52 protein-coding genes and 1 tRNA gene (1 of these 53 cut by a window edge) are annotated in these 56,528 nt (G+C 62.9%); 21 read left to right on the top strand and 32 right to left on the bottom strand.

Annotated elements, in window-relative coordinates; translation table 11 throughout:
* Positions 1 to 264, bottom strand: partial view of a protein-methionine-sulfoxide reductase heme-binding subunit MsrQ gene (msrQ, locus tag I6L45_RS07675; RefSeq protein ID WP_216983874.1) — the 5' end (the start) only. Its footprint begins 393 nt before the window's first position; the window shows 264 of its 657 coding nt (coding positions 1-264); it begins with the start codon at positions 262 to 264; its stop codon lies beyond the left edge, outside the window.
* 16 nt (positions 265 to 280) lie between these two features.
* Positions 281 to 1,288: a protein-methionine-sulfoxide reductase catalytic subunit MsrP gene (gene msrP, locus I6L45_RS07670; RefSeq protein WP_216983873.1), complete on the bottom strand. Its 1,008-nt coding sequence runs from the start codon at positions 1,286 to 1,288 to the stop codon at positions 281 to 283.
* 370 nt (positions 1,289 to 1,658) lie between these two features.
* On the opposite strand from msrP, the gene I6L45_RS07665 reads away from it, so the two are divergent.
* Entirely contained in the window at positions 1,659 to 2,141 is a 483-nt protein-coding gene (locus I6L45_RS07665; RefSeq protein WP_216983872.1) for a DUF1097 domain-containing protein, read from the top strand.
* 72 nt (positions 2,142 to 2,213) lie between these two features.
* Here I6L45_RS07665 and I6L45_RS07660 read toward each other — a convergent pair whose 3' ends face one another.
* The 4 genes from I6L45_RS07660 to I6L45_RS07645 all read right to left on the bottom strand — a co-directional run bounded on the left by I6L45_RS07660 (position 2,214) and on the right by I6L45_RS07645 (position 5,783).
* Positions 2,214 to 3,494 carry a sigma 54-interacting transcriptional regulator gene (locus I6L45_RS07660; protein WP_043763992.1) on the bottom strand — a complete coding sequence of 427 codons (1,281 nt, stop codon included), beginning with the start codon at positions 3,492 to 3,494 and terminating at the stop codon, positions 2,214 to 2,216.
* A gap of 58 nt (positions 3,495 to 3,552) precedes the next feature.
* Complete coding sequence (locus I6L45_RS07655) at positions 3,553 to 4,062, bottom strand: hypothetical protein (protein WP_043763994.1); 510 nt, start codon at positions 4,060 to 4,062, stop codon at positions 3,553 to 3,555.
* A gap of 115 nt (positions 4,063 to 4,177) precedes the next feature.
* On the bottom strand, positions 4,178 to 5,590 hold the full coding sequence (locus tag I6L45_RS07650) for a sensor histidine kinase KdpD (RefSeq protein WP_210550501.1): 1,413 nt from the start codon (positions 5,588 to 5,590) through the stop codon (positions 4,178 to 4,180).
* 100 nt (positions 5,591 to 5,690) lie between these two features.
* The gene (locus I6L45_RS07645; RefSeq protein WP_134694296.1) at positions 5,691 to 5,783 is read right to left on the bottom strand and encodes a YnhF family membrane protein; all 93 of its coding nucleotides are present in this window, start codon (positions 5,781 to 5,783) and stop codon (positions 5,691 to 5,693) included.
* Between the two features lie 125 nt (positions 5,784 to 5,908).
* On the opposite strand from I6L45_RS07645, the gene folK reads away from it, so the two are divergent.
* Positions 5,909 to 6,454 carry a 2-amino-4-hydroxy-6-hydroxymethyldihydropteridine diphosphokinase gene (gene folK / locus I6L45_RS07640; protein WP_216983871.1) on the top strand — a complete coding sequence of 182 codons (546 nt, stop codon included), beginning with the start codon at positions 5,909 to 5,911 and terminating at the stop codon, positions 6,452 to 6,454.
* Between the two features lie 56 nt (positions 6,455 to 6,510).
* Here the strand turns inward: folK and I6L45_RS07635 are convergent, their stop codons facing one another.
* Complete coding sequence (locus I6L45_RS07635; RefSeq protein ID WP_216983870.1) at positions 6,511 to 7,215, bottom strand: SDR family oxidoreductase; 705 nt, start codon at positions 7,213 to 7,215, stop codon at positions 6,511 to 6,513.
* 157 nt (positions 7,216 to 7,372) lie between these two features.
* On the opposite strand from I6L45_RS07635, the gene I6L45_RS07630 reads away from it, so the two are divergent.
* Together I6L45_RS07630 and I6L45_RS07625 are read left to right on the top strand one after the other, a co-directional pair.
* Entirely contained in the window at positions 7,373 to 7,777 is a 405-nt protein-coding gene (locus I6L45_RS07630) for a CBS domain-containing protein (protein ID WP_210550498.1), read from the top strand.
* Between the two features lie 248 nt (positions 7,778 to 8,025).
* Positions 8,026 to 8,790 (top strand): ABC transporter substrate-binding protein, encoded by a 765-nt coding sequence (locus I6L45_RS07625; RefSeq protein ID WP_216983869.1) that lies wholly within the window; start codon positions 8,026 to 8,028, stop codon positions 8,788 to 8,790.
* Positions 8,791 to 8,937: 147 nt separating this feature from the next.
* On the opposite strand, the gene asnC is transcribed toward I6L45_RS07625, so the two are convergent.
* Entirely contained in the window at positions 8,938 to 9,399 is a 462-nt protein-coding gene (asnC, locus tag I6L45_RS07620) for a transcriptional regulator AsnC (RefSeq protein WP_134694291.1), read from the bottom strand.
* A 154-nt stretch (positions 9,400 to 9,553) separates the two neighbouring features.
* Here asnC and asnA point away from each other — a divergent pair, with 154 nt between their 5' ends.
* The gene (asnA, locus tag I6L45_RS07615; protein WP_216983868.1) at positions 9,554 to 10,546 is read left to right on the top strand and encodes an aspartate--ammonia ligase; all 993 of its coding nucleotides are present in this window, start codon (positions 9,554 to 9,556) and stop codon (positions 10,544 to 10,546) included.
* A 276-nt stretch (positions 10,547 to 10,822) separates the two neighbouring features.
* Here the strand turns inward: asnA and clpB are convergent, their stop codons facing one another.
* From clpB to rluD, 3 genes are all read right to left on the bottom strand, one after another.
* Positions 10,823 to 13,396 (bottom strand): ATP-dependent chaperone ClpB, encoded by a 2,574-nt coding sequence (gene clpB, locus I6L45_RS07610; RefSeq protein ID WP_216983867.1) that lies wholly within the window; start codon positions 13,394 to 13,396, stop codon positions 10,823 to 10,825.
* A 366-nt stretch (positions 13,397 to 13,762) separates the two neighbouring features.
* The gene (gene pgeF / locus I6L45_RS07605) at positions 13,763 to 14,500 is read right to left on the bottom strand and encodes a peptidoglycan editing factor PgeF (protein WP_216983866.1); all 738 of its coding nucleotides are present in this window, start codon (positions 14,498 to 14,500) and stop codon (positions 13,763 to 13,765) included.
* Positions 14,501 to 14,678: 178 nt separating this feature from the next.
* Entirely contained in the window at positions 14,679 to 15,659 is a 981-nt protein-coding gene (rluD, locus tag I6L45_RS07600) for a 23S rRNA pseudouridine(1911/1915/1917) synthase RluD (RefSeq protein WP_134694287.1), read from the bottom strand.
* A 116-nt stretch (positions 15,660 to 15,775) separates the two neighbouring features.
* On the opposite strand from rluD, the gene I6L45_RS07595 reads away from it, so the two are divergent.
* Positions 15,776 to 16,531: an outer membrane protein assembly factor BamD gene (locus I6L45_RS07595; RefSeq protein ID WP_043764005.1), complete on the top strand. Its 756-nt coding sequence runs from the start codon at positions 15,776 to 15,778 to the stop codon at positions 16,529 to 16,531.
* 72 nt (positions 16,532 to 16,603) lie between these two features.
* On the opposite strand, the gene I6L45_RS07590 is transcribed toward I6L45_RS07595, so the two are convergent.
* The 4 genes from I6L45_RS07590 to yqhD all read right to left on the bottom strand — a co-directional run bounded on the left by I6L45_RS07590 (position 16,604) and on the right by yqhD (position 22,909).
* A complete protein-coding gene (locus I6L45_RS07590) occupies positions 16,604 to 17,896 on the bottom strand; it encodes a serine dehydratase subunit alpha family protein (protein WP_216983865.1) in 1,293 nt (430 codons plus the stop codon).
* Between the two features lie 320 nt (positions 17,897 to 18,216).
* Positions 18,217 to 19,701, bottom strand: coding sequence for a Re/Si-specific NAD(P)(+) transhydrogenase subunit beta (pntB, locus tag I6L45_RS07585; RefSeq protein ID WP_043764007.1), 1,485 nt, complete (start codon positions 19,699 to 19,701; stop codon positions 18,217 to 18,219).
* 11 nt (positions 19,702 to 19,712) lie between these two features.
* Positions 19,713 to 21,239 (bottom strand): Re/Si-specific NAD(P)(+) transhydrogenase subunit alpha, encoded by a 1,527-nt coding sequence (gene pntA / locus I6L45_RS07580; protein ID WP_216983864.1) that lies wholly within the window; start codon positions 21,237 to 21,239, stop codon positions 19,713 to 19,715.
* Positions 21,240 to 21,745: 506 nt separating this feature from the next.
* Positions 21,746 to 22,909, bottom strand: coding sequence for an alcohol dehydrogenase (yqhD, locus tag I6L45_RS07575; RefSeq protein ID WP_216983863.1), 1,164 nt, complete (start codon positions 22,907 to 22,909; stop codon positions 21,746 to 21,748).
* A 118-nt stretch (positions 22,910 to 23,027) separates the two neighbouring features.
* Between yqhD and I6L45_RS07570 the strand changes: the two genes are divergently transcribed.
* Both I6L45_RS07570 and I6L45_RS07565 read left to right on the top strand, forming a co-directional pair.
* Positions 23,028 to 23,951 (top strand): AraC family transcriptional regulator, encoded by a 924-nt coding sequence (locus tag I6L45_RS07570; protein ID WP_134694283.1) that lies wholly within the window; start codon positions 23,028 to 23,030, stop codon positions 23,949 to 23,951.
* Positions 23,952 to 24,455 carry a lipocalin family protein gene (locus tag I6L45_RS07565; RefSeq protein WP_216983862.1) on the top strand — a complete coding sequence of 168 codons (504 nt, stop codon included), beginning with the start codon at positions 23,952 to 23,954 and terminating at the stop codon, positions 24,453 to 24,455.
* Between the two features lie 281 nt (positions 24,456 to 24,736).
* Here I6L45_RS07565 and I6L45_RS07560 read toward each other — a convergent pair whose 3' ends face one another.
* On the bottom strand, positions 24,737 to 25,648 hold the full coding sequence (locus I6L45_RS07560) for a LysR family transcriptional regulator (RefSeq protein ID WP_216983861.1): 912 nt from the start codon (positions 25,646 to 25,648) through the stop codon (positions 24,737 to 24,739).
* 103 nt (positions 25,649 to 25,751) lie between these two features.
* On the opposite strand from I6L45_RS07560, the gene I6L45_RS07555 reads away from it, so the two are divergent.
* The gene (locus I6L45_RS07555; RefSeq protein ID WP_052365704.1) at positions 25,752 to 26,348 is read left to right on the top strand and encodes a LysE family translocator; all 597 of its coding nucleotides are present in this window, start codon (positions 25,752 to 25,754) and stop codon (positions 26,346 to 26,348) included.
* Positions 26,349 to 26,402: 54 nt separating this feature from the next.
* Here the strand turns inward: I6L45_RS07555 and I6L45_RS07550 are convergent, their stop codons facing one another.
* A complete protein-coding gene (locus I6L45_RS07550; protein ID WP_216983860.1) occupies positions 26,403 to 27,224 on the bottom strand; it encodes an alpha/beta hydrolase in 822 nt (273 codons plus the stop codon).
* Positions 27,225 to 27,563: 339 nt separating this feature from the next.
* A tRNA-Trp gene (locus I6L45_RS07545) sits at positions 27,564 to 27,640 on the bottom strand.
* A 202-nt stretch (positions 27,641 to 27,842) separates the two neighbouring features.
* Between I6L45_RS07545 and I6L45_RS07540 the strand changes: the two genes are divergently transcribed.
* The 5 genes from I6L45_RS07540 to I6L45_RS07520 all read left to right on the top strand — a co-directional run bounded on the left by I6L45_RS07540 (position 27,843) and on the right by I6L45_RS07520 (position 30,767).
* Positions 27,843 to 28,385 (top strand): hypothetical protein, encoded by a 543-nt coding sequence (locus tag I6L45_RS07540; RefSeq protein ID WP_216983859.1) that lies wholly within the window; start codon positions 27,843 to 27,845, stop codon positions 28,383 to 28,385.
* 99 nt (positions 28,386 to 28,484) lie between these two features.
* Entirely contained in the window at positions 28,485 to 28,679 is a 195-nt protein-coding gene (locus I6L45_RS07535; protein WP_216983858.1) for a hypothetical protein, read from the top strand.
* Positions 28,660 to 29,580, top strand: a complete 921-nt coding sequence (gene pyrB / locus I6L45_RS07530; RefSeq protein WP_216983857.1) for an aspartate carbamoyltransferase — start codon at positions 28,660 to 28,662, stop codon at positions 29,578 to 29,580. Before I6L45_RS07535 ends, pyrB begins: the two co-directional genes overlap by 20 nt.
* Before the next feature lie 16 nt (positions 29,581 to 29,596).
* The gene (gene pyrI, locus I6L45_RS07525; RefSeq protein WP_043764016.1) at positions 29,597 to 30,061 is read left to right on the top strand and encodes an aspartate carbamoyltransferase regulatory subunit; all 465 of its coding nucleotides are present in this window, start codon (positions 29,597 to 29,599) and stop codon (positions 30,059 to 30,061) included.
* Positions 30,062 to 30,275: 214 nt separating this feature from the next.
* Complete coding sequence (locus I6L45_RS07520; protein ID WP_043764017.1) at positions 30,276 to 30,767, top strand: arginine repressor; 492 nt, start codon at positions 30,276 to 30,278, stop codon at positions 30,765 to 30,767.
* A gap of 130 nt (positions 30,768 to 30,897) precedes the next feature.
* Here I6L45_RS07520 and I6L45_RS07515 read toward each other — a convergent pair whose 3' ends face one another.
* From I6L45_RS07515 to arcA, 4 genes are all read right to left on the bottom strand, one after another.
* Entirely contained in the window at positions 30,898 to 32,304 is a 1,407-nt protein-coding gene (locus I6L45_RS07515; protein WP_216983856.1) for a YfcC family protein, read from the bottom strand.
* Positions 32,305 to 32,427: 123 nt separating this feature from the next.
* Complete coding sequence (argF, locus tag I6L45_RS07510; protein WP_216983855.1) at positions 32,428 to 33,432, bottom strand: ornithine carbamoyltransferase; 1,005 nt, start codon at positions 33,430 to 33,432, stop codon at positions 32,428 to 32,430.
* 72 nt (positions 33,433 to 33,504) lie between these two features.
* Entirely contained in the window at positions 33,505 to 34,431 is a 927-nt protein-coding gene (locus I6L45_RS07505; protein ID WP_216983854.1) for a carbamate kinase, read from the bottom strand.
* A gap of 61 nt (positions 34,432 to 34,492) precedes the next feature.
* Positions 34,493 to 35,713 carry an arginine deiminase gene (arcA, locus tag I6L45_RS07500; protein WP_043764021.1) on the bottom strand — a complete coding sequence of 407 codons (1,221 nt, stop codon included), beginning with the start codon at positions 35,711 to 35,713 and terminating at the stop codon, positions 34,493 to 34,495.
* A 747-nt stretch (positions 35,714 to 36,460) separates the two neighbouring features.
* Between arcA and I6L45_RS07495 the strand changes: the two genes are divergently transcribed.
* Entirely contained in the window at positions 36,461 to 36,637 is a 177-nt protein-coding gene (locus tag I6L45_RS07495) for a hypothetical protein (RefSeq protein WP_134694276.1), read from the top strand.
* Between the two features lie 768 nt (positions 36,638 to 37,405).
* On the opposite strand, the gene I6L45_RS07490 is transcribed toward I6L45_RS07495, so the two are convergent.
* From I6L45_RS07490 to I6L45_RS07460, 7 genes are all read right to left on the bottom strand, one after another.
* Positions 37,406 to 39,139 (bottom strand): methyl-accepting chemotaxis protein, encoded by a 1,734-nt coding sequence (locus tag I6L45_RS07490; RefSeq protein ID WP_216983853.1) that lies wholly within the window; start codon positions 39,137 to 39,139, stop codon positions 37,406 to 37,408.
* A gap of 58 nt (positions 39,140 to 39,197) precedes the next feature.
* The gene (mglC, locus tag I6L45_RS07485; protein WP_043764024.1) at positions 39,198 to 40,208 is read right to left on the bottom strand and encodes a galactose/methyl galactoside ABC transporter permease MglC; all 1,011 of its coding nucleotides are present in this window, start codon (positions 40,206 to 40,208) and stop codon (positions 39,198 to 39,200) included.
* Positions 40,209 to 40,222: 14 nt separating this feature from the next.
* Positions 40,223 to 41,743, bottom strand: a complete 1,521-nt coding sequence (mglA, locus tag I6L45_RS07480; protein ID WP_043764025.1) for a galactose/methyl galactoside ABC transporter ATP-binding protein MglA — start codon at positions 41,741 to 41,743, stop codon at positions 40,223 to 40,225.
* Between the two features lie 54 nt (positions 41,744 to 41,797).
* Positions 41,798 to 42,784 carry a galactose/glucose ABC transporter substrate-binding protein MglB gene (gene mglB, locus I6L45_RS07475; protein WP_043808467.1) on the bottom strand — a complete coding sequence of 329 codons (987 nt, stop codon included), beginning with the start codon at positions 42,782 to 42,784 and terminating at the stop codon, positions 41,798 to 41,800.
* 218 nt (positions 42,785 to 43,002) lie between these two features.
* Positions 43,003 to 46,077, bottom strand: coding sequence for a beta-galactosidase (locus I6L45_RS07470; RefSeq protein ID WP_216983852.1), 3,075 nt, complete (start codon positions 46,075 to 46,077; stop codon positions 43,003 to 43,005).
* 185 nt (positions 46,078 to 46,262) lie between these two features.
* The gene (locus I6L45_RS07465; RefSeq protein ID WP_210550483.1) at positions 46,263 to 46,403 is read right to left on the bottom strand and encodes a hypothetical protein; all 141 of its coding nucleotides are present in this window, start codon (positions 46,401 to 46,403) and stop codon (positions 46,263 to 46,265) included.
* 336 nt (positions 46,404 to 46,739) lie between these two features.
* Positions 46,740 to 47,744 (bottom strand): substrate-binding domain-containing protein, encoded by a 1,005-nt coding sequence (locus tag I6L45_RS07460; RefSeq protein ID WP_216983851.1) that lies wholly within the window; start codon positions 47,742 to 47,744, stop codon positions 46,740 to 46,742.
* Between the two features lie 216 nt (positions 47,745 to 47,960).
* On the opposite strand from I6L45_RS07460, the gene galE reads away from it, so the two are divergent.
* The 6 genes from galE to bacA all read left to right on the top strand — a co-directional run bounded on the left by galE (position 47,961) and on the right by bacA (position 54,319).
* Complete coding sequence (galE, locus tag I6L45_RS07455) at positions 47,961 to 48,974, top strand: UDP-glucose 4-epimerase GalE (RefSeq protein ID WP_216983850.1); 1,014 nt, start codon at positions 47,961 to 47,963, stop codon at positions 48,972 to 48,974.
* 49 nt (positions 48,975 to 49,023) lie between these two features.
* A complete protein-coding gene (locus tag I6L45_RS07450; RefSeq protein ID WP_210550480.1) occupies positions 49,024 to 50,070 on the top strand; it encodes a UDP-glucose--hexose-1-phosphate uridylyltransferase in 1,047 nt (348 codons plus the stop codon).
* On the top strand, positions 50,067 to 51,215 hold the full coding sequence (galK, locus tag I6L45_RS07445) for a galactokinase (RefSeq protein WP_210550479.1): 1,149 nt from the start codon (positions 50,067 to 50,069) through the stop codon (positions 51,213 to 51,215). The genes I6L45_RS07450 and galK overlap by 4 nt, the downstream gene beginning before the upstream one ends.
* A complete protein-coding gene (locus tag I6L45_RS07440) occupies positions 51,212 to 52,222 on the top strand; it encodes a galactose-1-epimerase (protein WP_216983849.1) in 1,011 nt (336 codons plus the stop codon). Before galK ends, I6L45_RS07440 begins: the two co-directional genes overlap by 4 nt.
* A 22-nt stretch (positions 52,223 to 52,244) precedes the next feature.
* Positions 52,245 to 53,240, top strand: coding sequence for an aldo/keto reductase (locus tag I6L45_RS07435; protein WP_216983848.1), 996 nt, complete (start codon positions 52,245 to 52,247; stop codon positions 53,238 to 53,240).
* A 263-nt stretch (positions 53,241 to 53,503) separates the two neighbouring features.
* Entirely contained in the window at positions 53,504 to 54,319 is an 816-nt protein-coding gene (gene bacA / locus I6L45_RS07430; RefSeq protein WP_210550476.1) for an undecaprenyl-diphosphate phosphatase, read from the top strand.
* Between the two features lie 64 nt (positions 54,320 to 54,383).
* Here the strand turns inward: bacA and I6L45_RS07425 are convergent, their stop codons facing one another.
* The 3 genes from I6L45_RS07425 to I6L45_RS07415 all read right to left on the bottom strand — a co-directional run bounded on the left by I6L45_RS07425 (position 54,384) and on the right by I6L45_RS07415 (position 56,298).
* Entirely contained in the window at positions 54,384 to 55,049 is a 666-nt protein-coding gene (locus I6L45_RS07425; RefSeq protein WP_043764040.1) for a ChrR family anti-sigma-E factor, read from the bottom strand.
* Positions 55,042 to 55,611: a sigma-70 family RNA polymerase sigma factor gene (locus tag I6L45_RS07420; protein ID WP_043764041.1), complete on the bottom strand. Its 570-nt coding sequence runs from the start codon at positions 55,609 to 55,611 to the stop codon at positions 55,042 to 55,044. Before I6L45_RS07420 ends, I6L45_RS07425 begins: the two co-directional genes overlap by 8 nt.
* 120 nt (positions 55,612 to 55,731) lie before the next feature.
* A complete protein-coding gene (locus I6L45_RS07415; protein ID WP_043764042.1) occupies positions 55,732 to 56,298 on the bottom strand; it encodes an LON peptidase substrate-binding domain-containing protein in 567 nt (188 codons plus the stop codon).
* Positions 56,299 to 56,528 lie beyond the last annotated feature (230 nt).

Raw genomic sequence — 56,528 nt, 5'->3', positions numbered from 1 at the left:
GGCGGCGCACCAGAGCCCGAGGGGGCGGCGCAGCTTGACGAGCTGGCCCTGACGCCAACGCTTGGCGAGCGGCGACACCAGCAGGGTCAGCAGCAGCAGGTGCAGGGCGCCCTTGCCGAGGTAGTGGGTCAGCCCCTGTACCGGATCCCCCCCCAGCAGACCCGCCGGTACCGCATAGCCGAGCCAGAGCAAAAAGCCCAGCGAGGCCAGATGTACCAGGGCACGCAACAGGGTGATGTGGCGCGCCGTCAGTCGCAATGTCATGTCAGCTCCTCCCGCCTCAATACCATCTACGCAGATCCATCCCCTGATAGAGGGAGGCCACCTCGTCGCCGTAGCCGTTGAACATCAGGGTCGGCTGACGCTTGGCCCCGAAGATGCCCCCCTCGCCGATGAAGCGCTCGCTGGCCTGGCTCCAGCGCGGGTGGTCCACCTCGGGGTTCACGTTGGCATAGAAACCATATTCGTTCGGCGCCAGCAGGTTCCAGGTCGTGGGGGGCATCTCCTCCACCAGGCGAATGGAGACGATGCTCTTGATGCTCTTGAAGCCGTACTTCCAGGGCACCACCAACCGGATGGGTGCCCCGTTCTGCGCCGGCAGCGCCTTGCCGTAGAGCCCCATCGCGAGGAAGGAGAGGGGGTGCATGGCCTCGTCGAGGCGCAGACCCTCCACATAGGGATAGTCGATGCCACCACCGAGGGAGCGGGAGGACTGCCCAGGCAGCTGCTCGGGATCATAGAGGGTCTCGAAGGCCACGAACTTGGCGCGACTGGTGGGCTCGGCACGGCGGATCAGATCCGCCAGCTGGATGCCGCTCCAGGGCAGCACCATGGACCAGGCCTCCACGCAGCGCAACCGGTAGATCCGCTCCTCCAGCGTGGTCTTGTTGATGAGATCCCACACATCCAGGGTAAAGGGCTTGGCCACCTCCCCTTCCACCTTCAGGGTCCAGGGCTCGGGCTTGAGGTAGTGCGCGTTGCGGGCCGGATCACCCTTGTCGGTACCGAGCTCATAGAAGTTGTTGTGGGTGGTGGCCTTCTCCTCCGGGGTGAGGATCAGCCCCTCCGGCCGAGCGGCGGCGCGGATGTCGAGCGGCCTGGCCGGGGTGGCGGGCACGTTCGGTTCAGAGCCGAAGAGATCCAGCAGACTTGCCTTGGCCGGGAAGGCCAGAGTTGCAGCGGCACCCAATCCCAGTCCCTTGAGGATGAGGCGACGATCCTGATAAACGGCTTCCGGCGTGACATCCTGTTCGGTGGGGTGATGAGAAGTACGGCGCTTGATCAACATGAAAAACTCCCGGGACGATGAGGCTGACAACCATAAGACCCGCCCCGGCCGAGTTTTATTTCACACAACATTACATGAGTTGATAAAGGGGCAGTGCCTTGGCCATGGTACCGGCCAGGAAGAGCACTACGAACACCAGCAGAGGAACGATCACGTTTGGCACCATCAGACTCACTCCATGAGCAGGACAGGGCCTCTAACTATGGTTCAAGGATTGCGGCGTCTCCAATGAATTTTTTTCGCGAGCGCAAGCGTATTCCCGGGTTGAAAAGAGTGACCTGGATCACACACAATTCCGCCCCCGCTTGCCGCCTCTCTGCCGCAGAGTAGGCTGCCTCCTTTTCCGGATTCAACCACTGAGAGTCACGCCATGAGCCCATTGATCGCCATCGCCATCACGACCGGGATCCTCTCCGCCGTCTGGGGCGGACTGGCCGCCGCCCTCGGCCTCATCACCTGGGTCGGTTTCCTCGGCTGCACCAGCTACTTCGCCTCGAGCGGCGGTTACAAGGCGCTGCTGCAGACCCTGCTGTGCAACGCCACCGGCATGCTGTGGGCACTCTTGCTGATCCACGGGGAGTCCTGGTGGGGCGCCGGCATGGCCGGCTATCTGATGACGGGGGTGGTCGCGACCCTGATGTGCGTGCAGGCGAAACAGCAGTGGCTCTCCTACATTCCCGGCACCTTCGCCGGTTGCTGCGCCACCTTCGGGGCGGCCGGCGAGTGGCGCCTCATTCTGCCTTCCCTGGTGATCGGTGCCCTGTTCGGCTACCTGATGAAGGCAAGCGGCCTCTGGCTCACCCATAAAACCCAGAAGGCCCAGCCCGAGGTCGGCGTCACCGACCCGGCCTGAGCCTGCCAAGGTGACCAGTTCGGTCTGAAACTAGAGGGGCGGTCCGTCATCGACGGGCCGCCCCTCTGTCATTTATCCCTTCGACTTGAAGTTTGCTGCTTCGATACCATGTCGATTCAATAGCTTGTAGAAGTCGGTGCGGTTTCTTCCCGCCATGTTGGCCGCCAGGGTCACGTTCCCCTCCGTGGTACGCAGCAGACGGATCAGATACTCCTTCTCGAATTCGGCCCGCGCCTCGTTGAACGAAGGAATGCCGCCACCGCCGCCACTCAGGGCGGATTCCACCATGGCGGCCCCGATCACCGGGCTGCAGCAGAGACTGGCGAGCTGTTCCACCACCCCGTAGAGCTGGCGTACGTTGCCGGGCCAGGCCGCCGCCGCCAGCATGGCCAGCGCTTCCGGCGAGAAGCCGAGGGCGGCGCAGTTGTCGTGGCGACTGCGATAGTCGTCCAGCGCCTGGCGCGCCAGCAGCGGGATGTCCTCACTGCGGGCACTGAGAGGAGGCAAGGTGATGTTGGCAACGTTGAGGCGGTAGAAGAGATCCTCCCGAAAGCGTCCCTCCTCCATGGCGGCGACCAGATCCTGATGACTGGAGCTGATGACCCGCACCTCGGGAGTGCCCTGGCCATATTCCGACAACACTTGCAGCAACTTGGCCTGCAGCGACTCCGACAGATCCCCGATTTCGTCGAGGAAGAGGGTGCCGCCCCTGGCCTCGGCAAACAGGCCGGACTGGCCGTCCTCACCGAACAGTTGCAGGTCCAGCGCTCCCCAGGGCAGGGCGGCGCAGTTGATGGTATGGAGCGGCTTGTCGCGGCGGTGGCTGGCCTGATGCAGCGCCTGGGTCATGACCCCCTTGCCGGCGCCGGAAGGCCCCAGGATCAGAACGGGCACGTCCATGGTGGCGATGCTGCTCGCCTGGATAAGCAGCTGCTCCATCTGCGGGTTACGGGTCTGGATGAGGGACTGCCACTCGTGCTGCTGCTTCGGTCGGGTCAGGCTCAGGGCGTGCTCTATGGTGACCAGCAACTCATCCTTGTCGATGGGCTTGGTGAGGAAGCTGAATACCCCGGAGCGGGTCGCCTGGATGGCATCGGGAATGGTGCCGTGGGCGGTCATGATGATGACCGGCATGCCGAGCCACTGGGACTGGATCCGCTCGAAGAGCGCCAGTCCGTCCATGCCCCCCATCCGCAGATCGCTCAGCACCAGGTCGGCCCGCTGCTGCCGCAGCCTGTCCAGGGCCCCTTCGGCACTGTCTGCGGTATCCACCTCATAGCCCTGGCTGCGCAGGCGCATGCTCATCAGCTTGAGCAGACTGGCATCGTCGTCCACCAGCAGAATGCGGCTCATGCTCTCACTCCCTCTGCGTGAAGAGCCGGGGGGATGACCCCGGCACAGGACCGGCGTGTCATGGCTGGCCCCCTCCATTGAGCTTACGCTCGTTGAGCTGCTCGTCGATGGCGGAAAGCTGCTCTATCTGGCGGCGCAGACGCTGCACCTCCTGACTCTGGTCATCGCGACGACTGTCGCGCACCAGCAGCTCCTCGCCGAGGGCAATCCAGCTGCGCAGGAAGGCCTGGGCATCCAGGCCGAGTTCGGGCAGGAGGGACTTGAGCTTGTCGAGTCCCGCCCGGCGGCTGGCCACCGACTCGGACGGATGGGTGTTGACCATGGCCAGGCTGACCCGGCTCTCGAGATCGGTGGCACCGGTCAGGCGCTGGCGCTCCTGCATCCGCTGCTGGGGATGACTGGCCAGCAGCCAGTCCGAGTACTGCAGGCGTACCTGCATCTCCTTGTTGGCAAACTCCATCCGCCTGGCGACCGCCTCCTGGGAGGGCTCGGTGAGGCTGCGGGATGGGAGCAGGGAGCAGCCCGCGAGCAGGCTCATCATCAACACGGGAACAACAAATCGTTTCATCTTGAATGTCACTTAGGATCCAAGGGGGAAAACAGGCATCCGCCCGTTCGTCTCAATAGTCAGTTGCAATGGACTGCCCCGGTATGAAGGGCTGCCGTCGGCACGGCTGATCCCGTCATGCCGCACCTTGTTTCAAATCCAGCCGGAAGCAGACATCTGCCTGCTCATCCTCGATCAGCCTGAGCTCGCCACCCAGACTCATCGCCGACTCACGGGCGATGGAGAGGCCCATCCCGGACCCCTTCAACAATCCCTGTCGTACTATGCTGCCCTGCTCAAAAGGCTCGAAGATCCGCTCCCGCTCATCCAGCGGGATGACGGGCCCCTCGTTGGCCACCTCCAGCCAGCCCCCATTGTCGCTCTGGCCGGCCCGGATCCAGATCTGCCCCCCCTTGGCGCCGTAGCTGACCGCGTTGGAGAACAGGTTGTCGAGAATGAGCCGCAGGCGATAGGGCTCGGCCTGCAGACTGATGGGGTCGGGCGGCAAGTGTACACTGATTTGCTTGGATTCCAGCGCCAGCCGGTACTCTTCGGACAGATCGGACAGCAGGGGGGCCAGAGGCACCGCCGTCAGGCTGAACACCTCCTGCTGGCTCAGGCGATTGAAGTCGAGCAGGCGTTCGATCAGGGTCTGCAGCCGGCGGCTGTTCTCCTCCAGCATCTGGCAGATCTCCTGCTGATCCCCGTTGAGGGGCCCTACCAGCTGTTCGGAGAGCAGATCCGCCCCCTCCCGCAACACCGCGAGGGGGGTCTTCAACTCATGGGAGACGTGGCGCAGGAACTGGTACTTCTGCTGTTCCAGCTCCTTGAGCTTGTCGTGCAGCCAGCTAATCCGCTCCCCCAGCAGCACCAGTTCGGCCGGGCCGTCCACCGGCCGTGGATCCGGCTCGACCCCGGCCCCCAGACTCAGGATCCGCGACTCAATCTGACGTACGGGGTGGATGATGAGGTAGGTAAAGAGCAGCACCAGCAGCAGGCTGAGCCCCACCACGAAGCCGCTGACCCACCAGATCTCCTGCTTCAGCTCCGCGATGGCGGCCCGCATGCGGGAGACATGATCATCAACCTGGCTTCGGGTGACGACCTCCAGCTGCTGGTTGAGCTCATTGAAACCGGTGAAGTTGGGGCTGGTCGCCTCCTGCCTGGCCTTGCCGAGATCCTGCAGGCCATCGAGCCAGGTGAGCGCGGCCTCGAGCTCGCCGTAGACCTCGGCATCCGGGATGGATTGCTGATGGATGCCGAGCAGCTCCCGATAGCGGGCCAGCTGCTGCTGATAGTTCGCCAGAATGCGCTCGTCCCCGAGCACGGCGTAGCGACGCAGGGTACGCTCCAGGTCGATGGCCTGGGTGGTGAGCAGGGTCGCCCGGCGGGTATCCCGCACCGCGCGTTCCATCTCGTCGCTGGTCAACTGGCCCAGGTGGGAGAGCGCCTGGCTGTCGTGCCAGATCATGCCCCCCAGCGGCATCAGCACCAGCACGAAGCCCATCAATACCACCTGGAGCAGGGAGCGGGGGCGAACCTTGGTCATCTTCTGCTGTCTCGCGTCATCATGGGGGGCCAGCATATCCGCACAGCCCCAAAAAGCAAAACCGGCTTGGCAGCCGGTTTGATTGCTCTCAGGGGTGGGGTCACGCCAGACCGACGGACGCCACACAGATGACCATTATCACGGTCAGGGCTCCCGCTGCGGCCAACAGTGCCCATTTCATCTCCACGCTCATGCAAACCTCCTTTCTGCCAATCAGAGTTGGATCACAACAGATAATGACATGTTAATTCATAGTAAATCCGATATCCGTGAGCCGCGTATATATTTCAGACGAGACCAACCCAAGGAAGGGCAAGCATGTTTTACCTCTGTAGCATTGGATCCAACCTCGACCCGGCCCAGCACGTGAGTCAGGCCGTGGAGCAATTGCTGGCACGCTTCGGGCGCCTGCGCCTGAGCTCGGTGATCCAGACCAAGCCGGTGGGCATGCAGTCGCGCCACGACTTTCTCAACTGCCTGTTCGTCGTCCAGAGCGAACTCTCCGCCACCCAGCTCAAGGCCGAGTTTGTCACCATGGAGCTGACCCATGGCCGGGATCGCAACCACCCCCTGTGCAAGGTGGCGGACAGGCCGCTCGACATCGACATCCTCACCTGCGACGAGCGGGACGACTTCGCCAGCGCCAGGGTGGATGCCTACCTGGGCGACCTGCTGACCGAAATGTATCGGGGAGGGCACATCGATGCCGGCAAGGTGACGCTGAGCCTGCCGGGCAGCAAGGTGTTCGCGAAACAGGTCTTCGGCCACGCCCCCGTCGAGCTCAGCCAGCCCGAGACGCCCCCGCTCCCCGGAAATACCCAGCCGGAACTCCCCGCCAGGCAGGCGACCATTCGGCACCACTGACAGTGCCATGCACTGAGGCGCCCGCAGGCGCCTCAGTCTTTTCCGGGGCATGCCGTCTAGATGACGGCCAGGGACCGCCCCCCATCCACCCGGATACTGGCCCCGGTCATGTAGTCGTTCTGTATCAGCAGTTGCACCGCCTGCCAGATGGGCTCGAGCCCCCCTTCCCGCGCCAGCGGCGTCTTGGCCAGCACCTGTTCACGCCACTCATCACCGTGTTCGTCGAGAAACAGGATGGGTCCCGGCTCTATGGTGTTGACCCGCACCGCGGGCGCCAGCTCGCGGGCAAAGCTCATGGCGAGCGAATGGGCCCCCGCCTTGGTCGACACATAGGCGGCAAACCGGGGGGCCGGCGCGTGGATGTAGATGTCGGTGACGTGGATGATGCCGGCGTTGGCGTTTTGGGCCAGCCGGGGGGCCAGCGCCCGATTCAGCTGGAAGGGAGCCGCCATGTGCACCCGGTAGAACTGCTCGAACTGGGCCAGCTGGGCCGACTGCTCGTCCGCCTGCGGCTCGAAGGCCGAGGCATTGTGGATGACCAACGCCAGATCCTGATAGGGCGCCAGCGCCGCAATCAGCCCGTCCACCTCCCCTTCCCTGGCGAAGTCCGCCTTGACCAGCTCCACCCCCAGGGCCCGCAGATGGGCCAGCTCGGGGCGCTCGCTGCGATAGCTGCCCGTCACTTGCCAGCCCGCCGTGACCAGCTGTTCGCACAGGTAAAACCCCAGTCGACGGCCACACCCTGTCACCAATGCCCGCATACCCTCTCCTTGTGGTTGTGCCCCCTCCCGATCCCGTGCCGGAACCGCGAAGGGGCAGCTCAGTGAATTACCTATCAATCTCTGCGGCCAAACCCATTGGCCCCTCGCCGGGCTGGCCGGGCATAGTGGCCCCATCGACCCCTTATGGAGCCCCATCATGCTACAAGTTCGCGATCACATGCAGCGCCTCAACCACAGCCTCAGCCCGGAGCTCGGCCTGGCCGAGGCGCTTGACCGGCTCCATCAGGCCGACCTCGGTGGCCTGCCGGTACTGGACGACCGGCGGCACCTCATCGGATTCCTCTCCGAGCAGGACTGCATCCCAAGCCTGCTCACCGGCAGCTATCACTGCGACACCCGCACCCGGGTCGAGGATCTGATGAGCCGGGCACCGCTGTTCGTCGCCCCGGACGACAGCATCCTGGATCTGGCCCGCCAGATGACCGGCGCCAAACCCAAGGTCTATCCGGTTCTGGAAGGGGGAAAGGTGATCGGTATCATCAACCGTCGGCAGGTGATGCGAGCCCTCAACACCCAGATGAAGCAGTGTCAGGCGACCTAACCGGGAGGGCGCTCCGCCCTCCTCCTCATCGGACGGGCAGGCGTCACACCTTGCCCACCCTCCCCTCGACATCGCGACCGCCACGGTGTCAGACTCAGACCGAGACGATAGAGCCTGGGACCTACCCTGTCGAGGGCATCTCGTGCATTCCCATTTCAGGGTTTGCCATTCGGGGTCGTCTCTACTTAGATGTCTGACGGTCACCACATCCCGTGCGCGTGACCTCCCGCGTGCTCAGGAGATGTGACTTGCGAAGCTTGCTCGTGTTCTGCCTGCTGTTGCCCTGCTGGCTGTCGGCCAGGGAGCTGGTCATTGGCGGCATCCTCGAACCGCCCCTGAAGTGGCTCGATGCCCACGGCCAGCCCAGAGGGCTGGATGTGGATCTGGTCAGCACCATTTTTGGCACCCTCCATGTCCCTATCAAGATAGAGCTGGTCGACTCTGGGGCCAGGCTCACCCGCAATGCCGAGAACGGCCTCTATGACCTGTTGCTGACCCACTCCTACAAGCCGGAACGGGAACGCTACCTGCTCTACCCCCAGCAGGCCCACATCCGCCATAACTGGCACTTCTTCGTGCGCAAGGACTCCGCGGGGCAGATCCACTACGACCATCTGGCGGATCTCAAGCCCTGGCGCATCGGCGTCACCCGGGATTTCTCCTACACTCCGGAGCTCATGGCGGCCATGGTCGACCCTGCCTATCACTTCCAAGAGATCCCCATCAACCAGTTGCAGCTGCGCAAACTGATCGCCGGACGCATCGACGTCGTCCCCATGTCACTGGTTACCGCCTTCGACCAGATCAGGGAGGAGGGGCTGGAGGGCAAGGTCGACTACCTGCCAAAACCCCTCAAGACCAGCCCCTACTTCAATGTCTGGACCCGTGCCAGGGCCGATGCCGACACCCCGGCCCTGATGGCGGCCTACGATGCCGAGCTGCTGCATATGAAGCAGGACGGCCGCCTCAAGGCCATCTACGACAAGTACGGCATTCCCTACCTCAAGCCCTGATCCGGGGAACCGTCCCCCACACGACACGCCTCAGGGCTTCACGTCCCGCAGGATCGGGTTTTGCAGCGAGGTCAGTGTTTTGCGCGGGAGAAGGATCTCGCAATGTTCCTCCAAACTCTGAGCCCGGGATGCCCTCCCGAGCACACCTCAGGGCTTCACATCCCGCAGGATCGGGTTTTGCAGCGAGATCAGCGTCTCGGTGGACTGGATCTCGTCGATCGTCTGGATCTTGTGGATCAGCACCGTCTGCAACTCGTCGATGGAGCGAGTCATCACCTTCATGAAGATGCTGTAGTGACCCGTGGTGTAGTAGGCCTCCACCACCTCGTCCAGCGCCTGCAGCTTGGCCAGGGCCGAGGGGTAGTCCTTGGCGCTCTTGAGATTGATGCCGATGAAGCAGCAGACGTCATAGCCGAGCTTCTTGGGGTTCACCTGCACTCGGGTACCCTCGATGATCCCCGCCTGCTTCATCTTTTCCACTCGCACGTGAATGGTCCCCGGGCTGACCGCCAGCTGCTTGGCCAACTCGGCATAGGGGATCCGCGCATTGTCCATCAGGGCGGTCAGGATGGCCTGATCGAGATTATCGATCCGATAATTTTCTGACACTTTTTTGCACTCCCTTTGATGATATCTCATTAACAAGGCAGTTATTTTGAAGAAAAAAACACACAAAGCCTATTTCTATTATCGAATATTGAATTTAGTTGGCAATCCGTTGAAGAATCATCGCATCCAACGGGTTCAAGACAGGTAATTCAGCATGAAACAGCACTACATTCGCAGCCAACAGCAGATCAGCTTCGTCAAAGAGATGTTCTCCCGCCAACTCGCATTGCAGCTCGGCCTGATGGAGGTACAAGCCCCCATTCTGAGTCGCGTCGGTGACGGCACCCAGGACAACCTCTCCGGCTGCGAGCATGCGGTGCAGGTCAAGGTGAAAACCCTGCCGGAGCACAGCTACGAGGTCGTGCACTCCCTGGCCAAATGGAAGCGCCAGACCCTGGGCCGCTTCGGCTTCGGCCCGGGCGAGGGCATCTACACCCACATGAAGGCGCTGCGTCCGGACGAAGACAGACTCAGCCCCATCCACTCCGTCTACGTGGATCAGTGGGACTGGGAGAAGGTGATGCCGAGCGAGCGCCGGGATCTGGCCTACCTGCAGGACACCGTGCGCGGCATCTGGACCGCCATCAAGGCCACCGAGCGCGCCGTCTGTGCCGAGCACGACCTGACCCCCTTCCTGCCGAGCGACATCCAGTTCCTGCACAGCGAAGAGCTGCTGACCCGCTACCCGGATCTCGACGCCAAGGGGCGTGAGCGCGCCATCGCCAGGGAGCTGGGGGCCGTCTTCCTCATCGGCATCGGCGGGGCCTTGTCCCACGGTGAGCGCCACGACGTGCGCGCCCCGGACTATGACGACTGGAGCAGCCACAGCGAGCTGGGTCTGGCGGGTCTGAACGGCGACATCCTGGTGTGGAACCCGGTGCTGGAAGACAGCTTCGAGATCTCCTCCATGGGGATCCGGGTCGACGCCGAGGCGCTGCGCCGCCAGCTCGCCATCACCGGTGACGAGGATCGCCTGCAGTACGACTGGCACCAGGATCTGCTGGCGGAGCGCATGCCCCAGACGATCGGCGGCGGCATCGGCCAATCCCGTCTGGCCATGCTGTTGCTGCAGAAGGAGCATATCGGCCAGGTCCAGGTCGGTGTCTGGCCGGCCGAGATGAAAGCCGCCGTTCAGGGCATGCTGTAACGAATGGAGTGCGTCCGGCCGGGTGAGGCGGACGCTGCAAGAGTGTGGCGGTGCGGACTGAACGAGCGCAGTCCGGACAGGCTGTAAGCAGAGTGGCCATCCTCGATGGTCCTCCGCGCAACCGGGGCTTGCCCCTGCGACCCGCTCAACCCACGCCAGGTCGCATCGAATACATTCCTCCCGGCAATCCTCGGATTGCCGTTTTTTTATTTCCGCTTCATGGATATGACAACGCCAGCCCGAGGGCTGGCGTTGTAAACACGGACAAAGGAGAGGTCACTGGCTCATGGTCAGGCCGTTGCTGTCGGCCCCGAGCACCAGCTTCTTGCCCGGAACGATGCGGCCGGAGAGCAGCGCCTGGGCCAGCGGGTTCTCCACCTTGTGCTGGATCGCCCGCTTGAGGGGGCGGGCCCCGTAGACGGGGTCGAACCCGGCGTGGACCAGCTTGGTCAGCAGCTCCTCGGTCACCTCCACCTCGAAGCCCTGGGCCTCCAGTCGGCCCATCAGGCTCTTGAGCTGGATGCGGGCGATGGACTTGATGTGCTCCTCGCCGAGCGGGTGGAACACCACTGTCTCGTCGATCCGGTTGATGAACTCGGGACGGAAGCTGCGAGTCAGCACTTCCATCAGCATGGCCTTCATCTCGTCGTAGTCCTTCGCGCTGTGGTGCTCCTGGATGAGATCCGACCCGAGGTTGGAGGTCATGATCACCACGCTATTGCGGAAGTCCACGGTGCGACCCTGACCGTCGGTCAGGCGGCCGTCATCCAGCACCTGCAGCAGGATGTTGAATACATCCGGGTGAGCCTTCTCCACCTCGTCCAGCAGGATCACCGAGTAGGGGCGACGGCGTACCGCCTCGGTGAGATAACCCCCCTCCTCGTACCCCACGTATCCGGGAGGCGCCCCCACCAGACGGGCCACGCTGTGTTTCTCCATGAACTCGGACATGTCGATCCGCACCATGGCATCCTGGGTGTCGAACAGGAACTCGGCCAGCGCCTTGCACAGCTCGGTCTTGCCCACCCCGGTGGGACCGAGGAACAGGAAGGAGCCGATGGGACGGTTCGGGTCGGACAGCCCGGCGCGGGAGCGGCGGATGGCGTTGGAGACGGCGTCCACCGCCTCCTCCTGGCCGATTACCCGGCTGTGCAGCTGATCTTCCATCCGCAGCAGCTTCTCCCGCTCCCCTTCCAGCATCCGCGCCACCGGAATGCCGGTCCAGCGCGCCAGCACATCCGCGATCTCCACATCGGTGACCCGGTTGCGCAGCAGGCTGGTCTCCTGCATCTCCGCCTGGGTGGCGAGATCGAGCTGTTTCTCCAGCTCGGGGATGCGGCCGTACTGCAGCTCGGACATGCGGCCGAGATCCCCGGCGCGACGTGCCACGTCCAGATCCTGACGGGCCTGCTCCAGCGCCGCCTTGATGTGCTGGGTGCCGGCGAGGGCGGCCTTCTCGGCCTTCCACACCTCTTCCAGCTCGTTGTATTCCCTATCCTTTTCGCCGATCTCCTGATTGATGAGCTCCAGCCGCTTGCGGCTGGCGTCGTCGTCCTCCTTCATCAGCGCCTGCTGTTCGAGTTTCAGCTGGATGATGCGCCGCTCGAGGCGATCAAGAGACTCCGGCTTGGAGTCGATCTGCAGCCGAATGCTGGCCGCGGCCTCGTCGATGAGGTCAATGGCCTTGTCCGGCAGCTGGCGATCCGCGATATAGCGGTGGGACAGCTGGGCTGCCGCGACGATGGCAGGATCGGTGATCTGCACGTGGTGGTGCAGCTCGTAACGCTCTTTCAGGCCGCGCAGGATGGCGATGGTGTCTTCCACGCTCGGCTCTTCCACCAGCACCTTCTGGAAGCGGCGCTCCAGGGCGGCATCCTTCTCGATGAACTGGCGATATTCATCGAGCGTGGTAGCCCCGACGCAGTGCAGCTCGCCGCGAGCCAGCGCAGGTTTCAGCATGTTGCCCGCGTCCATGGCCCCCTCGCCCTTGCCGGCGCCGACCATGGTGTGCAGCTCGTCGATGAAGAGGATAACGTTGCCCTCCTCCTTGGCGAGATCGTTCAGCACGGCCTTGAGCCGTTCCTCGAACTCACCGCGGTACTTGGCACCGGCCACCAGGGCCCCCATGTCCAGGGACAGGACCCGCTTGTTCTTAAGCCCTTCCGGCACCTCGCCGTTGACGATGCGCTGGGCCAGCCCCTCGACGATGGCGGTCTTGCCGACGCCGGGGGCACCGATCAGCACGGGGTTGTTCTTGGTGCGGCGCTGCAGCACCTGGATGGTACGGCGAATTTCGTCATCGCGGCCGATCACCGGGTCGAGCTTGCCGATCTCGGCCCGCTCGGTCAGATCGATGGTGTATTTCTCCAGCGCCTGGCGGTTCTCCTCGGCGTTGGCGTCGTCCACCTTCTTGCCGCCGCGCACCTTGTCGATGGCGGCTTCCAGTTTCTCCTTGGTCAGCCCCTGGGTACGCAGCAGCTCGCCCAGGGTCCCCTTCTCGTCCAGGGCCGCCAGCACGAAGAGTTCGGACGAGATGAACTGATCCTTGCGCTGCTGGGCCAGCTTGTCACAGACGTTGAGCAACCGGCCGAGACCATTGGAGAGCTGGACATCCCCCTCCACGCCGCTGACGCGGGGCAGGTGGTCGAGCTCCTCGCCAAGGCGAGAGCGCAGGGCATTGATGTCCATCCCGGTCAGGGTCAGCAATGGACGAATGGAGCCGCCATCCTGGTTGATCAGGGCAGACATCAGGTGGACGGGTTCGATGAATTGATGGTCACGACCCAGTGCCAGAGACTGGGCATCGGAAATAGCAATCTGGAATTTGCTGGTCAGGCGATCGAGGCGCATTGCACTCCCCCTTCAAACAGACGCCGCTTGCGCGGCAACGACATAACTTTCTGAGATGAAAGATGAGGCCCGTACGGACTATTTCAAGGGGCTGATATGGTTATTTTTTCTTCAATACTAGAGCTAAAGACATCAGGCCCCTCGTGAGGAGGGGCCTGAGAGGCTCACTCGGCAAGCCAGACGATCGAGGCCATGCGGCCAGTCTGACTATCGCGACGAGCATGGGCAGTAGAACTGCGCTTTGCAGGGGAGGTCCCCCAGCCCATTACTCTTCCAGCCAGATAATCGAGGCCATGCGGCCGGTCTGGCCATCGCGGCGAGCATGGGCAGTAGAACTGCGCTTTACAGGGGAGGTCCCCCAGCCCATTACTCTTCCAGCCAGATAATCGAGGCCATACGGCCGGTCTGGCCATCGCGGCGATAGGAGTAGAACTGCTCGCTGTCGCTGAAGGTGCAGCATTCGCCGCCATAGATGGCGGTGACGCCGGCGCGGGCGAGGCGCAGCCGGGCCAGCTGGTAGATATCCGCCAGCCACTTGCCCTCGTTGGCGGAGGGTTCGAAGGCCGCCACCGCCTCGGCCTGCTCCGCCAGAAAGGCGTCGCGCACCTCGCCACCCACCTCGAACGCCGTGGGGCCGATGGCGGGGCCGAGCCAGGCCAGGATCTCGGCCGGCTCGCAGCCCATGGCATTGATGCTCTCCTCCAGCACACCGGCATGCAGCCCGCGCCAGCCGGCGTGGGCGGCGGCTACCCGGGTACCGGCGCGATCGCAGAACAGCACCGGCAGGCAGTCGGCGGTCATCACGATACAGGCCAGCCCCGCCTCATGGGCGCAGGCGGCATCCGCATCCGGCGCACGCTCATACCGCTCGCTGACCGGATGCACGGCGATGCCATGCACCTGGTTGAGCCAGTTGAGGGGGCCAGGGATCGCGGCTTCCTGCTGCAGCCGGGCGCGGTTGGCCTCGACGCGCGCGGGCTCGTCCCCCACGTGGGCCCCCAGATTGAGGCCGACGAAGACCCCCTCGCTCACGCCCCCGTCCCGGGTGGTCGACAGGGCCCTGACATTGCCCGGTGCGGGCCAGTCGGGTTGGATCCAGTTCATCTGCGACTCCTTCACTTCACGAATATGAAAACGGGGCTCCTAGAGAAGGAGCCCCGCTTGATGCGTCATCCAGACCCGCTTACGGCAGGAATCGACGCAGGTCCGACGAAATCAGTTCCAGACCAGATCGTCCGGATTGGCCAGGGTGATCTTGGTGTGCAGCACTTCCATCAGCTCATCAATTCCAGACTAAATCGTCCGGATTGGCCAGGGTGTCGGCCCGCAGCACTTCCATCAGCTCCACCATGTCCTGGGGCGTGGGGGAGTGCCACTCCATCACTTCACCCGTGATGGGGTGGGCCAGCTTCAGCATGGTCGCGTGCAGCGCCTGGCGGTGAAAGTTGCGCAGGGCCTGGGTCAACTCCGGGGTGGCGTTGCGCAGCAGGCGCAGGCGGCCACCGTAGGCCGGGTCCCCCACCAGGGGATGCTTGATGTGAGCCATGTGGACACGGATCTGGTGGGTACGACCGGTTTCCAGACGCAACCGCAGACGGGTGTGACCACGGAACTTCTCGTGCACCCGGTAGTGGGTGACGGACTCGCGGCCATTGGGCACCACAGCCATGTGGGTACGCTGGGTCGGGTGGCGGCCGATGGGGGCATCGACGGTGCCGCCGGCAGTCATGTGACCGATGGCGATGGCTTCGTACTCACGGGTGATCTGGCGCGCCTGCAGCGCCTCCACCAGGTGGGTCTGGGCCGGAATGGTCTTGGCGACCACCATCAGGCCGGTGGTGTCTTTATCCAGACGGTGCACGATGCCGGCACGGGGCACCTCGGCGATGCCGGGGTAGCGGTGCAGCAGGGCGTTGAGCACGGTGCCGTCCGGGGTGCCGGCGCCCGGGTGAACCACCAGGCCGGCCGGCTTGTCGATCACCAGGATGTGTTCATCTTCATAGACGATGTTCAGCTCGATGTTCTGGGCATCCCAACGGGTATCGTCTTCCAGTTCGACATTCACATGTACCTGCTGCCCGGCCACCACTTTCTCGCGCGGGGTATTGGCAACCTGACCGTCCAGGGTCACTCTGTCCTGTAAAATCCACTCCTTGATGCGGGTCCGGGAGTAGTCGGGAAACAATTCGGCCAGGGCCTGGTCGAGTCGCTGCCCGAATTGGTGATCCTGAAATTCGCCTGTCAGTTCAATATGCTGGCTCATGTATGGTCTCTTGAGCGGGGGTATCAATTCGAAATAATCCGGGTATTCTAGCTTTTCTTTTAGCCAAGCATAACGGATACTTTGCCAATTTCGTGGAAATGGACCGGATGTTGTTGATGGGAAAGAAGTCTCACCTGCTGATGTCGCTCGCCTTGGTTGCCACCCTGATCACAGGCTGTTCCAGCACCAAACCCAAGGTTCCCGATGAACCGCCGGAAGTTCTGTACCAGAAGGCCCGCCTCAAACTGGATACCGGTAACTACCTGAACGCCATCGAATTGCTGGAGGCGCTGGACTCCCGTTATCCGTTTGGTGCCTATTCCAGCCAGGTGCAGCTCGATCTCATCTACGCCTACTACAAGCAGGACGACACCGCCCAGGCGATTGCCAACATCGACCGCTTTATCCGTCTGAACCCGGCGCACAAGAACATCGATTACGTCTTCTATATGCGCGGTCTGACCAACATGGCAGCGGACTACAACTTCTTCCAGGACTTCCTGGGCATCGATCGGGATGACAAGGACCCCTCCTACGCCCGTCAGGCCTTCCAGGACTTCAAGACCCTGCTGCAGAACTATCCAAACAGCCAGTACGCCGCCGATGCCCGTGCCCGCATGATCGGTCTGAAGAACCGTCTGGCTCGCTACGATCTGAACGTGGCCGAGTATTACGTCAAGCGTGATGCCCTGATCGCCGCCGCCAACCGTGCCAAGCTGGTCGTCGAGACCTACCCCGACACCGCCGAGACCGAGAAGGCGCTGGAGATCATGGTCAACGCCTATGACACGCTGAAGATGCCGACCCTGGCCCGCCACGCTCGCGAAGTGCTGGCCAAGAACTACCCGGACAATCGCCTCGGCCGCGGCTGAATAGCGGATGGACAATGAAAAACCGGAGCCACTGGCTCCGGTTTTTTTATGTCCGACGGTGGCACCCCGAGGTTATTGGTGCTTCCCCTGCTGCTTGGCCCGCATGATGTTGATGATCTCGATGTCGGTGTCCAGCATCCCCTGTTTGGAGAGACGCCCCAGGTTCGCGATGGTCTGATCCACGTCGTCCGAGACGATCCCCTCGCTCTGGGGCACCCGCAGGTTGTTGATGGCCATGAGGGAGGATTTCACCGCCGCCGAGGTGGAGGTAGAGACCTTCATAGAGCAGGCACTCCCCGCACCATCGCAGATGATGCCCGAGACGTCACCAATCATGTTGTTGATGCAGTGGCTGATCTGCTCGAACTGACCGCCCAGCAGCCAGGTGATGGCGGCGCCCGATCCCATGGCGGCGGTGCTGGCGGCGCACAGGGCAGATAGCTTGTTCTGGTAAGCCTTGATGTAGATGGCCACCAGGTGGCTCATCACCAGCGCCCGGGCCAGCTGCTCGTCATCGGCCTTGAGGAAGCGGGCGGCGGCGACCACCGGCATGGTGGCAGCAATGCCCTGATTGCCCGACCCCGAGTTGGACATGGCGGGCAGCATGGCACCGTCCATCCGCGCATCGGAGGCGGCAGACGACAAGCGCATGGCCAGGGTCATCAGATCGTCCGAGAGCAGCTTGCGCTCCACCTGTTCGGTCAGGATCTTGCCGATACGCAGGCCATAGCCCTGCAGCCCTTCATCCGCCAGGGCCTGGTTCATGGTGGCCGCCTCGCGGATGAAGTCGATCTCGGCGAGCGGCGCCTGCAATGCGAAGTCGACGATCTCCCGCAGGGACATGGCGGGCTTGTCGGACTTCGCGGGCTGGATCTGCACACCCGGGGCGCTGTCCTGCGCCATCAACACCTCGCCATCCTTCTCCATCAGCACGATGCGGGTGTGATCAGTGCAGATCACCACCCGGGCACTGTGGCCCTCCACCTCCGCCAGCACCTCGGCGTAGAGGACATCAGGCACGTCCTTCACGTCCACCGTGATGGTCGGCAGCAGTGCCCTGGCTGCCTCGACCTGCTCGGCGGTGAGTCCCTTGAGCACCTCCAGCCCGGCATCCGGGTTGCCCCCGGTGATGCCGACGGCCGCCGCTACCGGCAGGCCTATCATGCCGGTGCCGGGCACCCCGACCCCCATACCGTTCTTGAACAGATTGCCGCTGACCCAGACGCTGGTGCGGGTCGGCGCCTGTCCCAGCAGCTTGCGGCAGTTGGCCGCCGCCAGCGCCACCGACATGGGTTCGGTACAGCCCAGGGCCGGCACCACTTCACGCTTGAGCAGGGTAATAAAGTCGGTCCATTGTGCTTTCATCTGTGGTTTCTCTGGTTCACTGTGCCGCGGGCATCTCTTCACGGTGTCGGGTCAGGCCTCGGGGTAGCCCGCCGGGCACCCGGTTCATGCAACTTGATTTGATTCTAACGGGGTGGGCATCAACTAAAATTGAACCTCCCCGCCTTTTGCCGCCATTATGCCTTCCCTCTGGGGCAAGGTCACCGGATTGCTGAGCCGCGCCGACGCGCACGCCTTGTCATGTCAACCGAACCTCTTTGTCATCAATGCCTTGGCTCCGGTAAACACAGACAATAAAAAAAGGAGGCCGAAGCCTCCTCTTTGTTTCATCCCAGCGACGCTTAGAGCGCCTTCAGGATGGCCTCGACGCTGGCCTTGGCATCGCCAAACAGCATCTGGGTGTTGTCCTTGAAGAACAGCGGGTTCTGCACACCGGCGTAGCCAGTGTTCATGGAGCGCTTGAAGCCGATGACGTTCTGCGCCTTCCACACTTCCAGCACCGGCATGCCGGCAATGGGGCTGCCCGGATCTTCCATGGCGGCCGGGTTCACGGTGTCGTTCGCACCGATCACCAGCACCACGTCGGTGTCGCCGAAGTCCTCGTTGATCTCGTCCATTTCCAGCACGATATCGTAGGGAACCTTGGCTTCCGCCAGCAGCACGTTCATGTGGCCAGGCAGACGACCGGCAACCGGGTGAATACCGAAGCGCACCTTGACGCCGCGGTCACGCAGCTTCTGGGTGATCTCGGCCACCGGGTACTGAGCCTGCGCCACCGCCATGCCATAGCCCGGGGTGATGATGACGGAGTGAGCGTTCTTCAGCATGTCCGCCACGTCTTCGGCGTTGGTCTCGCGGTATTCGCCCAGCTCCTGCTCGGCGGTGGAGGCCACGCCGTCGGAGCCGAAGCCACCGGCGATCACGGAGATGAAGGAGCGGTTCATCGCCTTGCACATGATGTAGGACAGGATGGCACCGGAGGAACCCACCAGGGCACCGGTCACGATCAGCAGGTCGTTGGAGAGCATGAAGCCCGCCGCCGCCGCCGCCCAACCGGAGTAGGAGTTCAGCATGGAGACCACGACCGGCATGTCGGCGCCGCCGATGGAGGCCACCAGGTGCCAGCCGAAGGCGAAGGCGATCAGGGTCATCACCAGCAGGGCGAAGGTGGAGCCACCCGCGTTGACGAAGTGGATCATCAGCGCCAGGGACACGACCACGGCCAGCAGGTTCAGCTTGTGGCGGTGCGGCAGCATCAGCGGCTTGGAAGAGATGAGGCCACGCAGCTTGCCGAACGCCACCACGGAACCGGTGAAGGTCACGGCACCGATGAAGACGCCCAGGAACACTTCCACCAGGTGGATGTTCAGCATGGCGCCGGAGAGGTGCTCGACCTGGGCGACGCTGGCCGCCTGCTCGAACGCCGCCCGGGCGGCTGCCAGGGTCGCATCCAGGTTGGAACCGACGGAGACGACGACTTCAGCCGGCGCTGACGGGTGCAGATCGATGAAGCTGTTGAAGCCCACCAGCACCGCCGCCATGCCCACGAAGCTGTGCAGCACGGCCACCAGCTCGGGCATTTCGGTCATCTCGACCTTGAGTGCCAGACGTACGCCGATGGCGCCGCCGATGACCATGGCCAGGATGATCCAGTGCACACCACTGGTTTCCGGGTTGAAGACGGTGGCGAGCAGGGCGATGGCCATGCCCGCGATACCGAACAGGTTGCCATGCTTGGCCGTTTCTTGCTTCGACAGTCCCGCGAGACTGAGGATGAAGAGCACGGCGGCAACGATATAGGATGCTGTTACCAGTCCTTGAGACACGTTAAACCCCCTTAATCCTTACGGAACATCTTCAGCATGCGCTGGGTGACGGTGAAGCCACCGAAGATGTTGATACTGGCAATCAGCACGGCCACGAAGGCCAGAACGGTGACCAGGGTCGACCCTTGCCCGATCTGCAGCAGGGCACCGACCACGATAATGCCGGAGATGGCATTGGTGACCGACATCAGCGGCGTGTGCAGGGCGTGAGAGACATTCCACACCACGTAGTAACCGACCACACAGGCCAGGATGAAGACGGTGAAGTGGGACAGGAAGGCGGCAGGCGCCACGGCAGCGACCCAACCGAAGGCGGCGATGCCGAGGGCACCGAACACGAACTTCTTGTTGGAGGGCTTGGCCTCTTCCTTCTTGGCGGCCACTTTGGCGGCAGCCGGTTTCTGCGGCGCGGCAGAGACGGAGATCGCGGGGGGCGGGAAGGTCACTTCACCGGCCTGGACCACGGTCATGTTGCGCTGCACCACGTCTTCGAAGTCGATGGCGACGTTGCCGTCCTTCTCCTTGCACATCAGCTTCATCAGGTTGACCAGGTTGGTCCCGTAGAGCTGGGAGGATTGGGCAGGCAGACGACCCGGCAGATCGGTGTAGCCGATCACCTTGACGCCGCTGTCGGTGACATGCAGTTCACCCGGCACAGTGTATTCGCAGTTGCCGCCGGCCTGGGCCGCCATGTCCACGATGACGGAGCCCGGCTTCATGCTGTCCACCATCTCTTTGGTGATCAGCTTCGGAGCCGGCTTGCCCGGGATCAGGGCGGTGGTGATGATGATGTCCACTTCCTTCGCCTGCTGGGCGAACAGCTCCATCTCGGCCTTGATGAACTCTTCGCTCATCACCTTGGCGTAACCATCGGAGGAGGAACCATCCTCGCCACCGAAGTCCAGCTTGAGGAATTCCCCACCCATGGACTCGATCTGCTCGGCCACTTCCAGACGGGTGTCGAACGCACGCACGATGGCACCGAGGGAACCGGCAGTCCCGATGGCGGCCAGACCGGCCACGCCGGCACCGATGACCAGCACCTTGGCGGGCGGTACTTTACCGGCGGCGGTGATCTGCCCGGTGAAGAAGCGACCGAACTGGTGCGCGGCTTCGACCACGGCGCGATAGCCACCGATGTTGGCCATGGAAGAGAGGGCATCGAGGGACTGGGCACGGGAGATCCGCGGTACCATGTCCATCGCCATCACATTGATGTTGCGCTCGGAAAGCTTCTTGACCAGCTCGGGGTTCTGGGCAGGCCAGATGAAGCTCACCAGAGTGGCGCCATCTTTAATTTGTGCGATTTCGGCATCGGTCGGCGCATTGACCTTGAAAATAAGGTCGGCTTGCCAGACATTCGGCACCACGCTGGCACCGGCAGCCTCGAAGGCGGCATCATCGAAGCTGGCTCGCAGGCCGGCACCGGCCTCGATGGCAACCTCGAAGCCGAGCTTTTTCAGCTGCTCGACGGTAGCCGGGGTCGCTGCGACCCGGGTTTCACCGGCGAGACTCTCTCTCGGTATTCCAATCTGCATGACTATTCCCTGATGGTTAATAAACAATCATTGCCCAGTCTCTCATGTCTGAGGGGACAAGGCATGATCAAAGTGCAGGTCACGGGCCCTTTGTTATGAAAATCAGCAGGCTTCACCTCGACCTCCTGTCACGGTCAGGCCCCCGCTTTTCAGGCGCGAGGGTGATTAGTATCAAATTTTGGAGTTTTATTACAACCACGGCCCCGAGCGAGCGGGTACAGAATTCAGCCCATCCCGGCCCATGATTAAAAAAAACAAACTAAATTAGTGGCTTATATCAGCAAAAAGCGCCAAAAAAAGTGATCCAACCAGTCAAAAAAAATGTTTTGTCCAGCCTCTACCTTAGCGTTTTTTGTTCTTATGAAATCTGCCCCTGGCTCACCAGATGAAACGAAATCGGAAAAAATAACCATTTTGTAACGATCAGGGGGCCGATCCCCCGCCATCTGGCAGGTGTCGGCCCCCTCGTTCAACCCCGGCCAGAACCGGGATCCATTGCTCGCCTCTTACCAGGCCGCCTCATAAATATGCCGGCTCTGTGCCAGGTCGATGTCGCCGTGCTCACCCAGGCTGGTCATGCCGTGCTCCTCGAGCTTGGCCAGCAGGGTGTCGATGCCGGCGTCCGCCATGCCGTAGTCACGCAGCCGGGTCTTGACCCCCATGCGCTCGAAGAAGTCGCGGGTGGCGGCGATGGCCCCGTCGATGCGCTCCTCCTCGCTGCCGCTGCGCAGATCCCAGACCCGCTCGGCGTATTGCAGCAGTTTGGCATGCTTCTGTTCACGCTTGGCCTGCAGCAGGGCGGGCAGTACCACCGCCAGGGTCTGGGCGTGGTCCAGGCCGTGCAGGGCGGTCAGCTCGTGGCCCAGCATGTGGGTGGCCCAGTCCTGGGGCACGCCGGCCCCGATCAGGCCGTTCAACGCCAGGGTGGCGCTCCACATGATGTTGGCGCGCACGTCGTAGTTCTCCGGCTCCACCAGCGCCTTGGGACCCTCTTCGGCCAGAGTCAGCAGCAGACCCTCGGCGAAGCGATCCTGCACCTTGGCGTTCACCGGGTAGGTGAGGTACTGCTCCAGGGTGTGGATGAAGGCATCCACCACACCGTTCGCCACCTGGCGCGCCGGCAGGGTGTAGGTGAGCACGGGATCCAGCACGGCGAAGCGCGGCATCACGAAGGGGGAGAAGAAGTGCTGCTTGTCACCCGTGCTCTTGCGGGTGATGACCGCCCCCATGTTCATCTCGGAGCCGGTGGCCGGCAGGGTCAATACTGTACCGAGCGGGATGGCGGAACCCACCTCGCCCCCGACAGTCTCGAGGATGTGCCAGGGATCCCGGGCCGGATCGTAGTGGGCCGCCGCGGCGATGAACTTGGTGCCGTCCAGCACGGAGCCGCCGCCGACCGCCAGCAGGAAGTCGACCTTCTCGGCACGGGCCAGCTCGACGGCCCCCATCAGGGTCTCGTAGGCGGGGTTGGGCTCGATGCCGCCGAACTCGAACAGGGTCATGCCGGCCAGCTCGCTGCGGATCTGGGCCAGCAGGCCGCTGCGCACCACGCTGCCGCCGCCATAGGTGATGAGCACGCGGGCATCGCCGGGGATCTGGTCACGGAGCTGGGCCACCTGGCCCTTGCCGAACAGCACCTTGGTCGGGGTGTGCAGGATGAAGTTGTTCATGGGATCTCCTCGGGTAGGAATGGTCGCTATGGGATGAGTTGCATTTTTCTCCTGTCGAGGCTTACCATCAAGGGAACATTCTGCCAATTTTTTGCCTATTCCTACTGAGCCTGGAGAAATGAGCACAATTCAGCCCCCTGCGACGACACACCAGTCCACCCTGGCCGCCCGGCTCGCCGCCCTGGCGCCGCGCCAGGGCATCACGCCGGCCCCGGTGCCCGGTGTGCATCTCATCTACACCACGGAGCACCACGACCGCATCCCGGTGCTCTACCGCCCGCGCATGATCATCATCCTTCAGGGGCACAAGGTGGGTTACCTCTCGGACTTCACCTTCCGCTACGACCCCGATCACTACCTGATGATGACCCTGCCGCTGCCCTGCGAGTGCGAGTGCTTCGCCTCCCCCGAGGCCCCCTTGGTCGGCCTGTCGCTGGAGATCGACGTGGCGGCCCTGCAGGCCCTGCTGCTGGAGATGGGGGATGCGGCCCCCGCCCCGGCCGAACCGGGCCGCGGCGTGGTGTCGGTGCCCCTCTCCGAGCTCATGCTGTGCGCCGTGGAGCGCCTCATCGACGTGATGGACAAGCCCCTGCACGCCCGGGTGCTGGGCCCCCAGATAGTGCGCGAGATCCTGTTCCACGCCCTGCACGACGGCGGCGGGCCTGCCCTGCTCGCCATGGCCAGCCGCCACAGCCAGGTGAGCCAGATAGCCCGGGTGCTGCGTATCATGGAGCAGCGCTTTACCGAGAACCTGACGGTGGAGGAGCTGGCGGGGGAGGCCAACATGAGCGTGTCGGCCTTCCACCACCACTTCAAGTCGGCCACCGCCACCTCGCCCCTGCAGTACATCAAGACCCTGCGCCTGCACCGGGCGCGCATGATGATGCTGCACGACGGCCTCAAGGCCGGGGTGGCAGCCGGGCGGGTCGGCTACGAGAGCGGCTCCCAGTTCAGTCGCGAGTACAAGCGCTTCTTCGGCAACACTCCGAGCGAGCACGCGGCGCGTTTTCGCGAGGGACAACTTCGTATCGTGGAGGGATAGATGCGAGCATTGGTTTTGGGGATGCTGGCCCTGCTGGTCAGCGCCTGCACCGGCATTCCCCAGGGGCACCAGGTGGTCAGGCCGTTTTACCTCGACCGCTACCTCGGCACCTGGTACGAGATAGCCCGCCTCGACCACGGCTTCGAGCGCGGGTTGAACCGGGTCACCGCCACCTACAGCCTGCGGGATGACGGCGGGGTCAGGGTGATCAACCGGGGTCAGGAGCCCGACGGCAGCTGGCGCGAGGCCGAGGGGCGCGCCTACTTCCTGGGGGCAAAGGACGAGGGGCGCCTCAAGGTAAGCTTCTTCGGCCCCTTCTACGGCAGCTACAACGTGCTCGCCACCGACTACGAGCTCGCCCTGGTGAGCAGCTACAACCTGCAGTACCTCTGGCTCCTGTCGCGCACCCCAGAGCCCCCCGACGCCGGAGTCCAGGCCCTGATCACCCGGGCCCGCGCTCTGGGGTTCGACACGAACGCACTGATCCGGGTCAGCCAGCGCTAGGGCCCCGCCACGGGTTCGCGATGGGCGATCCCGGCAACCCCTTCACGGCGGGCTCTCAGATCAGGCCCGCAGCATGACACAAGGCGACCCGAGGTCGTCTTGTGTCGCTACCCTGCCTGCCGGCTCGTCTCTGGCGCCGGAAGCGCTCAATCTCCCGCTCCAGCCGCTCGGTCAGCGACCTGAGCTCGGCGGTGGCGTCGTGAACCCGGCACAGCATAACCCGCAGTAAAACGTCACCTGACCGGCAGCCTCTACTGAGTTTTGGATTTATCGCGGCGTATTCACGAAGAGATCGGCTCAGAAGGGAGCCCCGCCAGCTCGGTCAGCAGCAGATCGAGCAGGGCGGGAGGCCGCTCCCGATGCCAGGCCAGCGCCGTGGTCACCACCTGCACCTCCCCCGCTAGCGGCAGGATGACCACGTTGGCGGGGGCGCTCTTGTGCAGCGTCTCCGGCACCAGCGCCACCCCCTGACCACAGCCGACGAAGGCCACCTGGGAGGCCACGGTGCGCGCCTCGTGCAGCACCCTGGGGGCGAACCCGGCCCCGTGACAGCAGGCCATCAGGGTGTCGAAGTAGGTCGGGTTGAGGGCGCGGGGGAACAGCACGAAGGGGGTTTCCGCCAGAGCGGCCAGGGGCACGACCGACTCACACGCCAGCGGATGGGTGGCCGGCAGCGCCACGGCCAGCCGATCCTGCTTGAGGGGGTGCACCCGGATGCTCCCCTCCTGCTGCTCGGCCAGCCGCACCAGCGCCAGATCCAGCTCGCCGCTCTCCAGCGCCGGAATGGCGTCGGCACTGTCTATCTCCCGCACCGAGACGGTGACCCCTGGGTGGCTCAGCTTGAGGCGCTCGATCACCCTGGGCAGCTCGTCCAGCATGGCGGAGGTGATGGCCCCTATGGTCAGCACCCCCACCTGGCCCGCCGCCGCCTCCCGCACCGTCAGCTCCAGGAGCTCCAGGTGATCCGCCAGCCGCCGCACCGCCGGCAGGATCGCCTGCCCCGCCGGCGTAAGCTGCACTCCCTTGGGGGTGCGATCGAACAGCTTCACCCTCAGGGCGTGCTCCAGCACCTTGATCTGCTCGGTCAGGGGCGGCTGGGTCATGCCGAGGCGGCGGGCGGCCCGCCCGAAGTGCCGCTCCTCGGCCACAGCCAGGAACAGCCAGAGGTGCCTGACGAGTCGGAAATTGATCATGTTCCATAGCCTCTACGAATCGTCTCGTTACTTTCTTTGGATTTTACGTATAGGGCAGCGCACCGAACAATACGCCGTCCCCGTCAACTCTACTGGAGTCCCCGTGCACCTCTACCTGATGTTTCTCGCCCTGGCGGCCCTGACCATACTGAGCCCAGGCCCCAGCACCCTCAAGTCCCTCACCAACGCCCTCAACCACGGGCCGGGCCCGGCTCTGGTGGGCATGGCCGGCCTCACCTTCGGCGTGCTCGCGGTCGCCACCCTGTCGGCAACCAGCCTGGGGGTGCTCATCGCCGCCTCTCCCACTACCTTCGAGCTGGTGCGCTATGGGGGCAGCCTCTATCTCCTCTGGCTCGGCATCAAGCTGTGGCGCTCCGTCCCCGCCCTGCCGGGAGACGCGCCCCCGGCGGCGCACCGCCACCTCTTTCTGGAAGGGGTCATGCTGCAATTCTCGAACCCCAACGCGCTGATCTTCTTTCTCTCCATACTGCCTCAGTTCATCGATCCGCAGCGCGCCTACCTGCCGCAGTTTCTGCTACTGGTCTCCAGCTTCTGCCTGCTCATGATGATGGTGCACGGCGGTTACATCCTCTCGGCCCGCAAGGCGCGGCGCTGGCTGCAAGGAGGGGGTGGGCGCCTGTTCAACCGCATCAGCGCCCTCGCCTTTCTGCTGCTCGCCATCCTGCTGCTGCGGAGCTAGACCGTTCGCGCCATGGTCCCGGGAGCCGGCCTAGCTCCCGGGATAAAACGCCGCCTAGCGGTCGAGGCGGCGCTCACTCTCCTCGAAGAATTCGGCCAGCGCCCACCACATCAGCACGGGGTTGGAGTACATGGGGAAGTGGCCGCACTGGGGGATGGAGGTCAGACGAAAGCCCTCCCGCGCCAGCGTATCGAGGTAGGAGAGGTGGGCATTCTGCTCGCCATACATGAAGTGAACCGGGCAGGGCAGCCCCAGGAACTTGTCGAGCAGCGCTCCCTCGTCCGAGCAGGCCACCATGGAGCGAAAGATGGGGCGCACCGCCCCGGCGCGCACCTTGTGGCGCAGGGAGGCCGCATAGAGGGTGCTCGCCAGATCGCGCCCGTGGCGGGTCCGCTCGATAAAGGCGGCAAAGAAGACCTCGTCCTCCTGCGCCGGGTGCTCGTGCACCTGACGGCTCAGGAAGCAATCCTCCGGCGCCAGGTTGCCCTCTATGCTGGTGAAGCTCAACACTCGCTCCGGCCTCAGGTGCGCCAGCAGCAGGGCCGTCAGCCCGCCCATGGAGTGCCCCACCAGGTGGTATTGCCCCCAGCCCCGGCTGTCGATCATCGCCGCCGCCGTCGCCACCAGCAGGGGCAGGTCGATGCGCGCCGGATTATCTATGGTCGAGGCACCGCAGCCGGGGGCATCCCAGGCCAGGAAGGGGCGGTCATCGAAGTCCGGGTGATGAACCACATCGGCGTAATCCTCCTTGGTGGAGCCAAAGCCGTGCAGGAAGACGACGGGGGCGCGCCGACCGTCGCGGCCGATGGCGGAAATGTCGAGCCGGACCTCCCCTAGGTGCAGGGGCTGGGTCCATTCGGTAAAGCGGGGGGACATGGGATCTCCTTGATACGGGTCTGCCACCATGGGCTGGCCCCCGATTATCACCAGACAGGGTGACAGGGAGAATTTTGTTCCGGGTATCGACCCCATTCGCTCAGGCTATGAGAATGGCGAAGTTCATTCGAATTGCCAGATCACCGCCGGATGAGGACCCGCCATGGAGAGCAAGTAGAGAAGAGAACGCCAGGCAGGATGCCATCACCGTGAGCGACAGACGCCTAGTCAGGACAGGGGGCGAGCAGCAGGAGGTGGCGACGCAAGAGGGTACACGGGAGTATATCGGGAGAGCAGAAATGCGAAAGGCCAGCTCAATGAGCTGGCCTCTCTGAAAAATGGCAGGGGCGGCAGGACTCGAACCCGCAACCATCGGTTTTGGAGACCGCTGTTCTACCAATTGGAACTACGCCCCTGCAACAAACGAGGCGAATTATACAAAGCCGGGATCAAAGGTAAAGGCTTTTTTTCTCACTTTTGATGCGATCGAACAAATGACGAGCAAATCGTCGCACTTCCAGCAAGAAATGGGGATAAGCCGCTGTATTTGCAGCCTCAACAGGGTAGGAATGGGACACAAATGGGGGTAGGGTGAACTCAGGTAGAGGGAGGCCGCCCATGCTCAATTACCGATTGCTGCAACAACTTGCGCCGCTCAACTTCAGGGACGAGCGCCAAACCGAGTCCCTGACCGACTATCTCGCCCGGGTCTCGCCCCTGGTCCCCTTCATCCCCGAGAACGTGCTCACCCAGTGGATTTACCGCCATTGGCGCGGTTTTGAATCCAACTGGAGCTTTATCGACCTCGCCAACCACGGCTTCGAATGTGAAAGCTGGTCCACCGCCCGCATTGTGGGCGAGATAGACTCCCGCCATATGGAGGTGATTGACCGCTGGGGGGAGATGCTGCGCCACAACCGTTACGTGCGCCGCTCCTGGCTCGGGGAGAAGATGTTGAGCGAAGGGAGCTGGCCAGAACCGGTCATAGTGCTGGCATCGACGGCGGGGGACAGCTACCCGAACGGGCAACCCCTGCCCCACCCCTACTGCCTGCTGGAGGGGCACCACAGGCTCGGCTATCTGCGCGCCATGGCGCAGGATGGCGAGCCACTGCAGGCGCAGCACCAGGTGTGGGTTTGCCGACCCGTTCGCAACACTTAAACGTTTTTCCGTGCAAATCTTGCCTTTGAAATAAATTTTTGACAATTCAAAATGCGACTCTATAATCTGTCCGGTTTGAAAAAAGGTCAGGACAGGACGATGCCGTTTTTGATGAAAAAAACAGCCTTGCAGACGGGTGGAGCGCACCAGAGCGGCCCCGTTGTTTCCGGTTCCCGACCCACAGATCCCCAATTGTTTTTAAAAAAAGCCCCTGTTTCAGGGGCTTTTTTTTGTGCCGGAAAAACCTTCATTGATGTCAAAGGGAATGCAGACGATGACCAATCCACTCTATAACAAACACGTCATCTCCATCTCGGACCTGACCCGGTCTGACATGGAACTGGTGGTCGCCACCGCTCAGCGGTTGAAGGCCGAACCCGACACCCGCCTGCTGAAAGACAAGCTGGTCGCCAGCTGCTTCTTCGAGGCCTCCACCCGTACCCGCCTCTCCTTCGAGACCGCGGTCCAGCGCCTGGGCGGCAACATCATCGGCTTCGCCGACGGCGGTAACACCAGCGCCAAGAAGGGCGAGACCCTGGCCGACTCCATCAAGATCATCGGCTCCTACTCCGATGCGGTGGTGATGCGTCACCCGAAAGAGGGCGCCGCCCGCCTGGCCTCCGAGTTCTCCCAGGTACCTGTCATCAACGGCGGTGACGGCTCCAACCAGCATCCGACCCAGACCCTGCTCGACCTCTTCTCCATCCACGAGACCCAAGGGCGCCTGGACGGCCTGAACGTCGCCTTCGTCGGCGACCTGAAATATGGCCGCACCGTCCACTCCCTGGCCCAGGCCCTAAGCCTGTTCAACTGCCGCTTCTTCTTCATCTCCCCGGAGGCGCTGGCCATGCCGGACTACCTGTGCGAGGAGCTGGAAGAGAAGGGCATCCAGTTCAGCGTGCACGAGACCATGGAAGAGGTGATGCCGGAGCTCGACATCCTCTACATGACCCGCGTCCAGAAAGAGCGTTTCGACGAGACCGAGTACAAGCACATGGCCGCCAAGTTCGTGCTGGAACTGGCCACCCTGGAAGGGGCCAAGCCCACCATGAAGATCCTGCACCCCCTGCCCCGGGTCGACGAGATCGACGTGGCCGTCGACAAGACCCCTCACGCCTACTACTTCCAGCAGGCAGAGAACGGGGTCTATGCGCGCCAGGCTCTGCTGGCACTGGTACTGAACGAAACCGTATAAGGGAAAGGGGAACATCATGTCCGAGAAGAACCAACTGCAAGTCGAAGCCATCCGTCACGGCTCCGTCATCGACCACGTCCCCGCCGGCCAGGGCATCAAGATCCTCAAGCTGTTCCAGCTGATCGAGACCCAGGAGCGGATCACCGTCGGCTTCAACCTGAAATCCGGCGCCCTGGGCAAGAAGGATCTCATCAAGATAGAGAACACCCGCCTGACCGAACAGCAGGCCAACCAGCTGGCCCTGTTCGCCCCCAAGGCCACCGTCAACATCATCGAAGACTTCGTGGTGGTGAAGAAGCACCAGCTGGCGCTGCCGGAGTTCATCGCCGGGGTGTTCCACTGCCCCAACTCCAACTGCATCTCCCACAACGAGCCGGTGGACAGCTACTTCCGCGTGCGCGAGGTGAAGGGCGCGGTGCGCATGAAGTGCAAATACTGCGAGAAATCCTTCACCCAGGACATCGTCAGCGAGCGCTACTGATACCCCGTCAAAAATATCCATGTGGGCCCCTCCGGGCCCATTTTTGACTCCTGTCACATCACTTTTTCCCCCTTTGGTTATAATTTGCCATCTCATAACGGCTAGGCATCGCTCATCCCCTGCGGGAAGGCTCGTCATCAGTGTTTTTTGCTATGAAAAACCGAAATGACAGACTGGGCGAGATAGCCATCGCTCATCGTCAAAGGAAGTCGCCATGGTCAAGACCCTCAGCCGCCCCCTGGATCAAGAGTCCGACCAGGCTCAGCTCGATGCCTGCCGCCAGATCATCGGCCAGCACTGCTACAGCACCCAGGAGGAGATCCGCCGCGAACTCTCCGTGCGCGGTTTCGCCGACATCAGCCAGTCCACCATCTCCCGCCTGCTGCGCCGCCTCGGTGTCGCCAAGGCCCAGAATGCCAACGGCAAGAAGGTCTACACGCTAGTGGAGGAGCAGCTGGAGCCCGCCGGCAGCACCCGCTCCGTGCACGACATGGTGCGCGCCGTGGTGCACAACCAGCAGATGGTGCTGGTGCACACCACGCCGGGCGCAGCCACCGTGGTCGCCCGCCTGCTGGACCGCCACGCCGACCCGGAGATCCTGGGGGCCGTGGCCGGCAACGACGTGGTGCTGATCGCTCCGCGCCACATCAGCCGCACCCGCCAGGCCCATGCCGCCGTGGTGCGCACCCTGGAGCGGGCGCGCTAGGTCCCTCCCCCGAATGCAGCAAGGCGACCCCAGGGGTCGCCTTTTTATTGTCCGTGGTTTGCCGGGGAGCAGGTCTCAACCATAAAAAAACGGGAGCCACTGGCTCCCGTTTGCGGTGTCGATCTCAGCGTCAGGCCAGCACGGCCCCCAGGCTAAGGCAGGCCACGATCAGCACGGTCAGCAGGCCGAGCAGCGGGGCCACCCACTTCAGGTAGCGCACATAGGGCACCTTGGCGATGGCCAGGCCGCCCATGACCACGGCGGAGGTCGGGGTCACCAGGTTCACCAGGCCGGAGGCGGACTGGTAGGCGGTGACCACCAGCTCGCGACCCACGTTGGCGAAGTCGGCCAGCGGCGCCATGATCGGCATGGTCAGCACGGCCAGGCCGGAGGAGGACGGCACCAGGAAGGAGAGCACCACTTCCAGCGCGAACATCACGTTGATGAACACCACGGTGGAGAGGCCGGTCACTATGCCTTCCGCACTGTGCAAGATGGTGTGGGTGATCATGCCGTTGTCCATCACCACCACGATACCGCGGGCGATACCGATGATGAGGGCCACGCCGAGCAGGTCACGGGCACCGTCGATGAAGTTGGAGGTCAACTCCTCCTCGCTCATGCGGGAGATGAGGCCCACGATGATGGCGGAAGCCAGGAAGACGCCGGAGATCTGCGCCATCCACCAGCCCAATACAGCCACCCCGTAGATCATCACGGCGAAGGCGGCGACGAAGATGCCCAGCACGATCTTGCGGGTCAGGGTGAACTCCAGCATCTGGTCACTCTTGTTGCCGAGGAAGTGGGCGCGGTTCTCTTCCCACTTGTCGGCCACCAGGGACTTGCTCGGATCGTTGCGCACCATCTTGGCGTAACGCATCACGTAGGCGACACAGAGGATCCAGCCGGCCACCAGCATGGCCACCCGCAGCCAGATGCCGTCGGTGAAGGAGATGCCGGCGGCATTGGCGGCGATCACGGTGGCGAACGGGTTGATGGTGGAGCCCAGGGTACCGATGCCGGCCCCCAGCAGCACGGTGGCGGCGGCGACGACCGGGTCAAAGCGGGCGGCCATCATCACAGGCACCAGCAGGGTGTAGAACGGCAGGGACTCTTCGGCCATGCCGTAGATGGTGCCCCCTGCGGCGAACAGCGCCATCAGGATGGGGATCATCCACTCCTCGCGGCCGCGCAGGCGGTCGGTGACGCGCTCGATGCCGGCGTCGATGGCCCCCGTCTTGGTCACGATGCCGAGGAAGCCACCGATGATCAGGATGAAGAGGGAGACGTCGATGGCGCCAGCCTCGTAGGTGTCGTGGTTGTAGAGGCCGTCGATGGGTGCCAGCAGCACGTCGACGATGCCCTGGGGATTGGCATCCACCAGCTTGTAGGTACCGGCCACCGGCACTTCCTTGCCGAGGGCCTCGTTCATGGTCATCTCGTATTTGCCGGCGGGCACTATCCAGCTCAGGGCGGCCACCAGGGCGATCAGCACAAACAGTATCGTGTAGGCTGACGGGAACTTGAATTTGGTCATGGTCCAGCTTCCTTCTGTGGGTGTGGTATCCATGCAGGCTGCGGGTCGTAGGGTTAGAGGTGTTGTTCCGCTGTCACATGGTCGAAAAGCCGGGGGTCACCCCCCGGCACCACTACTGCGACCTTAGTCGCCCAGCGTAGCAACCATCACTGCCTTGATGGTGTGCATCCGGTTTTCGGCCTCGTCGAACACGATGGAGTGGTCGGATTCGAACACGTCCTCGGTTACTTCCAGGCCTTTCATGCCGTATTTGTCGGCCACTTCCTTGCCCATGGTGGTCTCGTCGTTGTGGAAGGCCGGCAGGCAGTGCATGAACTTCACGTCCGGGTTCTTGGTGGCGTTGATGACGTCCATGTTGACCTGATACGGGGTCATCAGTTTCACGCGCTGATCCCAGGCCTCTTTCGCCTCACCCATGGAGACCCAGACGTCGGTGTAGAGGAAGTCGGCACCCAGCACGCCCTCTTTCACGTCTTCGGTCAGGTGGATGCGCGCACCTGTCTCTTCGGCGATCTGGCGGCACTGGGCAACCAGCTCCTCTTCCGGCCAGAAGGCCTTCGGTGCGATCAGGCGGATGTCCATGCCCATCTTGGCGGCACCGACCATCAGGGAGTTACCCATGTTGTTGCGGGCATCACCCAGGTAGGCGAACTTGATTTGATCCAGACGCTTGCCCTTGCCGTGCTCCAGCATGGTCATGAAGTCGGCCAGGATCTGGGTGGGGTGGAACTCGTTGGTCAGACCGTTCCAGACCGGCACGCCGGCATAGGCACCCAGCTCTTCCACGATCTCCTGGCCGTAGCCGCGGTATTCGATGCCGTCATACATGCGGCCCAGCACCCGGGCGGTGTCCTTCATGGACTCCTTGTGACCGATCTGGGAACCGCTCGGGCCGAGGTAGGAGACCTGGGCGCCCTGGTCGAAGGCCGCCACTTCGAACGCACAGCGGGTGCGGGTGGAGGTCTTCTCGAAGATCAGGGCGATGTTCTTGCCGACCAGGTGCTTGCGCTCATAGCCACCGTACTTGGCCTTCTTCAGGTCGATGGCCAGGTCGATCATGTATTGGATTTCGCGCGGGGTGAAGTCCAGCAGTTTCAGGAAGTTACGGTTACGCAGATTAAAAGCCATGATGAGTTCTCTCTATATTTGTTCAGACCAATTTGGGCAGTAGTGTTGACTACGCAAAACTTGTTCGGTTACTCAGGCATTCACGGTGTTGGTGGCAACGATATTGGTGCCGGCTTCGCCTCTGAGGATGGCCAGACCATCTTCCAGGGAACCGATCCCCACCATGCCGCCGGTGGCTTTCACAAATTCACAGGAGGCTTCGACCTTGGGCCCCATGGAGCCGGCATCGAACTTGACCCCGGCCAGCTCGTCCGGGCTGGTGACCCGCAGCGGGCGCTGGGTCGGTTTGCCCCAGTCCAGGTAGACGGCATCGGCATCGGTCAGGATCAGCAGGGCGTCGGCCTTGATCTGCTTGGCCAGGTAGGCGGCAGACATGTCCTTGTCGATGACGGCTTCGATGCCGGTCAGGCTCTGGCCATCCCAGGTCACCGGGATGCCGCCACCACCGGTACAGATGATGAGGTGGCCTTGGGCGATCAGCGTCTCGATGGCGTCACCTTCCACGATGCGCTGGGGCAGCGGAGACGGCACCACACGGCGGAAGAACTTGCCATCGGCCTTGACCGACCACTGCTTCTCGGCGGCCAGGGCGCGGGCTTCCGCCTCTTCGTAGACGGGACCGATAAACTTGGTCGGGTTGGCGAACGCCGGATCCTGCGGGTCTACCTGCACCTGGGTCAGCAGGGCGGTGACGTTGCGGCTCGGCATCAGGTTCTTCAGCTCCTGGATCAGCATGTAGCCGATCATGCCCTGAGACTCGGCACCCAGCACATCCAGGGGATAGGGGGATACCTTGGTGTAGGCACTGTTCTGCAGGGCCAGCAGACCTACTTGCGGGCCGTTGCCATGCACCAGTACCACGTTGTACTCCTGGGCGATGCGGGCGATGGTCTTGGCGGCGGTGGCGATGTTCTTGCGCTGAATGTCCGCTTCAAGGGGCTCGCCACGACGGAGCAGGGCATTGCCCCCCAGGGCGACGACGACAGTTGGTTTTTTCATAATGTTACTCTCGAGTCTTGGTCTGTGTGGCGCCAGCCTCTGCCGGCGCCACGCCGTCTTGTCAGATGCCGTCGCGTTCCATCGGGCAGCTCATGCAGCGGGCGCCGCCGCGGCCACGTCCCAGCTCTTCACCCGGGATGGGCAGCACAGTGATGCCGGCCTTGTCGTACTTCTCGTTGGTGTAGGTATTGCGCTCGTAACCCACCACCACGCCGGGGCGCACGGTCAGCACGTTGTTGGCGTCGTTCCACTGCTCGCGCTCGGCCTCGAAGCTGTCACCGCCGGTGGTGATGAGCTTGAGCTGATCCACGCCCAGGGCCTTCTCGATGGCGGTCACGAAGTAACCCTCTTCCTTGATGTTCATGCCGGTGGCGCCGCCCGGGGTCAGGCTCCAGCAGTTCACATCCTTGCGGATGACTTCCGGATAGACGGAGAAGGTGTCTATGTCCATGTGGGTCATGACGGTATCCAGGTGCATGCAACTGCGGTGTTTCGGCAGCTCCATGGCGATGACCTGTTTGGCCTGGCCGTGCTTGAACAGGCTGCGAGCCAGGTGCTCGACCCCTTGCGGCGTGGTGCGCTCGGACATGCCGATGAGCACGGCGCCGCGGCCGATGACCAGGACGTCACCCCCTTCGATGGTGGAGTTGTCGTAGTCGCGGTCTTCGTCACCGAAGTACTTGATGAAGTCCTGACCGGCAAACTGCGGGTGCCAACGGTAGATGGCCTTCACATGGTTGGTCTCGCGACGACGGGCGGCCTTGGCCATGGGGTTGATGGAGACGCCGCCATAGACCCAGCAGGAGGTGTCGCGGGTGAAGAGGTGGTTGGGCAGCGGCTCGATGATGAAATCGGTCGGGGCGTGCATGCCGACCACCATGTTGACACCGCTGTAGGGCATCTCGGAGTAGGTCAGGCCGCCGGAGAGAATGCGGGCCAGCTCGCGATGGGGCATGTCCGCCAGGAAGCAGCGCACGTCGTTGGCCAGCGCGGTGCCGAGACGATAGTCGGAGACCTGATGCTGCAGCAGCCAGGCTTTGGCTTCCGGCACATCCAGGGTTTCCGCCAGCAGATTGGTCAGCAGGAAGACTTCGACATTCTGATCGCGCAGTACCTGAGCGAATTTGTCGTGCTCCTGACCGGCGCGTTCCACGGACAGGACATCATCGAACAGCAGATCCTGGCAGTTGGAAGGAGTCAGACGCTTCAGACTGAGGTTGGGGCGGTGCAACATGACGCGGCGCAACTGGCCAACTTCAGAACCTACATAAAATTTGCTCATGATTATATTCCGTCTAGCAGTGGTCCCTGCGAGTGATTGAATAGATTCCTTCTATTCTGGCTCGTGGCTAAGGCGGGATATTCTTTATGTAGGGTATTCAGCTTGTGTTCTATCCTGCCCTTGCCTTTCGATGCAGAGATTAGGACTGGCAGCCACACCAAACTTGGACATTGATCACATTCAACCGAGACTGCATAAATTCAGGAGTTAATTTATGACGGAGTGTACATAAACGATATTTGCCATTGAGCAAACACGGCATAAACAAGCAAAAATCCCCATAAAAATCCCAACAAGATAGCGTTTTCATTCATTTCAGTTATCCATAAAGAGATATTCACCATTTTAAAATATCTTTATAATCAATCAGATAAAAAATATTGTTTTAGTATTTGAATTTTTTATATCCATCCATGAATTTATCGTCATTCATCCCCCTGAGAGTCACCACATAAATAGTCACTTTCTCCATTTCGGTTGAATAATCCGTTTTTTGTTCCAGATCATGGCATCTGTGCCAGGTCGCGCGGCAACGCTCCCGCCCTCCCGTCATACCCCCATCTCGCTTATATGAATATGCATTTTGGGCGCTTCCTGACGGCGTTTCTCTCACGAGCTTCATTACAGGCGGGATTTAAAGTTTTTTCATTAGTTGAATTTTTTGCATCGCCTTGCACCTGTCCATGGTTCGCCTTAACTCAGAAAGTGATCGGGATCACACCAAATTCCCTTACCAAGGAGATAACCATGAAGATCAAACCACTGTTCCTGTTCGTCGCCCTGGTCCTTCCCCTGGCCCCGGCCCTGGTCCACGCCCAGGGTGCCCCCGCCATGCCGCTGGTGGTATGCCATGTTGACCAGGCCCCCCAGATGCTGATCCCCGCCTACCTCTGCCAATGGTATGGTGGCAGCCAGCACCACTGATCCGCTCGCCCAGGGGGAGATGCCCTCCTCTTGGGTGGTTGCCCGACTCCGACACCCTCCACTCGGCGCTTCCCCACTCAGCTGGTCCCCAGCCGCTCGCACCATAGCTCTGCCAGCTGCCGTATTCGCTACCGCATTACCCGCTCATTGGCGGGATCGGCACCCGGTCATCCCATTTCCCTTAGATGCTCCGGGATGTGCTCATCTGCGATCGGCACCTCTCTTCACGTCATTTCTGAACCCCAGTTAAATGACTTGTAAGACATTGGCCATAGGAGATGTAAGCAAACAGCCCATCAAGCTCTCGCCATAGTCGGAAGATAAGCGCGAAAAACCCGCAAACAAAATCTTCAAGATTATGATTAATAACAAAATAATCGTTATTTCATTTCGCAAGAAACAAGTTTCGAAAAAACGTTTTTCAACATGCTGTTGTCGCCCTGCGGGAAATCCTTATAGTTACTCCTGCACGGACGCAATGAAGTCGGTCAGGATGACTGGCTGCCAGGGTTGGGCAAATGGACTCACCACAGGATGTGGTAAAGGACACCTCCCAGGACGGAGAAAGTGCGGCGGGAATGGATGACTCGTCAGGCCATGATGGCTAAAGGACACCCCAAAGGATTGGGAAGGGGAAACCTAAAGGAAGAGGTATAGTCAGGGATTGCAGGGAGCAACTTCGTTCAAGGATATGAGCGATAAGACTATCGGGGGCGACGCAAGTCGCCCCCATCTTTTTTGGCCGTTTTTTACCTCGGCCGACGTCTCTCACTCCAGCCGGAAGTGCCCCACTATCTCCCGCAACCTGTCATAGGTGTGCTGCATGGCGTTCGAGCCGTGCACCGTCCGCTCCCCATTGCCCTTGAGCTGGGTAATCACCTCGGCAATGGCGCTCATGTTGCGGTTGATCTCCTCGGCAACGGCGCTCTGTTGCTCCGCCGCAGTGGCGATATGGCTGATGAGATCGTTGATCTCCACCACCTCCCCCGCCATCAAATCCAGCGACGCATTCACCTTGCCGGTGTTTTCTGCCGCATCCTGACAACTCTGACGGGTGTTGCCCATGGCCACCACCACTGTCTGGGCGCCCCGTTGCAGCCGGGTCAGCATGGTCTGGATCTCGGCGGTACTCTGCTGGGTACGGCCCGCCAGGGAGCGCACCTCATCGGCCACCACGGCGAATCCGCGCCCCTGCTCACCGGCCCGGGCGGCCTCGATGGCGGCGTTGAGAGCCAGCAGGTTGGTCTGCTCGGCGATGCTGCCGATGACCCCGAGTATGGAGCCAATCTGCTGCACATCCTGCTGCATGGCCTCGATGGAGTGGGCCGTGGCCTCCACCTCGGTCACCAGAGCGGTCACGCTGGCCATGGCCTGATCCACGACCTGGCGTGACTGGCTTGCCAGCTGCTGGCTCTGGCCAGTCAGCTGGGCCGTGCTGGCCGCACTCTCCGACACCGAGACGGCGGTGCGGCTCATCTCGTTGATCGCGGTGACGACCTGCTCCGTCTCCCGCACATGCTCGGCCAGCAGCCCCTGGGCCGCCCCCGTCTCCCGCGCGAGATCCGAAATCCCGTCGTTGAGCTGGCCGCTGGCGTGCCGTACCTCCCCCATCATCTCCTGCAGTCGCTCGATGAAGCGGTTGATGCCCGCCGAGATCTGGCCGAGGTCATCCTTGCTGGTCACTGCGAGCCGGCGGGTCAGGTCACCATTGCCCTGGGACAGCTCCTGCACCAGATCGCGCAGGGAGAGAATCGGGCGATAGGCCAGGTTGAGCGCCACCATGGAGATTGCCAGCACCAGGGCTGCGACCCCGAGCAGGGCCAGGGTGATCTTGCCGTTGAGGGCCTGGGTCATGGCCCGGATATGATCGAGATCCACATACCCGGTCAGGGTCCACTGACTGCCCCGGATGTCGAGCTTGTTGGGGCGGCTCTCGACCTCTCCACCGGGCTTGCTGCTGTAGAGCACCTGGTCCTGGCTGTCGGTGAGGGAGAAGTAACGCCCCTCTCCGCTCACCTTCGCCAGCAGCGTTTTGAACTCGCTCATGTCGAGGTAATAGAGGTAGGCGGAGTCGGCCCCTCGCGGCACCAGAATGGAGATGACCGGCTTGTCGTCCAGCTGCTCCAGCGCGCTCACGGTGATCTGGTTGTTGGCGGCGGGAATCTTCTTGCGCAGGGCATCGACCCTGGCCTTGTCGTCGATGACGCCATTCGCGTCGAACGCCATGTCGCCAATCACCTTGACGATGTTGTGAAAGCCGGTCTCCTGCAGCGCCTTCTTGACGCTGGTGACCCCGAGGTTGAGGTTGGCGGCCAACAGTACTTTCTGATTGATGTCGTCCGCCAGTTTCTCCCTGACCAGGGTGATCTGTTCGTTGATGTTCTGGGTCGCCTGGGTGCGGATGTAGCTGCTGATGAAGTGGTTGACGCTGAACCAGGCGGTGCCGATGGTAGCCAGGATGGCGAGCAGCAGGAGGACGTTGATCTTGACTTTGAATGGCATGGGATGGGTCCCTCCAAATGAAGAGGGCTGGAATTGCTCCAGCCCTCTCTGCCAATGCTTACTTCTTCTTGGCGTACTTCATGGAGTCCAGCGCGACCGCCAGGATGATGATGCCGCCCTTGATGATGAACTGCCAGTAAGGGCTGACCCCGATGTAGGTCAGACCGTAGTTGATCAGTGTGAAGATGAGAACCCCGGTGATGACACCGGCCACCGTCCCCACACCACCGGCAAATGACACCCCGCCCACCACGCAGGCCGCGATGGCGTCGAGCTCATACATGAAGCCCAGGTTGTTGGTGGCACTGCCGATACGGCCTGCTTCCAGCATGCCGCCGAAGGCATAGAAGACGCCGGCCAGGGCATAGATGATCACCAGGTTGACGGCGACGTTGACGCCGGACACCTTGGCCGCTTCCGGGTTGCCACCGATGGCGAAGATGTTCTTGCCGAAACGGGTCTTGTTCCAAAGCACCCAGACGAAGACGCTGGCGATGGCCGCATAGAAGGTCAGATACGACAGCTTGAATCCGCCTATCCGGATGAACCCCTGTGCGAAGCTGGAGAAGCGGGGATCGAAGCCGGCCACCGGAGAAGCCCCCACGGAGTCGAAATACAGCGAGTTGATGCCGTAGACGATGATCATGGTGCCCAGAGTGGTGATGAAGGGCGTCACGTTCAGGTAGGCCACGATCAGGCCGTTGATGAGGCCGATCAGGGCACCCACGGCACAGACCAGCAGGATCACCGCCGGGATGGGCACTTCACCCAGAGAGGGGAACACCTTGTTGACGTTGGTCAGGGCCTGCAGCATGGTGGCCGCAATGAGCGCCGCCAGGCCGACCTGACGACCGGCCGACAGGTCGGTCCCCTGGGTGATGATGATGCCCGCCACCCCCAGCGCGATGATGATCCGCACCGAGGACTGGGTCAGGATGTTGCTGAAGTTGGTGAGACTGAGGAAGGAGGGCTCCTTGATCACGATGACCATGAGCAGCACCAGCAGTACCACATAGATGCCGTTCTCTTTGAGCGCCTGCATCAGATTGAATTTTTTAGCCGACTCCATAATGTCTTCCTGTCTTATAGGTACAGAGATGCCAGGCGCAGGATCTCGCTCTGGTCAGTTTCTTTGGTGTTGACGATCCCCGCGACCCGGCCATTGCTCATGACCAGGATGCGATCCGTGATGCCGAGCAGTTCGGGCATCTCGGAGGAGATGATGACGATCCCCTTGTCCTTCTTCGCCAGCTCGAGGATGAGCTGGTAGATCTCGAACTTGGCCCCCACGTCGATGCCGCGGGTCGGTTCATCCAGCATCAGGATCTCGGGCTGGGTCAGCAGCCAGCGGCCGATGATGACCTTCTGCTGGTTGCCGCCGGAGAGACTGCCGATCTGGGTCTGCTGAGTCGGTGTCTTGACCCGCATGGAGTCGATGACCCACTGGGTGTCGCTCTTCATCTTGTTGTCGCTGAGCAGCCCCATGGACCCCTTGTAGTTGTCCATGTTGGCGATCAGGGAGTTGAAGGCGATGTCGAGACGGGAATAGATACCGGTGGAGCGACGCTCCTCGGTCACCAGGGCGAAGCCATTCTGGATCGCCTCATGGGCATTGTGGTTCGCCACCTCTTTGCCGTGCAGCTTGATGGTCCCTTCGCTGCGTTCGCGGATGCCGAACAGGGTCTCGACGATGTCCGTGCGCTTGGCCCCCACCAGACCGGCGATGCCGAGGATCTCCCCCTTGTGCAGGTTGAAGGTCACGTCCTGGATGGAAGGCTGGTTCTTGGCCGTCAGGTGCTCGACTTCGAGGATCACCTCTTTGGGCTGGTTGGTTTTCTCCGGGAAGCGCTGGGTCAGCTCGCGACCGACCATCATGCCGATGATCTGATCCATGGTCATGCCCTTGAGTGGCTGGGTCGCCACCCACTGCCCATCCCGCAATATGGTGATCTCGTCACAGAGCTGGAAGATCTCTTCCATCTTGTGGGAGATGTAGACGATGCCGCAGCCTTTCTCCTTGAGCTTGTTGATGATCTTGAAGAGGTGGTTGACCTCTTTCTCGGTCAGGGAGGAGGTGGGCTCGTCCATGATGACGATCTTGGCGTCATAGGAGAATGCCTTGGCGATCTCGATCATCTGCATCTGGGAGACGGAGAGGGTACCGACCTTGACCCTGGGGTCGATGTCGATGTCCAGTTCGTCGAAAATCTGCTTGGTCTCTTCATACATCTTGCCGTGATCGATGAACCACCCCTTGGTGGGGTAGCGGCCGAGCCACATGTTGTCCATCACGGTGCGTTGCAACACCAGGTTCAGCTCCTGGTGAACCATGGAGACACCGTTCTCCAGCGCCTCCTTGGAGGAGGTGAAGTTGATCTCCTCCCCCTTGAAGAAGATCTTGCCCTCATCCTTCTCGTAGATGCCGAACAGGCACTTGAGCAGCGTGGACTTGCCTGCGCCATTCTCGCCCATCAACGCATGCACAGAATGAGGACGGACCCGTAAATTGACTTTATCGAGTGCCTTGACGCCAGGGAAACTCTTACTGACGTCAATCATCTCCAACAGCCATTCTGATTGTTGCCGTGTTGTCATATCAGCCATCACATCTGGTTGGAACAGAGGGCAAGGGGATCACCCTTGCCCGGGAGGAGGGAATTACTCGAACTGGGACAGGTTGTCTTTATCCACGCCCACGTAAGGAACACGCACGATCTTGTTGTCGATCTTCCAGTTGGTGCCTTCACCGGCCGGCTTGCCTTCCGCCAGGTTCTTGGACAGATCGAAGGTCGCCTTGGCCTGGTTGGCCGCGTCGTTCAGCACGGTACCCGCCATGGCGCCACTCTTGACCATGGCCAGGGCTTCCGGCAGGGCGTCAACGCCGAACACCGGGATGGCGCTCTTGCCTTGTGCCTTCAGGGATTCAACAGCGCCCATCGCCATGCCGTCGTTGTTGGCGATGACCACTTCGATCTTGTTGGCGTTCGGGCCGGAGATCCAGGCGTCCATCTTGTCCTTCGCCATGGCGGTATCCCACATACCGGTATCCATGTGCAGCTGCTCGGTCTTGATGCCGCCGTCGTTCAGGGTCTTGACGACGTAGGTGGTGCGGGCTTCCGCATCCGGGTGGCCAGGCTCACCCTTGAGCAGTACGAACTGGATGACGCCATCCTTGTTCAGATCCCAGGCCGGATTGGCTTTCCAGTGCTTGGCGATCAGCTGGCCCTGGATGATGCCGGACTCTTTGGAGTCGGTACCCACGTAGTAGGCCTTGTCATAGCTGGCCATGTCCGCCGCGCTCGGTTCCTTGTTGTAGAACACGACGGGGATCTCGTCGGCACGGGCCTTTTCGATCACGACAGAGGCCGCAGCCGGGTCGACCAGGTTGATGGCCAGCGCTTTCACGCCCTTGGCCAGCAGGACGTCGATCTGGTCATTCTGCTTGGACTGGTCGTTCTGGGAGTCGTTCATCAGCAGCTCGACACCCGGGTTGGCTGTCGCTTCCTTCTCGATGGCCTTGCGCACCACGGCCATGAAGTTGTCGTCATACTTGTAGACGGTGACACCGATACGGGTATCGGCCTGGGCTTGGGCTCCCGCCATCAGTCCCATCAGCAAGGTGGCAACTGTCGTGAGTTTTTTCATTGTTATGCTCCGATCTCTATCTGTTTTTGTAGGGAATGCTGTACACCATGTGAACTGGCGCCAGCCTAATGTAATCAGTTTGTTGTGTGACGGTCTGTGATCATGGCAACAAAATGAAAACGTTTACACTCTGTTACATAGCGACAATATTGTTAAAAATTAAATAGTTATGCCAACAACAGCCTCCTTCGAGGCCTTGCCATAAGAGACTAGCCTATCTAGCGCAAAATGCAGTTCCAGCTGTAACTTCCAGGCAACAACCAGAATTCGGGCCGCACGCTCTGGCTCCAGGAGTCATCCCCGCCCACCCCCATGTGGAAGCCATCGAGGCAGAGGTGAGTCCCCCCCAGGGCCACCAGATCGGTCTGGTGACGGGCCTGGGCGAGCTGCTGCTGGCTGTAGCGGCTGACGCTGAAGTGGAAGCGTCCCTCCACCGCCAGATCCCCCAGTTGCAGCTGACGGGTATCGCAGCGCAGGCCGTTGTCGGTCGGGAAGACATAGGGGGTGTGCAGGGCCGAGGCGGGCCGTTGCCAGCGCTGCACGTCGGCGGCCAGCAGCCTGTCCGGGTAGTTCTCGTGGGGACCGCGTCCCAGCCAGCTCACCTCGTCACCGTCAGCCAGCTCGTCAGCCAGCCAGAGCCGGGCGCCGATGCGCGGCAGGGAGGGCATGTCACCGGCCACCTCCACCTCGATGGCGAGGAGCATGGCTCCGTCGCTGGCAAACTTGTGTTGCCAGCGGGTCAGCAGCTTGAGTTCGGCCCCGACGAAGTAGCCGTGTCGCACCGTCACCGTCCCTTGATCAGGGCTCACCGTCAGGTCGAGACAGCGGTGCGCCAGTGCGTTGAGCCCGGCCTCCTGCCAGCGAGCGATCCAGGCGTTGGGATCGGCGTGATCCGCCTCGCTGGTACCGATGTCGTTGTCGAGTGGCGCCCGATAGAAGTGGTCGGCAATGGCGTCTTTCAGCCGCTCCCGGCCCTGCTTCTGCCAGCTCGCGACTCGGCCGCTGGCCTTGTCGAGCCGCCACTCCGCCCCTGTCGTACGCACTTGCCAGTGATCTCCCTGCTCGATCAGGGTGGCGGGGCTGAACGCCGCCGGAATGGCCAGGGGCGTCGGCAGCATGCATTGCTGGCGCGCCACCTCGTGCCCCGCCTCGGCCCAGGCCGTGGCGCCGTGCTGTACGATGGCGAGATCCAGCCACGCAAGGCTCCCCGCCGCAAAGGCAGGCAAGCGCTCCAGCAGGGTCAGGGTCACGCAGGCCAGGGGCGCCAGCTCAAGCGAGCACTCACCCTGACTCACCACCATGCCGTCCTCGCACAACCGCCAGTGCAGCGTTTCGTTGTCCGTCGTGTGGAACAGGTACTCGCTGGTGATCGCGACCTTGAGCGGCTGCTGGCTGACCAGGGTCAGCACGAAAGGCTGCTGGGCACGCTTGGCCTCGAACAGCGACGGATGGGGCGTGCGATCGGGGAACAACAGGCCGTTGCAGCAGAACTGGCGGTCATTGGGGGTATCGCCGAAGTCTCCCCCATAGGCCCAGAAATGGCGGCCGTCGTCGGTCTGCTTGTCCAGCCCCTGATCGACCCAATCCCAGACGAAACCGCCCTGCAGGCGGGGGTGATCGCGAAACGCCTGCCAGTAGTGGGCATAGCCCCCCAGGCTGTTGCCCATGGCGTGGGCGTATTCACACAGGATCAGCGGCCGGGTCTCCCCGGGCAGGCCGATCCACTTGGCCAGCGCCCACTTGGGCACGGCCGGGAAGGGTTGATCCTGATGGGTCCGGGCATACATGGGGCAGATGATGTCGGTGGCCGGGGTATCGGCTCCGCCCCCCTCGTACTGCACGGGACGACTGGGGTCGCTGCTCTTGACCCACTGGTACATGGCGTCGTGGGCCGGGCCGTAGCCGGATTCATTGCCGAGGGACCAGATGATGATGCTGGGGTGGTTGAAGTCCCGCGCCACCATGCGGGTGACCCGCTCGAGGAAGGCGGTGCTCCAGGCGGGATCTCGCGCCAGACGCCCCATGGGGGTCATGCCGTGGGTTTCCAGGTTCGCCTCGTCCACCACGTAGAGGCCGAGCCGGTCGCACAGGCGATAGAGCTCGGGGTGGTTGGGATAGTGGGAGCAGCGCACCGCGTTGAAGTTGTGCCGCTTCATCAGCAGCAGATCCTGCTCCATGTCGGCAGGCGTCACCGCATGCCCCGTGGCGGGGTGGTGCTCGTGGCGATTGGCACCGCGAATGAGCAGGGGCTGGCCGTTGACCCGCAGCAGACCGCCGCGGATCTCCACCGCCCGAAAGCCCACGTCATAGGCCTCGCTCTCGATAGGCTCCCCCTGCTCGTCCAGCAGGGTCAGGGTCAGGCGGTAGAGATGGGGGGTCTCGGCGCTCCACTTGTGCGGTGCCGCCACCTCCAGCCAGAACTCGCTCCTGTCTCCGTAGGCCCCCTTCTCGTCGATGGCCCCGGTGCCGAGCCCCTGGCGCTGGCCGGTGATCCGCTCGTCGCCGAAATAGAGGGCGGCCTCCACCGCCAGTCCGCTGCCCTCATTGACCTGCAGATCGATCTTGAGGCGTGCATCCCGGTAGCAGGCGTCCAGCACCGGCGTCAGCCGTATGTCCAGCAGGCGGCGCCCGGGTTTGTGCAGCAGGCTGACGGAGCGGAAGATGCCGCTCATGCGCCACATGTCCTGATCCTCCAGGTAGGAGCCGTCGGACCAGCGCAGCACCAGGGCCGCCAGCCGGTTTTGCCCGGCCTGCAGGAAGGGAGTCAGATCGAACTCGGCGGGCAACCGGCTGTCCTGGGAGTAGCCGACCCAGCGGCCGTTGCAGAACAGGTGGAAGGCGCTGTCCACCCCGCCGAAGATGATCCGGGTCTGGCCATCAGCCAGCCAGTCGGCCGGCAAGTCGAACACGCGGGAGTAGCAGCCGGTGGGATTCTCGGCGGGCACCCGGGGCGGATCGCAGGGGAAAGGGTACTTGATGTTGGTGTAGATGGGCACATCGGTCACAGGCCGCAACCCTGGGTAGGCCGCATCCAGCTGCCAGTTGCCCGGCACCAGGATAGCGGTCGCGTCCCCCAGATCCTCGTTCACCCAGGACTCGGGCACCCGCTCCGGAGCATCGAAGTAGGAGAAGCGCCACTCGCCGTCGAGCAGCAGGCAGGAGGGGGAAGGCAAGCCGGCCCGCGCCTCGGCCTCGTCACGCCAACTGGACAAGGGGGTATGGGCGGGCAGCCGATTCACCGACGTAATCGCCTGGGTCTGCCAGTCCTGACGGGCCACTATCTCCCTGAGCATCTCTTTCTCTCCCTGCATGAGCACTGAAAACCATTGCAGTGTAGGGAAGTTTTGGCCGTGGTTCGGCGATCTCGCTCACAACGATGTAAACGATTACACTTATTTTGTTAAGTAAAACGGAGTAAAAATAGGATAAATGCAGGTAAAAGCCCGTTCCGGTCAGCACGGGGGTAAAAAGCGGGGATTCACGGCTCGGAGACCGGGAGCTGATGGTTGATAAAGATGCGGGCAGGGATGAGTTCTTGACGCCGCCATCCCGCCGCCGGGGTGACCGCGTCGGACAGGGGATCGGAGCCGCCGCGCAGAGGCAGGGGGCGAACGACCACCTCTTGTTACCGCCATCCCCACACCCGGGCCGCAATAGTGGCAAGGGAGCAACACCTAGGTGGATCTCGTGAAAGGGCAATACGATGCCCACCGCCCGGTGGCGGCATCCGCCGTGAGATCGGGGCAGAAGGACAGTACGTGGCTCGGTGCGCTGTCGACAGGCGAGGACGCCCATCACCACCAGGTAGCGGCATCAGTCGATCTGGACGGAGAACAATGCGCAGATAAGGGTGCAGGCGGCAATCAGGGAGGCGAGGCCGCCACCCCGTCACCAGGGTGGCGGCAACGGGGTCGGGACCGCATGGCAGGCTTGAAAGAAGGTGGGCAGCCCGGGATCAGAGCCTGACGGGCGCCACTGAGTGGCGGTTGATCAGGGTCGGGGTGTAGATGCGGCTCTGCACCGACTCGCCCTCCCCGGCGGCGAGTTGCAACGCCAGCTTGGCCGCCTGGGCCGCCATCAGCTCGATGGGATAGCGCATGGTGGAGAGCTTGGGCCGCAAGTATCTCGCGTAGATGATGTCATCAAAGCCCACCACAGAGACCTCTTCCGGCACCTTGAAGCCGTTGTCCGCCAGCACCGAGATGGCCCCCGCCGCCATGGCATCGTTGTAGGCCACCACCGCCGTGATGGGCAGCCCCTTGGCCAGCAGGTTGAGCATGGCGCGCTCACCACCCTCTTCATTGGGCATGCCGCTCTCCACCAGCTCGGGATCGGCGCTCAGTCCCGCCTCCGCCAGCGCATCCTGATAGCCTTGATGGCGCAACAGGGCATCCTCGATGGCGTGATCCGAGCTCAGGAAGGCGATGTGGCGATGACCCAGATCCAGCAGATGGCGGGTCGCAGTCGCCGCCCCCAACCGGTTGTTGAGGGCGATACAACGCCCCCTCAGGCTCGGAATGTCGCGGTTGATCAGCACCATGCCTGGCGCCCGCAGGGCATAGTCGATGAGCTCCTTGTCGTCGAGCGCCTTGCTGTGCACCACCAGGGCCTCGCAGCGTTTGCCGATGAGCAGCTCGATCGCTTCCCGTTCCTGCTGGGCACGGTGAAAACCATTACCCATCAGCAGGTGCAGCCCCTGCTCCACCGCCACCGCGGCCACCCCCTTGACCAGGGCACCGAAGAAAGGATCCGCCACATCGCCCACCACCACGCCCATAGTGTCACAGGTCTGGCTGACCAGAGCCCGGGCGTTGGCATTGGGGGTGTAGCCCAGTTCGGCCATGGCTTTCAGCACCACCTCGCGGGAGGCGGCGCTGGCCTTGGGTGAGTTGTTCATCACCCGTGAAACCGTTGCCACCGAAACGTTGGCCAAACGGGCGACATCCTTGATGGTGCTCATGCTGTTTTCACTTATTTCACGGTTCGATAGATCGCATTATACCGGTCAATGTCCCTGATAACAGTGGAAAAAGTCATATCTCGACATTCATGACGACAAAAAATGGTGTAATCGTTTACACATATTTGTTAAGCGGCTCACAGTTTGCCCGTCTGCCCCTCGGCTAGACTCCTCCTCAGGCTTTTCCTGTGTGAGGAAACAAGGGTGGAGAAGAGGATGAAAGTACTGGTGACCGGCGGTTGTGGCTATATCGGCAGCCACACCTGTCTGGCCCTGCAGGCCGCGGGCATGGAGCCCGTGGTGGTGGACAATCTCTGCAACAGCAAGGCCGGCGTGCTGACCCGTGTCGCCGCCATCAGCGGGCAGGCTCCCCGCTTCTATCAGGGGGACATCCGCGACGCGGTCCTGCTGGATCGCATCTTCACCGAACAGGAGATAGGGGCGGTGATCCACTTCGCCGCCCTCAAGGCGGTCGGCGAGTCGACCCGCATGCCGCTGGACTACTACGACAACAACCTCGGCGGCACCCTGGTGCTGCTGCAGGCGATGAAGCGGGCAGGGGTGCACAACCTGGTCTTCAGCTCGTCGGCCACCGTCTACGGCGACCCGGCCAGTACCCCCATCAAGGAGACGTTCCCGCGCAGCGCCACCAACCCTTACGGCCGATCCAAGCTGATCATCGAGGAGATCCTCGAGGATCTGCAACGGGCTGAACCGCACTGGAGCATGACCCTGCTGCGCTACTTCAACCCGGTCGGGGCCCACGAGTCCGGCACCCTGGGGGAAGATCCCCAGGGCATTCCCAACAACCTCATGCCGTTTTTAACCCAGGTCGCCATCGGCCGCCGCGACAGCCTCTCGGTCTTTGGTAACGATTACCCTACCGTGGACGGCACCGGAGTACGCGACTACATCCACGTGATGGATCTCGCCGAGGGGCACGTCAAGGCGCTCCACCACTGCGCCGGCCGGGGGGGCGTCCACCCCTACAACCTGGGCACGGGCCAGGGCCAGAGCGTGCTGCAGATGGTGGCGGCGTTCGAGGCAGCCTGCGGCCGTCCCCTGCCCTATCGCATCGAGCCCCGGCGCCCCGGCGACATCGCCGAGTGCTGGGCAGATCCGGCCAAGGCCGCACGGGAACTGGACTGGCACGCCAGCCGGGATCTCGCGACCATGTGTGCCGACAGCTGGCGCTGGCAGTCCGCCAACCCCAATGGTTACGAGGAGTAGGCCCAGGCCTGCGCCTCCGGATTTCTTCAACTCATAGACTGGAGTGATGATGTTCAACCCCGTTGATCACCCCCACCGCCGCTTCAACCCGCTGACCGGCCAGTATGTGCTGGTTTCTCCCCACAGGGCCAAGCGCCCCTGGCAAGGCCAGGTCGAAAAAGTCAGCCAGGCGCCGAGCCAGGCCCATGATCCCGACTGCTTCCTCTGCGCGGGCAACAAGCGGGTCACTGGTGACATCAACCCCGAGTATCAGGGCACCTTCGTCTTCACCAACGACTTCGCCGCCCTGATGCAGGACACCCCGCCGAGCGATGCGGCGCCGGATCCCCTGCTCAAGCTGGAGGCCGCCCGCGGCACCAGCCGGGTCATCTGCTTCTCGCCGGATCACGGCAAGACTCTCCCCGAGCTGCCCCTGCCCGCCATCGAGGGGGTGATCACCACCTGGATGGATCAGGTGGCCGAGCTGTCTGCCCAGTGGGCGTGGGTACAGGTCTTTGAAAACAAAGGCGCCGTCATGGGCTGCTCCAACCCTCATCCTCACGGCCAGCTGTGGGGCAGCGACTTCCTGCCCAACGAGATCGCCCGGGAAGAGGAGCACCAGCGCGCCTGGCTGGCCGAGCACGGCCGCCCGCTGCTGGTCGACTATGTGGAGCGGGAGCTGGCGGATCGCTCGCGCATCGTGGTGGAAACGGAACACTGGCTGGCTGTGGTCCCCTTCTGGGCCGCCTGGCCGTTCGAGACCCTGCTGCTGCCCAAGCGCCACGTCCCCTCCCTGCTCGACCTCACTCCCGAGCTGCAGCAGGACCTGGCCATCGCGCTCAAGGAGCTCACCAGCCGCTACGACAACCTGTTCGAGTGCAGCTTCCCCTACTCCATGGGCTGGCACTTTGCGCCCCCCCGCACCGATTGCCCTGAAGCGTGGCAGTTGCATGCCCACTTCTACCCGCCTCTGCTGCGTTCGGCCACGGTGCGCAAGTTCATGGTGGGCTTCGAGATGCTGGCCGAGACCCAGCGCGATCTGACGCCGGAGCAGGCCGCAGAGCGCCTGCGCGCCCTTTCCCCCGTTCATTACAAAGCCAGTGAGGTGACCCCATGACCCCGAGCCAACGCGTCAGCGCCGTCTTTGCCGAGCAGTTTGAGCAGCAACCCGATCTGCTGGTGCGCGCCCCGGGCCGCGTCAACCTCATCGGCGAGCACACCGACTACAACGACGGCTTCGTGCTGCCCTGTGCCATCGACTACGAGACCTGTGTCGCCATCGGCCTGCGGAATGACAACCTGGTGCACGTGGTCGCCGCCGACTACGGCAACCAGCGCGACCTGTTCGATCTGGACAAACCCATCACCCATCACCCGGACCAGCGCTGGAGCGATTACATCCGCGGGGTGGTGAAACATCTGCAGGGGCGTGGTTATGCCCTGCGCGGTCTCAACCTGGTGGTCTCCGGCAACGTACCCCAGGGAACCGGGCTCTCCTCCTCCGCTTCCCTGGAGGTGGCCATCGGCCAGGCCTTCAAGGAGGCCCAGGGACTCGACATCAGCCAGGCGGAGATCGCCCTCAACGGCCAGCAGGCGGAGAACCAGTTCGTCGGCTGCAACTGCGGCATCATGGATCAGATGATCTCCGCGAGCGGCGAGAAGGATCACGCCCTGCTGCTCGACTGCCGCTCCCTGGAAACCCGTCTCATCCCCATGCCCGCGGATCTGGCGGTGCTCATCGTCAATTCCAACGTGCGCCGCGGCCTGGTGGACAGCGAATACAACACCCGTCGCCAGCAGTGCGAGAGTGCCGCCCGCCATTACAGGGTCAAGGCGCTGCGCGACCTGGATCTGGCGACCCTGGAAGCGGGCAAGGCCGGGCTGGACGAGGCCTGCTATCGCCGCGCCCGCCACGTGGTCGGGGAGAACGCCCGCACCCTGGCGGCCGCCGATGCGCTCGCCTCCGGCGATCTGGTGCGCCTCGGCGCCCTGATGGCCGAGTCCCACGCCGCCATGCGGGATGACTTCGAGATCACCGTGCCCGCCATCGACGGCCTGGTGGAGATCATCAAGGCCGAGATCGGCACCGAGGGGGGCGTGCGGATGACTGGCGGCGGCTTCGGTGGCTGTGTGGTCGCCCTGCTGCGCCCCGAGAAGGTGGCCGAGGTGATCGCCGTGGTCGAGGCCCAATACCCGGCCAAATTCGGTCTCAAGGCGGACTGCTACGTCTGTCGCGCCAGCGCCGGGGCAGGCAAGCTATGACCTCCTTCGAACTGGAAAACGAGGAGGGGCTGCGCCTGCGCGGCCTCGACTTCGGGGCCACCCTCACCTCCCTCAGCCTGCCGGTGGCCGGTGTGCGGCGGGAGGTACTGCTGGGCTGCAGCGATGCCGCCTACCCCCACCAGCAGGTGTGGCTGGGGGCCGTGGCTGGGCGTTTCGCCAACCGCATCGGGGGGGCCGAACTGGTGCGAGGGGACGACCGCTGGCCCCTGGACGCGAATCAGGGGGCCAACTGCCTGCACGGCGGGCGCGAGGGCTTTCACCGCCGCCACTGGCAGATCAAGGAGCAGGAGGCGGACAGGGTCAGGCTAGTGCTGATCTCCCGGGCGGGGGATCAGGGCTTTCCCGGCAATCTGAGAGTGACCCTGGAGTACCGTCTGGAGCACCACGATCTGGTGGTCGACTTCAGCGCCAGCACGGATGAGGCGACCCCGGTCAGTCTCACCAGCCACGCCTACTTCAACCTGGACGGGGGCGGCGACATCCGCAGTCACAGCATCAGCCTCAACGCCGACCGCTTCCTGCCCACCGACGAGCAGAGTCTGCCGCTGGCCATCACTCCGGTGGAGGGTCCCTTCGATCTGCGGGCTCCGCGCCTCATCGGCCAGGAGTGGATGAGCCATCCCCAGCAGCGGCTGGCCAAGGGGTATGATCACGCCTTCCTTCTCAACGCCGACCCAGCCCCCCATCAGGGCAATGCCCTGCCCGACAGCCCCGATCAGCCCTGGGCGGCCAGGGTGGTCTCGGGGGACGGCAAGCTGGCGATGGTGGTGCACACCAACCAGCCCTCTCTGCAGTTCTACAGCGGCAACTGGCTGGCCGGCACAATGGATCGCAACGGCCAGCCTTATCGGGACTACGACGGTTTCTGCCTGGAGGCGCAGCAGCTGCCCGACAGCCCGAACCGGCCGGCCCTCGGCGATCCCTGGCTGCTGCCGGGGGAGCGCTATCGCCACCAGACCCGCTACCGCTTCTTCCCCAGCCCCTGATCCGAACACGCAAGGAGTCGTTATGGATGAACACTACCTCGCCGCGCCCGACCGCTACCAGCGCCAGGCCTATCGACCCGCCGGTCGCCACGGTCTGCGCCTGCCCGGTATCGGTCTCGGGCTTTGGCACAACTTCGGGGAAGGATGCGACCCCGCCACGGCGAAAGCCATGGTCCACCGGGCGTTCGATCTGGGCATCACCCACTTCGACCTCGCCAACAACTACGGGCCGCCGCCGGGCAGTGCCGAGATCACCTTCGGCAAACTGCTCAAGGGCAGCCTGGCGCCGTATCGGGACGAGCTCGTCATCGCCAGCAAGGCGGGCTACGTGATGTGGGACGGCCCCTACGGGGATGGGGGCAGCGCCAAATACCTGTTTGCCAGTCTGCACCAGAGCCTGCGCCGGCTCGGCCTCGACTACGTGGACATCTTCTATCACCACAGGCCCGACCCCCGCACCCCGCTGGAGGAAACCTGCCAGGCGCTGGCGCTCATGGTGCGCCAGGGCAAGGCGCTCTATGTCGGCCTCTCTAACTACCCGGCCGAACTGGCGGCGAAGGCCGCGACCCGGCTGGCGGAGCTCGGCACCCCCTGCCTGGTCAACCAGCTCAAATACTCCCTGTTCCAGCGCGACATCGAGGCCGAGACCCTGCCGGTTTGCCGCGAACACGGCATGGGAGTGGTCGCCTTCTCCCCCCTGGCCGGCGGGCTGCTGAGCGATCGCTACCTGGCCGGCATTCCCGCCGATTCGCGCGCCGCCAGCGGCAGCCCCTTCCTCAAGCCCGAACAGCTCACCGAGGACAGGCTCGCCAGGATCCGTGCCCTGCACGAACTGGCGCAGCAGCGGGGACAACCCCTGTCACAGCTCGCGCTGCAGTGGGTGTTGCGCGACCCCGTGGTGAGCTGCGCCCTCATCGGTGCCAGCAACCCGCAGCAGATCGCGAGCGCCGTCGACGCCCTGGCACAGCCGCCCCTGGAGGAGGCCCTGCAGCAGCAGATCCTGTCCGTGCTGGGGTAACGGGATGAGCCGCCGGCCCGAGCCGTCAGTCCGCACAAAAGGTCATGTCAGACAATGACGTGACCATGGCGGCGCCGGCCCCGCTCCCCGGAAAACAGGGGAGCTACCTACCCCTCCCCTCTCCCACAAGAGGGGTCGGCCAGGTTCGCAGACACAGCCCCCAATAATCTCTGGTTGCCCGCGCGATTTTCCGCCATCATTGGCCGCCCCGACCCTGATCGGGGCTGATTTTATCCAGACCCATCAACCAAGAGATCTGCACCATGACCGAATCCTACGCCCTGTTTGTCGCCTTCGTGCTGGGCATAGTGGAAGGCCTGACCGAATTTTTGCCCGTCTCCTCCACCGGCCACATGATCATCGTCGGCCACCTGCTCGGGTTTGAAGGCCCCAAGGCCGCCACCTTCGAGGTGGTGATCCAGCTGGGCTCCATCCTGGCGGTGGTCGTCATGTTCTGGCGCCGCCTGTTTGGCCTCATCGGCATTCATTTCGGCCAGAAGCCGCCGCAGGGCCAGGCCACCCTGACGCTGGTGCACGTCATCCTCGGGATGCTGCCCGCCGTGGTCATCGGGCTGCTGGTCCACAGCTGGATCAAGGCCTACCTGTTTGGCCCCCAGACCGTGATGTATGCCCTGGTGGCCGGCGGCATCTTGCTCATCATCGCCGAGAAGTTCCGCCCTGCGGTGCGCGCCGAGACCCTGGACGACATCAGCTACAAGCAGGCGTTCGGCATCGGCCTGTTCCAGTGCCTGGCGCTCTGGCCCGGCTTCTCCCGCTCCGGCGCCACCATCAGCGGCGGCATGCTGATGGGGATCAGTCGTCATGCGGCGGCCGAGTTCTCCTTCATCATGGCGGTGCCCATGATGATCGCGGCCAGCGGCCTGGACCTCTACAAGAGCCGCGACTTCCTCTCCATGGCCGATTTCCCCATGTTCGCGGTGGGCTTCGTCACTGCCTTCGTGGTGGCCATGATCGCCATCAAGACCTTCCTGGCGCTGATCCGTCGCCTCGACTTCATCCCGTTCGCCATCTACCGCTTCGTGGTGGCCTTCGCCGTCTACCTGGTCTTCGTGGCCTGACAGACTGCGGAATGCACAACAAAAAAGGGACCTCTTGGTCCCTTTTTTCATGATGGCGGGCGCCTCAGTAGAGGCGATGACTGATGCCGTTGAGCAGCCGCGACAGCCCCTTGGTGAACTGCACCGGCGCGTTCTGCACCGTATAGCAGAGGCAACCGTCCGGCGTGTGCGGGCTGTGGGCGTGGCTGGCGTCGCGCCAGATGAAGTCCCCCGCCTGATAGCGGGTGTCGCCATCTTCGATGGTGCCCGCCAGCAGCAGGGTCAGCTCATAGCCCTTGTGGGTGTGCTCCGGAATGCGCCCCCCCGCCTCGATGTGCAGCAGGCTGGCGCGAGCCCCCATCTCATCGAGCGGCAGGCTGTGCTGACGAATGGCGCCGAGGTGGCGCCACCTGGGGTCATGGTGCCTGGCCAGCACCCGTGGCAGGCGGTAGCTCTGGCCCGCCACCCGCAGCTCGGGGGCCGTCTGCCCATGCCGCTCGCGTGTGCTCACAGGGGGAGCGGGTTGCTGCAGTATCCCGGCGAGCATGGCATCGAACCCGGGCGGCAACGCCTCGTCCGGTTCGTCGGGCATCAGGTGCTCCCGGGCCAGCTCCTCTTCGCACTCCTTGACCCGGGCGGCGCAATCGGGGCAGAGCTCGCAATGGGCGGAGACGCCGACGGCCAGCGGCAGGGGCAGCTCGTCAGCGGCAAAGGCGCGCAGCATGAGTGCAGTCGGATGGGTCTTAATCATGGCCTTGCTCCACTTGTTCCTTCAGTTTCTGTAATGCCAGACGGAGGCGGGACTTGATGGTGCCGAGCGGCACGCCGAGCCTGTCTGCCAGCTCCTGCTGGGAGAGCTCCTGCAGATAGAGGCCGCGCACCACCTGCTGCTGCGGTTCCGGCAGGGTGGCCACATAACGGGCCATCTGGCGGGTCAGCACGGCGTCTTCGCCCCCGCTCAGGTGTTCTTCCTCCGCCCTGAACTCCAGCAGGGGCCACAGCTCCTCGGCGCAGAGCTCCTCCTTGCTGGCACGGCGGCGGCGCAGCATGTCGAAGCTCTGGTTGCGCATCACCGTGTAGATCCAGGTGGTTGGCGCCCCCTTGTCGGGGTGGTAGAGGCGTGCCTTCTGCCAGACCAGCAGCATGGTCTCCTGGACCAGCTCCATGGCGTTGGCCTCGCTGCCGAGGTGGCGCAGCCCGTAGCCGCGGATGCGCGGGGCGAAGTGGTGAAACAGGGTGGCGAAGGCAGCCTTGTCGCCCTGCTCCGCCACACGGATGAGAAGAGAAGTCAGATCGCCATCTGGGTTATCCATGGGGGGCGATGTCCTGCGTGGAGCCGATTGTGGTTGGCCAGTATATGCCATTGCGCCATCCCTCGCGTGTCGTGGTCTTCACCAATACGCGCGGGAAGTGAAAAGGATCACCCTGACGTGTCAGTGGCTCGCGACCAGCAGGCCGCTCAACAGGGAGAGGGCTGGCTGGTTGTCCTTGGCCGCCACCAGCCACTGCTTCTGCTCCACCGGAATCGGCAGCACCTCCAGCCAGCGCTGGGCCACCCAGCTCGCGTCCTCCCAGTCCGGCGCAGGGTAGAGAGCGGCATACTCGGGGTAGTCGTTGAACACGTCCTGCAGCGCCTTGGCCAGGGAGTGCTGATCGGCCTTGAGCCGGGCGCTCTGCCAGGGGGGCAGGGGTTCCACTTCGCCGACCCGCAGGCCGTCGGATTCCTGCCACAGATCGGTGATCCGCACCCGCTCCACGCCGAGCACGGTAATGCCGAGCAGGCCGTCCGGCAGCAGATCGAAGTCGATGATCCGCACCCGGGTGGCGATGGGATACATGTTGCGCAGCGCATCGGGCTGACGAGGGTCCAGCATGCAGAGCGCAAACTCCCTCTCCCGGGACTCGGCGACCATGCGCTGGTAGCGGGACTCGAAGATGCGCAGCGGCATGATGCCACCGGGCAGCAGGTGAGCAGAGAGCGGGAACAGCGCCAGTTTCATCGAAATCGTCCTCCATCGGCTTCCTCTAAGGATACGACCGTCGTGCGAGGCGGGATCATTCAGATCGAATCGGTCTAAATAACCCCTTAACAATCAGGGGAAAATAGCCTGGACAAGCCGCTTCGATATGCAGTAGAAATGGATAACCACCACTTATCCAAATCAATATCCTGCAATGTGGTGGAAAACGCAGTGAAATATCCGCCACACCCATGGGTGCGGGCCGTTCC

It is taken from the genome of Aeromonas sp. FDAARGOS 1415 (assembly GCF_019048365.1).
GTDB classification, from domain to species: domain Bacteria; phylum Pseudomonadota; class Gammaproteobacteria; order Enterobacterales; family Aeromonadaceae; genus Aeromonas; species Aeromonas taiwanensis.
Note: the sequence above shows the minus strand (reverse complement) of the source record. Positions and strands in the feature narration are given on the sequence as shown.

Coding starts and splice junctions, on each gene's coding strand:
- msrP (WP_216983873.1), bottom strand. CDS start 1,288: ATGTTGATCAAGCGCCGTACTTCTCATCACCCCACCGAACAGGATGTC.
- I6L45_RS07665 (WP_216983872.1), top strand. CDS start 1,659: ATGAGCCCATTGATCGCCATCGCCATCACGACCGGGATCCTCTCCGCC.
- I6L45_RS07660 (WP_043763992.1), bottom strand. CDS start 3,494: ATGAGCCGCATTCTGCTGGTGGACGACGATGCCAGTCTGCTCAAGCTG.
- I6L45_RS07655 (WP_043763994.1), bottom strand. CDS start 4,062: ATGAAACGATTTGTTGTTCCCGTGTTGATGATGAGCCTGCTCGCGGGC.
- I6L45_RS07650 (WP_210550501.1), bottom strand. CDS start 5,590: ATGACCAAGGTTCGCCCCCGCTCCCTGCTCCAGGTGGTATTGATGGGC.
- I6L45_RS07645 (WP_134694296.1), bottom strand. CDS start 5,783: ATGAGCGTGGAGATGAAATGGGCACTGTTGGCCGCAGCGGGAGCCCTG.
- folK (WP_216983871.1), top strand. CDS start 5,909: ATGTTTTACCTCTGTAGCATTGGATCCAACCTCGACCCGGCCCAGCAC.
- I6L45_RS07635 (WP_216983870.1), bottom strand. CDS start 7,215: ATGCGGGCATTGGTGACAGGGTGTGGCCGTCGACTGGGGTTTTACCTG.
- I6L45_RS07630 (WP_210550498.1), top strand. CDS start 7,373: ATGCTACAAGTTCGCGATCACATGCAGCGCCTCAACCACAGCCTCAGC.
- asnA (WP_216983868.1), top strand. CDS start 9,554: ATGAAACAGCACTACATTCGCAGCCAACAGCAGATCAGCTTCGTCAAA.
- clpB (WP_216983867.1), bottom strand. CDS start 13,396: ATGCGCCTCGATCGCCTGACCAGCAAATTCCAGATTGCTATTTCCGAT.
- pgeF (WP_216983866.1), bottom strand. CDS start 14,500: ATGAACTGGATCCAACCCGACTGGCCCGCACCGGGCAATGTCAGGGCC.
- rluD (WP_134694287.1), bottom strand. CDS start 15,659: ATGAGCCAGCATATTGAACTGACAGGCGAATTTCAGGATCACCAATTC.
- I6L45_RS07595 (WP_043764005.1), top strand. CDS start 15,776: ATGGGAAAGAAGTCTCACCTGCTGATGTCGCTCGCCTTGGTTGCCACC.
- I6L45_RS07590 (WP_216983865.1), bottom strand. CDS start 17,896: ATGAAAGCACAATGGACCGACTTTATTACCCTGCTCAAGCGTGAAGTG.
- pntA (WP_216983864.1), bottom strand. CDS start 21,239: ATGCAGATTGGAATACCGAGAGAGAGTCTCGCCGGTGAAACCCGGGTC.
- yqhD (WP_216983863.1), bottom strand. CDS start 22,909: ATGAACAACTTCATCCTGCACACCCCGACCAAGGTGCTGTTCGGCAAG.
- I6L45_RS07570 (WP_134694283.1), top strand. CDS start 23,028: ATGAGCACAATTCAGCCCCCTGCGACGACACACCAGTCCACCCTGGCC.
- I6L45_RS07565 (WP_216983862.1), top strand. CDS start 23,952: ATGCGAGCATTGGTTTTGGGGATGCTGGCCCTGCTGGTCAGCGCCTGC.
- I6L45_RS07560 (WP_216983861.1), bottom strand. CDS start 25,648: ATGATCAATTTCCGACTCGTCAGGCACCTCTGGCTGTTCCTGGCTGTG.
- I6L45_RS07550 (WP_216983860.1), bottom strand. CDS start 27,224: ATGTCCCCCCGCTTTACCGAATGGACCCAGCCCCTGCACCTAGGGGAG.
- I6L45_RS07540 (WP_216983859.1), top strand. CDS start 27,843: ATGCTCAATTACCGATTGCTGCAACAACTTGCGCCGCTCAACTTCAGG.
- I6L45_RS07535 (WP_216983858.1), top strand. CDS start 28,485: ATGCCGTTTTTGATGAAAAAAACAGCCTTGCAGACGGGTGGAGCGCAC.
- pyrB (WP_216983857.1), top strand. CDS start 28,660: ATGACCAATCCACTCTATAACAAACACGTCATCTCCATCTCGGACCTG.
- pyrI (WP_043764016.1), top strand. CDS start 29,597: ATGTCCGAGAAGAACCAACTGCAAGTCGAAGCCATCCGTCACGGCTCC.
- I6L45_RS07520 (WP_043764017.1), top strand. CDS start 30,276: ATGGTCAAGACCCTCAGCCGCCCCCTGGATCAAGAGTCCGACCAGGCT.
- I6L45_RS07515 (WP_216983856.1), bottom strand. CDS start 32,304: ATGACCAAATTCAAGTTCCCGTCAGCCTACACGATACTGTTTGTGCTG.
- argF (WP_216983855.1), bottom strand. CDS start 33,432: ATGGCTTTTAATCTGCGTAACCGTAACTTCCTGAAACTGCTGGACTTC.
- I6L45_RS07505 (WP_216983854.1), bottom strand. CDS start 34,431: ATGAAAAAACCAACTGTCGTCGTCGCCCTGGGGGGCAATGCCCTGCTC.
- arcA (WP_043764021.1), bottom strand. CDS start 35,713: ATGAGCAAATTTTATGTAGGTTCTGAAGTTGGCCAGTTGCGCCGCGTC.
- I6L45_RS07495 (WP_134694276.1), top strand. CDS start 36,461: ATGAAGATCAAACCACTGTTCCTGTTCGTCGCCCTGGTCCTTCCCCTG.
- I6L45_RS07490 (WP_216983853.1), bottom strand. CDS start 39,139: ATGCCATTCAAAGTCAAGATCAACGTCCTCCTGCTGCTCGCCATCCTG.
- mglC (WP_043764024.1), bottom strand. CDS start 40,208: ATGGAGTCGGCTAAAAAATTCAATCTGATGCAGGCGCTCAAAGAGAAC.
- mglA (WP_043764025.1), bottom strand. CDS start 41,743: ATGGCTGATATGACAACACGGCAACAATCAGAATGGCTGTTGGAGATG.
- mglB (WP_043808467.1), bottom strand. CDS start 42,784: ATGAAAAAACTCACGACAGTTGCCACCTTGCTGATGGGACTGATGGCG.
- I6L45_RS07470 (WP_216983852.1), bottom strand. CDS start 46,077: ATGCTCAGGGAGATAGTGGCCCGTCAGGACTGGCAGACCCAGGCGATT.
- I6L45_RS07460 (WP_216983851.1), bottom strand. CDS start 47,744: ATGAGCACCATCAAGGATGTCGCCCGTTTGGCCAACGTTTCGGTGGCA.
- galE (WP_216983850.1), top strand. CDS start 47,961: ATGAAAGTACTGGTGACCGGCGGTTGTGGCTATATCGGCAGCCACACC.
- I6L45_RS07450 (WP_210550480.1), top strand. CDS start 49,024: ATGTTCAACCCCGTTGATCACCCCCACCGCCGCTTCAACCCGCTGACC.
- galK (WP_210550479.1), top strand. CDS start 50,067: ATGACCCCGAGCCAACGCGTCAGCGCCGTCTTTGCCGAGCAGTTTGAG.
- I6L45_RS07440 (WP_216983849.1), top strand. CDS start 51,212: ATGACCTCCTTCGAACTGGAAAACGAGGAGGGGCTGCGCCTGCGCGGC.
- I6L45_RS07435 (WP_216983848.1), top strand. CDS start 52,245: ATGGATGAACACTACCTCGCCGCGCCCGACCGCTACCAGCGCCAGGCC.
- bacA (WP_210550476.1), top strand. CDS start 53,504: ATGACCGAATCCTACGCCCTGTTTGTCGCCTTCGTGCTGGGCATAGTG.
- I6L45_RS07425 (WP_043764040.1), bottom strand. CDS start 55,049: ATGATTAAGACCCATCCGACTGCACTCATGCTGCGCGCCTTTGCCGCT.
- I6L45_RS07420 (WP_043764041.1), bottom strand. CDS start 55,611: ATGGATAACCCAGATGGCGATCTGACTTCTCTTCTCATCCGTGTGGCG.
- I6L45_RS07415 (WP_043764042.1), bottom strand. CDS start 56,298: ATGAAACTGGCGCTGTTCCCGCTCTCTGCTCACCTGCTGCCCGGTGGC.